This window comes from Galbibacter marinus (assembly GCF_000300875.1).
Taxonomy (GTDB): Bacteria; Bacteroidota; Bacteroidia; order Flavobacteriales; family Flavobacteriaceae; genus Galbibacter; species Galbibacter marinus.
The window spans coordinates 1-57671 of the sequence record NZ_AMSG01000013.1; the positions used below are offsets into that span (position 1 = coordinate 1).

Consider the following 57671-nt stretch of genomic DNA (forward strand, 5'->3'; position numbering starts at 1 on the left):
CATCCTAAAAGAAGGGTTAAAACTATATCGGAAGGGACTGTCGATTACAAAGAGGATGATTCAGTCTACTACGGTAGCACGTCCGTTGAAACCCGAAGCCTATCTATCGCATTAGCGTAGATGGGTAAGTTCATAAGGATGCTATTTCCTAGCAAATAATTTTACTTCTTCTTCACTAATTTCTACTCCACCTAAAATGATAAGTCTTTCCACAACGTTTCTGAGTTCTCGTACGTTCCCAGTCCAGTCATACTCTTGAAGCAGCTTTACGGCCTTTTCTGTAAAAACTTTAGGCACACTACCTTGCTCTTCTGCAATTTTCTTTGCAAAGTGTTCGATCAAAAGCGGAATATCATCTCTTCTCTGGTTTAAAGAAGGAACATCAATTAGAATAACTGCTAATCTGTGATAGAGGTCCTCACGGAAAGCACCTGCAGCAATTTCTTTCTTTAAGTCTTTATTTGTGGCTGCAATTACCCGTACATTAACACTGATATCCTTGTCACTACCTACTCTCGATATTTTATTTTCCTGTAGAGCTCTTAAGACCTTTGCTTGGGCAGATAGACTCATGTCTCCAATTTCATCTAAAAATAGGGTACCTCCATTGGCAGCCTCAAATTTACCTGCTCTATCTTTAACTGCTGATGTAAACGCCCCTTTGATATGACCAAAAAGTTCGCTTTCTATAAGTTCAGATGGAATGGCAGCACAATTGACCTCGATCATAGGTTTTTTAGAGCGCTCACTCTTTTCGTGAATCCAGTGGGCTACTAACTCCTTACCAGTTCCATTAGGCCCGGTGATCATCACTCTAGCCTCCGTTGGAGCAACCTTTTCAATGATTTCAATGATGAAAGAAATTTCTTTGCTTTCCCCAATCATCTGGTAATTTTTACTAACCTTCTTTTTGAGTCTTTTATTTTCACTAACCAAAGCATTTCGATCCAAGGCGTTGCGAACTGTATTGAGCAAGCGGTTAAGATCAGGTGGCTTAGAAATATAATCAAAGGCTCCGTAACGCATCGTATGGACTGCAGTTTCTAGGTCACCATGCCCGGAAATCATCACAAAGGGTATCTCTGGTTTTATTTTCTTTGAAGCTTGAAGCACTTCTACACCATCCATTTTTGGCATTTTGATATCGCAAATCACCAAGTCAAAGTCTTCCTTTTTCAGGAGTTCCATGGCCTTCAAGCCATCTTCAGCCTCACTGAGTTGGTAGGAATCATTCTCCTCAGATAATATCTTTATAAGGACTCTACGAATCGCAGCTTCATCTTCGACCACTAATATCTTTGACATGCGTATAATTTAAAATTTCAACACCTACGAAGGTAGCATTCTTTTACAAATACACCATAACAAAAGCTCTGATCAGGAATTATTCCTGGAATTCTTAATATCTAAGCCATTTATAAAGTTCCTTATAAGAAGGTTTCTTACCATACATTAAAATCCCTACTCTATATATTTTGGCTGCTAACCAAACGATTAGTAAAAAGGTAATCATTAGGATAACGATAGATGTAATAAGTTGCCACCAAGGCACCCCTCCATCACCTATTCCATTGGGCAAACGCATCATCATAACAATTGGAGATGTTAAAGGAAATAGCGAAAAGCCAACAGCAATTGGTCCATTGGGATTATCAAACACAGAAATAAAACCAACATAAATGGCCAGCATCAAAGGAGTTATTACTGGAAAAACAAATTGCTGTGTATCTGTTTCATTATCTACCGCTGCACCTATAGCTGCATAAATAGAGCTGTAAATCAGATACCCTAATGAAAAGTACAATATAAAAGACACCACAAGAGTAACCCATGGAATTTGTACAAGCTCATTGATGTATAGTTGTAAGGTATCTTTGGAAGCAGAAGCCTCTAAGGTTTCTATTGCTCCATTGGAGATATTGGCTTGGTGATTTATTACATCAAACTCTATACCCATAAAAGATAACATTACATAAGATAAAAGTCCCGCTGAGATAATCCAAATCACGAACTGAGTTATACCAGCAAGAGAAGTACCGACAATTTTACCTAACATTAATTGAAATGGTTTCACAGAAGAAATAATTACTTCAATGATTCGGGAGGTTTTCTCTTCAATTACGCTACGCATTACAAAAGCCCCGTAGATGATAATAAACATCATTATAAGATAGCCGAACCCACCTCCGATAATCGCTTTGATCTCAGAAATTCCTTTGACATTTTTTTGACCGCTAAAATTAACAATGTTCATTTCGAACCTTTGATTTAGCTTTTTTATTCCCTGTGGTGATATCTCCAATTCCTTTAATTTCTCATCACGTATGCGATGCTGGATCCGCTGTTCTAAAGAGGACAGAAAGTCTAAACCAGGAGACACTTTGGTGTAAAAGGTGATTTGATCCGCTACATCATCAATATGTGTCCCTGTTGGAATATAAAGCAATCCGTAGAAGCCCAATTGGTTTACCGAATCTAGGGCCGTTTGAAGTTTTATATCTTTAAATTCGACATAATTCTCCTGAACACTACTCTGAAAATGATAGTCGAAAAAAGAGCTTTCATCTAAAACGGCTATAACACGCTTATCATCGCTATTTACCTTAGCCAGATAAACCACTAGAGCAATCATTCCTACAATCAAAACAGGACTAAGAACGGTTAGCACAATAAATGACTTATTTCTAACCTTTGCCAAATATTCTCGTTTGATAATCAATAAGAGCTTATCCATTTACGTTGTCCTTTACAAATTCGATAAAAATTTCGTTAACTGTTGGAACAACCTCTACAAAATGACTTACCATTCCAAGGCTAGTCAAATAATGTAGTAGATCGTTGGGAGAGTCCTTGTCATTGAGTTTTACTCGTAAACTAGAAGCACCATCAAAGGATTTGAACTCCCCAGGGCTTACGCTAAACTTCTGTGCGAGTTGTTGCTCTAATTCAGATTGATTTTCACAATGAATACCGATCTCATATGTGCCGCTTTTAAAACTTCGCTTGATATCGACGAGTTTACCATCAAGAATTTTGTTCGATCGGTTTATAAGTGCTATTTGATCGCAAAGCTCCTCAACGGATTCCATGCGATGAGTGGAGAATATGATAGTTGTACCCTGTTGGTTAAGCCTTAAAATTTCATCCTTTATAAGATTAGCATTAATAGGATCAAAACCGCTAAAAGGTTCATCAAATATTAGTAATTCAGGTTCGTGGAGTACAGTAACTACAAACTGAATCTTCTGGGCCATCCCTTTGGATAATTCTTGGATTTTCTTATCCCACCAATGCCCTATATCCAACCGGTCGAACCAATAATGTAACTTTTCTTTAGCTTGGGCTTTGGACATTCCTTTGAGTTGTGCTAGATAAAGCGCTTGCTCTCCTACTTTCATGCTCTTATACAGTCCACGCTCCTCTGGTAAGTAGCCTATAGATTGGATATGCTTTTGATTAAGCGGTGCATTGTCAAAAATCACTCTACCACTATCAGGGTAAGTAATTTGATTAATGATACGTATCAAGGTTGTTTTACCTGCGCCATTGGGCCCTAAAAGACCAAAAATAGATCCTTTAGGAATTTCCAAGGAAACATTATTGAGCGCAGTAAAGTTACCATAAGACTTAGATACGTTTTCGACAACCAATAAATTTGGCATTTACATCAGGTTTTAGTTGAATACTTTTTTGCTAAAATAAAAACCCACCCTTAAAAAATATCAAGGATGGGAAAAAATTGCTATGAAAAAGAAAAAATTAACACTAGGTTAGAACCAGTGTGATTGCAAAGATATGTTTTTTTATAAAACACAAAAGTTAAATTAAGAAAACATATCCTTTACTTTTTCAAAAAACGATTTATCACTCTTTTCCGGATGAGGAGTGAAGTTATCATCTCCCATCATACTCTCGAAAAATTCGCGTTGTTCTTTATTTAAGGTTTTTGGTGTCCATACATTTATATGTACTAATAAGTCACCACTTCCATAACCATTAATGCTTGGAATTCCTTTGCCTTTTAACCTTAAGATTTTTCCAGACTGAATTCCTTCTTCTAGTTTAATTCTGACTTTACCAGAGACAGTGTCTATTTCTTTAGATGTCCCCAAGACAGCCTCCGCTATACTAATGTACAAATCGAAATGCAAATTATCGCCTTCACGTTTTAAAGTAGGATGATCAAGCTCTTCTATCAGCACCAAAAGATCACCAGGGATACCATTATTTCCTGGAGCACCATTTCCTTTACCAGTAACTTTAAGTTGCATTCCATCAACCACTCCTCCTGGAATCTTTATAGAAACGGTTTCTTCTTGAACCACCATTCCATGTGCATCAGCTTCAGCTGGCTTTTTATCTATAATTTGACCTACACCACCACAGCTAGTACAGCTTGCTGCGGTTTGCATTCTACCTAATATTGTATTAGTAACACGAGTAACTTGCCCTGTTCCCTGACATGTTGGACACGTTTTGAAAGTAACTCCATCGGCTTGTACTTTACGTCGAACTTTAACCTTTTTCTCAACACCGTTAGCAACTTCCTCAAGACTCAGTTTGACACGTATACGAAGGTTACTTCCTTTGACATGTCCCCTTGCTCCTCCTCCAAAGCCAGAGAATCCTCCAAATCCACCTCCACCGAAGGCGCTTCCGAAGATATCACCAAATTGACTAAAGATGTCGTCCATGTTCATTCCACCGCCGCCGTATCCGCCGCCGCCGCCTTCAAAGGCTGCATGACCATATTGGTCATAACGCTGTTTTTTGGCAGGGTCGCTTAAAACCTCATAGGCCTCTGCGGCTTTTTTAAACATATCCTCCGCTTCTTTATTCCCTGGATTTTTATCTGGGTGATACTTAATAGCTTGTTTACGGTAGGCTTTTTTAATTTCAGCAGCAGTTGCTCCTTTGTCAACTCCTAATATTTCGTAAAAATCTTGCTTCATGTAATTCTAAGTGTAGAAAGTTTAAACTTCCGTTAGTTAAAATTGTCAGGGACTAAACTGACAAAACGTCTATTGCTGTCCTACGACAACCTTTGGATGACGAATAATTTTATCGCTTAAGGTATATCCCTTCTCAATAACATCAACAATTTTCCCTTTTAAATCTTCACTTGGAGCTGGGATTTGAGTGATAGCATCGTGAATTTCCGCATCAAAATTATCACCTGCAGCCGCCTCAATTTCAGAGAGTCCTTGACTTCCAAGAACAGTCTTCATTTTTTGGCGAATAAGTTCAACTCCTTTTAACAACTCCTTCTCCTTTGTTTTTGAAATTTCAGACATAGCTCTATCAAAATCATCTAGCACAGGCAAAAGAGAGGACATAATATCTTGACCTGCTGTTTTAAACAATTCGATACGTTCTTTAGCGGTACGTCTCTTGTAGTTTTCAAATTCTGCGAAAAGTCTTAAAAATTTATCCTTTTCTATGGCCATTTCAGCTTCTAACTTTTCCAATTCACTTGGACCTTCATTTACTTCATCCTTTTGATCAACAGCAGCTTCCGTTTCTGGATTTTGTTGCTCCTTCTCCATTCCGTTTTCTGAGATGGGCTCCTTATTTATATCTTCTTTCTTTGACATTGCTCTAATTGAATAATATTTATCTGCAATTCAATTGGCAAAAGTATTGCCAATTCTCTAAAAATGTCAAAATGTCACCAAAAAAATTCTCAAAAAATATTTCTAACCAATGTACTTATATTTTATATTTTTACTTTCTAAATCTAAAAAACAACAATCATGAAAAAAGCATTTATCACCCTACCACTAGTGGCTTGTATGGTATTCTTTACCGCTTGTAAGAGTGACAACAAAAATCAGACAAACGCCAAAGAAGCAGAGGCTGTTTCACAAATGAGCGCTGAGGCTATAAAGTATAAGATTAACGCCGATCAAAGTACTATTGATTGGAAAGGCTCTAAACCTACAGGAACCCACACAGGTACTATCTCCATCGAATCTGGAGTAGTTACCATCAAAGATGGTGTAATTGAAAGTGGAAATTTTCTAATCGACATGAATTCCATTAATGTAACTGACTTAAAAGCCGGTGAAGGAAAAGAAAATTTAGAAGCACACCTAAAAGGCACTGCTGAAGGTAAAGAGGATCACTTCTTTAATGTTCAAGAACACCCAACAGCTTACTTCGAGGTAACCTCAAGCCAAGAAAAGGAAGGAAAAACCATCTTAAGTGGAAACTTAACAATCAAGGATATTAAGAAAAATGTATCGTTTCCTGTTAGTATTACAGAAGATGCTGAAGCAATTACTTTAACATCTGAATCATTTACCATAGACAGAACCCAGTGGAATGTCAACTATGGATCTAAAAGCGTTTTTGATGATCTAGGAGACAAATTTGTCAACGATGAAATTGAACTTGTGGTGACTGTAAAAGGAAATAAAGCTTAAAAAAAGCAGTATTCAAAATAATATACTAAGCCAATTCTTCTAAGAGTTGGCTTTTTTCTTGCGATAAAGCATCCTTTAAAGCGGGCTTAAGGTTAGTGTAGTAAAAGTCATAACCCTGTTCTTCTATTTTCTTCGAACTCACACGCTGGCTACCCCATAAAAGCGAGGCCCGTTCTCCAATAAACAATTTCAACAAAACCACAGGAACTGCTGGTAAAACTATTGGCTTACCCATTGCACAGGCCAGCTCTCGAGTTAATTTTAAATTACTTACTGGATTAGGTGCAACTCCATTATATATACCGTCGAGTTGATTGTCGATACAAAACAAATAAATCGAGGCAATATCATGAATTTGGATCCAGCTTACCCATTGTTCTCCAGAACCAATAACAGTACCAAGATATTTGGCTGTCATTCCTCTCATTTTACCTAAAGCGCCACCTGATTCGGACAATACCAATCCCGTTCTTATAATAGCAACTGGAAACCTGTGATTTTCTTTTATATTTTGTGCCTCGCGCTCCCAACTTTGTACCACCGTACCTAAAAAATCATTACTGAACTCTTTCTCATCTTCTTCATAATAATTAGTGAAGGAATGCGGATAAATACCAATTGCGGAAGCTGTAGCAAAGGCTTTTATTTTATGGTTCTTAGGAATGCTTTTATTGAGAAGTTCAAGTGATCTTACGCGGCTGTTGAGAATTTTCTTTTTTCGAAATAAGGTCCATGGAGCTGCAATACTTTCTCCAGCAAGATTGATAATAGCATCCACATTTGAAAAGCATTCTATATCAATGTCATTTTTTGCAGGATTCCAATAAAAACCTTTGTAATTGTCTTGATTAGAAAGTTTGGATTTATCAGTAGTCAAAAAATGAACTACATCACCTCTATGATGACATAGCTTGGTAATTTGTTGACCAATTAAGCCACTAGCTCCTGCAATTAAAATTCTCATCTCACTGTCGTATTGCTATTTAAAAACCAAAATTAGCCAATATATACAGTATCCCATCGATGATTAAATAAGCTTTAACAATTAAATTATAGATATTTAACACTATAAGAAAGGAAGTGTCCTACTTTTTAACAGCTCTTAACATTTCTCGCTTCCCCGGAGGTCCAGGGAGCTTTTCAACTAAAAACCCTACCTCAAGCATGGCCCTACGAACACTACCCTTAGCCGCATAAGTAACTAAAATTCCATTTTTTCCTAAAGCGTTATACATTCTCTCAAACATTGAGACATCCCATAGTTCAGGTTGAACGCGAGCTCCAAAGGCATCGAAGTAAACAAGATCAAAACCCTCACATTCATCAATGGTATGGAAAAATTGTTTGCGTTTAAAAAGGGTAAAAGAAGAGTCAATCTGTAAATCAGTACCCCAATTGCCTTGATGCATTAGGGTAAAGGATTCGTTAAAGTCTTGAGCATCGAGCTGCTGCACGTAATTAAGTAGAGCAACCTCTTGCGGACTTACTGGATAGGCCTCCACTCCATGATAGGTGATTTGAAGACCCATTTTGAAATGTTCTAAAAAAGTTATAAAACAATTAAGACCGGTACCAAAACCTATTTCTAAAATACGTAGATCTTTCGAATTATTACTCCTGGTCCAGTGACTAAGACCGTTTTTGATAAAAACATGATAGGCTTCCTGTATCGCACCGTGTTTAGAATGGTAATGTTCATCCCACTGCTCGAGATAGATGGTGGTTGAACCATCATTGGTATTTATGATTTCTCTTTTCATTTAGAGTACCTCAGGTTAGTTTTTCTTAATTAGTACCCCACTCGCCTGAAAGGTATAAGTGCTTTGTGGTTGAGTAATTTTCGCTATCTCCTGCTCACTCTTTCCTGCATCCTCCGCATAATGTTGTTGGTCCTCCACTGAAACTAGATCTACAAACGCAATACCTTCAAGGATAACTTCTTCCCCAGCGATATCCTTCGGAACAAAGAATCCGTAATCCTTAAAATGTACCATCACATCTTGATCTTGATTTAAATCTAATTTCATCCAACATCCTTTCTTTTTACACACTTCGGTAACCTTGGCTGTAATTTTGGTTGAAATGGTATCACCTGGCGATAATTCTTTAAACAACTCAGTTACTTCACTCATTTCCGCATTGTCGGCCACTATAATTGTATCCCCATATATATGATAATTCTCAGCCACTTTTAGTTTCTGTTGTTGTTTATCAACCTGGCAGGAGCCAACAAGTAAAGCGATCGAAAAAATAGAAAATAGCGTTTTCATGAGTAACGAAATTTTGATAATTAGTAATTCAACGCAAAATAAGGCATTTTTTGCAATCACAAATCAGTAATTACATTTAATATTTTGCTAATTTTGTACAAAATAAAGATCCGTAATGGAAAAGGATACAGTTGTGAATATAAAAATAGAAAAGGCTGAGACTTCAAAGATTAATGAAGTTGATTTCAGCAACTTAAGCTTTGGAAGTGTTTTTACTGATCACATGTTTATATGTGATTTTAAAAATGGAAGTTGGCAAGAGCCAACTATTATTCCTTACCAAAAATTATCCATGGACCCATCGGCTAAGGTATTTCATTACGGTCAAGCCGTATTTGAAGGCATGAAAGCTTATAAAGATGATCAGGACGAAGTCTGGTTATTTAGACCAGATGAAAATTTTCATCGCATCAACAAATCTTCTGCAAGACTGGCCATGCCAGAGTTTCCTGAAGAGTATTTCTTTGATGGACTAAATCAACTTTTAAAATTAGATAAGCAGTGGATAAAAAAAGGTTTTGGAAACAGTCTATATATCAGACCTTTTGTAATTGCAACCGAAACAGGAGTTTCGGCATCTCCTTCCACTGAGTATAAATTTATAATTATATGCTCCCCAGCTCAGGCGTATTATGCTGGTGAGGTTCGCGTAAAAATAGCGGATCACTACAGCCGTTCTGCCAGTGGAGGCTTCGGTTTTGCTAAGGCTGCTGGAAACTACGCCGGGCAGTTCTACCCTACCTCTCTTGCAAATAAGGAAGGATTCCAACAGGTTATTTGGACCGATTCAAACACTCATGAATATCTTGAGGAGGCTGGAACAATGAATGTTTTCTTTAGAATTGGAGATAAATTAATTACATGCCCAACCAGTGACAGGATATTAGATGGGGTTACTCGTAAGAGTGTTATCCAAGTCGCTAAGGACTTAGGTATTCAGGTCGATATAAGGCCAATTAAAGTAGTAGAAATCATAGAAGCAGCTAAAAACAACCAACTTAAAGAAATTTTCGGAAGTGGTACCGCAGCTGTTATCAATCCAATTCTAGGATTTGGATATAAAGGAGACAAATGGGAATTACCAAAATTGGAAGATTCCTATGCCTCTACCATCAAAAACACTATATTAGGCATTCAATACAATACTATAGAAGACAAATACGGTTGGAGAGTTAAAGTTGACTAATCCAGACGGTAACTAAAGTAAACAAAACAATAGCGGTAAGATTTTTTAGAATTTTACCGCTATTTATATTTAAATTTGAAAACAACTTCAAAGCATTACTTCAGCAGCCCTAAATGTTTCTCTATATTTGGTTTAAAATAGCTAGGCCCTTTTAACACTTTACCATCCTCTCTGTAGATAGGTTTCCCATCAGCACCAAGTTTACTCATATTGCTCGATTGTATCTCTGTAAAGACATCTTCGATCACATCCTGCATTCCATGTTCTAGGATAGTTCCACACAAAATATATAACATATCTCCAAGAGCATCGGCAACTTCTACCAAATCTCCGTTCTTTGCTGCCTCTAAATATTCATTATTTTCCTCTGCCATTAAACTGTGCCTTAAGGCGATTTTAGAACCTTCTAAAACGGCCTTTGGTGCTTGCGCTACACCTAGACCAAATGCCCTGTGGAATTTTTCCACGCATGCTAATTTATCCTTCATTATTATTGTGTTTATTTTTTATAAAGTGTTAGCAATTTAATAATTCCTAAATTCAATTTGATTAAATTTACCAAAAATTAATTCCATATGTTTACACAAGGACAGATGATTTTCGCTGGAATATTTGCCGTAGTATTTATCATAGTGATGATCGTGAGCTATAGACGCGATATAAAGATTCATAGAAAACAATACAAAGGTTCCTTATGGATACTCGTTGGGTTCCTACTTTTTATCGCCTTCTTACTGGTGGTTAAAAACTTGTCAAAAGGTTAATTCTAATCATAAAAACGGCCTCTATAATTGACAAAATGTAATTTTTTTACTTCTCACGGAGAATTTATGACTTAAAATCCCTACCTTTGCCTAAAGCAATCAACTTAGGCAATGATGATTTTCTTTTCAATTTTATTTGGTTTGTTGGTCATTAATATGGTTTTACTTGTATTCAGCGTCAACAAATTACCCAAAGCCAAAAAGCAAAAGGCAGTATACAACAAGCCTAATGCCAAGGCTATAGAGAACAAGGGTAAAGACAAAGAATACGATGTATCTTATAAAAAAGCCATCTAGTACGACAAATTTTAAAAAAGCAATTTTAAATTCTTAACAGAGAAGGTTGTATTTTTGTACTTTAACTGTTAACAATTTCTATTATTGTCCTCTATGAGAATCTTAAAATATCTGATCTTTCTTCTTCTAATTTCAACTATTGGACTTGCCATATATGTTGCCATACAACCTGATGATTACAAAATTATAAAGACACGTGTTATAAAGGCTCCTCAATCCTTAATAAGGTCATATGTTGGTGATTTTACAAAATGGAAACATTGGGGTGTATGGAATCTCAAAGATCCTGAAATGGACATTTCATATGGAGACCGCTTTAAAGGCGATAGTGCTTCTTGTAGCTGGAGTAGTAAAATCTACGGTAGTGGAAGTATTACCACCACGTATTTTTCTAATGATTCTATTAGCCAAGAGGTTCATTATCAAAAACCCCATCGTGATACAGCTAGACGATTTTGGGCTTTTAACCCTACAGCAAATGGCGAAGGAGTCATTGTGACCTCTGGAGTAGAAGGCAGTTTTAGCTTTACAGATAAACTTCTAGCCTTGGTGGATCGCAGTAGAGAACAAAATTACGCGAGCGACTACTCTAAAGGACTTCATAATCTAGATAGCGTAATAGCGCAAAATATGAAACGTTATAGTATCGATATTTTGGGACCGACTCAATATGGAGGAGGTTTTTATCTATATCAGACAGTAAGTTCAAAATTCAATGAGCTAAACCCAACTACCAAACGAATATTCGTTGAGGTAGGAGCTTTTATGGAGCACAACGGTATAACCCCTTTAGGTAATCCCTTTGTAAAATATATAGAGCGGGATATTGCGGAACGAACTGCTATTATCTCTGCAGCAATTCCAGTGAGCGACCGGATAATCACTCCGAAAGGAAGCTCTGTATTATGCAGTTATATTCCGGCTGGACGTTACTATAAAGCAACACTTTTTGGTGATTATTCCAATGCAAAAGAAGCTTGGGCGAAAACAAGAGAGCACCTAGTCAAAAATGGGTACACTATTGATACACAAAGAGACGAAATGGAAATTTATACTAAAAGGCCAGACAACTACCCTAACCCTGCAGATTTAGAAACTAACATTTACATTCCTATATTAGGAACAGACTAACTGCTATTGATGACTTCAAACCAATTAAAATGAAACAGTTCATACTCATATTCATTGGCGGAGGAACTGGAAGTATTCTACGATATGCCATCAGTAAACTACTCAACTCCCCAAGTAAAGGGATCCCCTACGGCACTCTTGTGGTTAATTGCCTAGGAAGTCTCTTAATTGGTCTGTTACTGGGGTATTCCTTAAAAAATCAAAGCCTATCATCAAACCAACTGGCATTTCTAATCGTTGGATTCTGTGGAGGGTTCACCACTTTTTCTACCTTTTCTTATGAAAATACCATGTTTTTAAAATCGGGTGACTTTATATCTTTTATTGGCTACACCACTGCCTCACTGATTTTGGGAATCAGTTTTGTCCTCTTGGGGTTTTGGATCGTTAAATTCTTTTAAAGCGCACTTATTTAGTTTACCCTCTTCCTATCTGGAAGCTTTAATTCAGTAAACCTTATTTCTATCCCATTTCGGTACAAAAACTACGCTTAATCATAAAACAAAAAAGTAGTTGTGTACACCGTTTTGCATGGTAATCTGACAATTCCTAAAATTCAAGTTGTTAAAAAAAATTATATTTTTATACACACCCCTTATTTTGATAGGGGTCAAAATAACAATTTCATAAAAATTATAAATACACCCCCTATTTTTTTACAAGTAAATCATAATTAACATAGTTTTATTCAAACAAAACTCTTAATTATGAAAAAAATAGAAGCTATTATTCGCAAGTCAAAATTTGATCAAGTGCGCGACGCTCTTCTTCAAGTTGAGGTAAATTTTTTTAGTTATTGGGATGTCACAGGCGTTGGCAACGAAAAGAAAGGCCATGTCTATCGAGGGGTTAGCTATAGCACCACAGATATCCAGAGACGCTATATCTCCATTGTTGTTTCAGATGCTTTCGTAGATCGCACTATTGAAGCCATCCTTAAATCAGCCTATACCGGTAATGTGGGAGATGGCAAAATAGTCGTATCCGAAGTCTTAGAGGCATACAGAATCAGAACCCGAGAAAAAGGACAAGAATCTCTGAACTAATCAACAATAACTTAAAAATTTATATTATGGAATCAAATATTATAGAGGTAAATGCAGTTCTGGATATACTCTGGATTATCATTGCTGGAATTCTCGTTTTCTTTATGCAAGCAGGATTTACCCTAATTGAATCAGGTTTTACAAGAAGTAAAAATGTCATCAATATCGTGATGAAAAACTTAGCTGATCTTTCTATTGGCGCTATTACATTTTGGTTTTTTGGATATACTCTAATGTACGGTGAATCCATTGGAAGCTTTATTGGATCCCCTTCCCTATTCTACAATGTGCGAGAAGACATGCATAATTTATTTTTTCAAACGGTATTTTGCGCTACCACGGCTACCATTGTCTCAGGAGCAATTGCCGAGCGTACCAAATTTTCAGCCTACATCATCTTTTCCCTAATAATTACTACAATAATATACCCTATATCAGGACACTGGATATGGCAAGGTGAGGGTTGGTTAACTGATATAGGATTCATAGATTTCGCTGGCTCTACAGCAGTCCACGGAGTTGGAGGTTGCGCCGCACTGGTTATGGCAGCCATGGTTGGCCCAAGGATCGGAAAATACACCGAAGGAAGTTCCAATGCCATTCCAGGACACAACATGATGTATGGCGCTTTAGGAGTTGTTATTCTTTGGATGGGTTGGTTTGGTTTTAACGGTGGCTCAGAACTAGCCATCAGCGGTGAAAGCGTATTTAATGTTCCTGCCATTATTATAAATACCAATCTCTCAGCAGCAACAGGCTTAATTACAGCTATTTTACTTACTTGGATACGTTATGGCAAACCAGAAATCTCCATGAGTTTAAATGGAGCATTAGCTGGCCTGGTAGGTGTAACAGCAGGTTGTTCAGTAGTTAGTCCAGGTGGAGCTGCCATTATAGGAATTCTATGTGGAGTCGCTGTGATCTTCGCTATTGAATTTTTAGACAAAAAGCTTAAAATTGATGATCCCGTTGGAGCGGTGTCAGTACATGGTATTTGTGGAGCAATAGGTACTTTATTAGTGGGCATATTTGCCACTGAAGGAGGACTGTTATACGGAGGTGGATTTACACAACTTGGTGTTCAAGCAATAGGTGTTGTAAGCGTGTTCGCCTGGGCAATAGGAAGCTCTTTTATTGTGTTACTAATATTGAATAAAACAATAGGCCTTCGGGTAACCAAAGAAGAAGAAATTGACGGACTTGATATTCACGAACACCACGGGGATGCTTATCCTGACTTTACCATAGACCGTTAATATACTTTTGATTTTCGAGCAAAAAAGATAACGGAGCAGTGTTTGGCGATATGCTCCGTTACTTAGCTCACTCTCAAAAGATAATATCAAAGAAGTTATCATTCACTTAGTATCAACTCACATTAACCTTATCAATTATGAAAGCATTAGCCGCGTCAAATTACGCAAAAAAAATCCTCTTTTCCATATTCTCCCTCTCATGTTTTATTACTTTTGGACAGCTTGGAGAAAAGTTTAACCTTCATGGTTCAGCAGACCTTTATTGGAAAACAAATTTAACGGGCACCAATGAAGCCTTTGAGGACTCACAAGAAAATACATATTTCAACTCCCCAGCAACCGCCTTTGCTAACAGGAGCGGATTTTCCTTAGGAATGGCCAATCTAATCGTAAGTTATCAAGGAGAAAAGGTCGGTTTTGTAGCGGATCTAGCATTTGGTCCACGAGGAGAGGATGCTGTCTTTTTATCCACAGGCTCCTCTAATATTGTGAATCAACTTTACGTCTATTGGAATCTTTCAGAGAAGCTCAAATTAACAATGGGAAATTTCAACACCTTTCTAGGTTATGAAGTCATTTCTCCTGTGGGTAATTTTAATTACTCAACATCTTATATGTTTTCTTATGGACCATTTTCCCATACAGGTATTAAAATGGATTTAACCCTTTCACAAGACTTCAGTCTAATGTTCGCCATTATGAACAGTACTGACTTTACTGAAATCAATTTAGACGGTAGCTATACAGCAGGAGCTCAGCTTGGATACAAGGGACAATACCTGAACTTCATATATGGAGAACAAACCGCAATAGAAGGCACTACTTTTCAAGTCGATTACACTGGTGGCTTTAATATCAACTCAACCCTGTATCTTGGAATAAATTCAACCTATAACACCACAGACGGTTCTGGATTTTATGGATTTGCAATTTACCCTCAACTCACCACCTCGGACCGCTTCTCTGTTGGACTCAGAGGAGAGTATTTTAAAGAGTTTGAAGGAGGGGTTGGTGTATTTGGATTAAACACCGGTCAAGATGCAGAAGTTTTTGAATTCACCATCACTGGTAATTATAAGATTGAGAATTTAACTTTTAAACCTGAACTGCGCTTTGACACAGCATCAGAAGAGGTATTTTACGACATGGATGCCATGCCAAGTAATAGTTTGGCCTCCTTTCTATTAGCAGCCGTTTACTCTTTTTAAAAAGAAGCTAGCAAAAAGCATATTCAATCAGCCATTGAATATAGTGAGTAATTACGCTTTACTTTTCCTGGTGGTTCGCCACCAGGTTTTTATTTTAAAAATTTTTAAATTTAAAATAAAAAACCGAAATTGAGTTTACATTAAAAACCTTTAGATGAATCCGAAAGTCGACTTTTTCTTCGAAAAACAAAGCAATTGGCAAGAGTGTTACAATCAACTTCGCCGTATAATTCTGGATTGCGGATTACAAGAAGAATTAAAATGGGGCGTACCATGTTATACTTATCAAAAAACCAACATAATTCTAGTCCATGGCTTCAAACATTACTGTGCGATCTTATTCCACAAGGGTGTTTTATTAAAAGACCCATACAATATTCTGATTCAACAAACAGAAAATACCCAATCAGCAAGGCATTTAAGGTTTACAACTGTTGAGCAAATAAGGCAATTGGAACCCAAAATCAGAGAGTATATCTTTGAAGCCATTGAAGTGGAAAAAGCTGGAATAAAAGTGAGCTTCAAGAAAACGAAGGATTTTGAGATGGTGGACGAATTTAAAGAAGCTTTGGATAATGATTCTGAGCTAAAAACTGCTTTTAATAATTTAACCCCAGGACGGCAACGCGCATACTTACTTCACTTCTCTTCTGCAAAACAAGCCAAGACCAAACGTTCACGCATCGAGAAATGTAGCCCTAAAATCCTAGAAGGAAAAGGATTAAATGACTTTTAAAGCAACACTATAATTGGATCAATGTACTTGCTTTGTAATCAATAATTTACTTCAATTTTACTGTGAGATAATTACTGCACGGGTGCGACTATTAATACTATCTATTTGAATTCTGAATTGTTGATCATCTTTGGGATGGTTAATATAAACTCCAAAATTCAAACTATCAGCATAAAACATCAACACCGAACCTTGTTCATTTTCAAAATCCGCGTATCCATTAATATAACTATATGGCGGAATTTCACCGTCTAATTTATGATCAAAAAGCTGAATATTCGAAATTGTATAAGGTGTATTGTTTTCAATGCGATAACTATTTTGACAGTTTTTAGAATAAACAAAAGTGATCACACCAAGGACAATGAAATAAAAAACTCGAAACATGATTACATTTTAATTACTTTTTTCACCACCAAGGTTTTCCCTTGTGAATCAACGACTTTTACAACATAAGTTCCAGGTGCCAATCCATAAAGGTTTTTCACCTCTAAGGTATCGGTAAATTCAAAAACTTCTTGTTTAATCAGTGCTCCTACCATATTGTATATCTCAATTACACAATCACGTTTCTTATCTAGCTTAATAGTAATATGATTATCAAATGGATTAGGGAAAGTTTTAATAACCACCACCGCGTCGTCTGGATCAACATCTCCCTCACTCCATAGCCATACTTGCTCCAAATCCACTTGATCAAAATGGTTTACTTCTCGTTTAGTGCTAGTTTTTGAAGATCTAGCTAGTAATTCAGAACTTGATTGCTCATCTATTGTAATTAATACATCTGCTCCACTTTGTGCTAGAAACCCAGGCTGCAATACCACCTGGTTTACGGACTCTAAAACCGCATTACTTCCAGTAGCAGCAATAAAGTTAGAACCTGCTTGAATCGTATATTGATAGTAAAAATATTCTTGGTCATTATAGGTATTACTGACAATGTAATTGTTCAATTCAGCCAATTGATTCTCGGCGTAGAATACACCTAATGCACGTGTGTCTAAAATATCATTTGGATCTACCACAGGAAGAGTTTCTCCTGCAAAAACATAGGTTCCATCGTAACGAATCATATCATTTCTCAAATAAAATGAAGTATGATGAAGCTCTTCCCAATCGTGCCATATTTTATCGATAAAGGCGTGGTGGAGGTAAAAAACAGGGTCTCTTGGAGAAGCAGAGGTAATCATAGCACCAGAAACCCATCGATGCGCCCCTGAGTGTGGTGGTTGTCGTTCAAATAAATCTGAAAATTCAAAAAAATCAGTCTCTAGCATTAAGTTAGATACACTACTAGGCGAAGGTAAATCATTATAGAGTCCTAAACGCCGTCCAAGCCCCCAATTCGAATTAAAGCTCCCCATAAAATCTACATCCCATAGCTGAGAATTTGGAGATTGATCCTGGGAAGAATCCCAATAAGGTATACTAATTCTTGGATTCAACTCTTGCATTACCTGTTCCATTTCAAAAACAAACTGACGGTGCCATGCGAGAAATATTTCTTTTTCAGGTTCATCCGGCAGGTTAAAATGGATATCCAATACATTGGGATTAATATTGTCATAGTTGAAAAAATCCATATGGAAATTAGCCATATCCGTGATCCTATCAGGTGTAGTTGAACGAACCGTGTAGAAGGCATTTACCAATTCTGTTTTCTCATAATCGGTCATCTCACGGTAATCCTTACGGATACTTTGAGCATCGACCTGAGAATAAGCCAGCATTAATAAACACAAAACCTGAGTCTTAAATGCTCTAAAATTCATCGCTCTACGGGGTAAGTGTTTAATTTGAGCTCTAAGGCTTCAATCTTATTTGCTAATTCTTTTAATTGCTCGTTCTGACTTTTTAACTGTTGTATTTGTTTTTCTTGAGCAATGGCATACAAGGTGAGTTCTTCAATTTTACGGAGCAGTTTGGCATCCATATCCCCAAGTGCAATACCTTGCTGTTGTACTTGATGAGCACTTGGAATATTCATAAGATGTTTATTGGTTTTGATGTGCTGCTCAACCGCTGCTAAGCTTGGTAATTCATAGGAGGTTTCGAAAACGAAATCTGGCCAATTTCCTTGTAAAGCAACCCTTACTTCTTCTGCTACTATATTTCCAGCAACCGCTAATCTATAGGCAGGATTAACTTGGGTCCCAATTCCTACATTACCACTAGCTATAAAGTTATTGGACTGCCAATCAACAGTGGGTAGATTTGCATTTTCGGTTGTATAAGCAGTAGCTCCACCAGTTGGCGCTTCTAAGGTGGTTATGTTTACCGAATTACTAATGGTAGAGATATTTCCTGAACCATCCATGGCAACAGCTGTAAAGGAATAACTTGTTTCCGGTGTTAGATTTGTCACATTAAAACTTGTTGCCCCTCCACTAAGACCAATACTAATACCGTCTTGAAAGATTTCATAATCAACCACTCCAACGTCATCCATAGAAGCACTCCAGGAAAGCGATGTACTACTAGATGTTGTGGATCCTGCTACAAGATCTGTAATAGCAGTTGGCGCTTGGCTATCGGTTTCTCCTGTAGTTGTTAAATTGGCGGTATTACTAATCAAAGACGTGTTCTCAGCTGCATCTAGGGCAATAGCAGTAAAAGCATAACTAGTTGCTGGGGTTAGATTCGTTACATTAAAGCTGGTTGCTCCTCCACTTAGGCCAATACTAGTTCCATCTTGGAAAACTTCATAATCAACCACCCCTACATTATCCGTTGAAGCGCTCCATGAAAGGATTGCACTATTGGAAGTTATTGCACTAGCGATTAAATCCGTAATTGCTGATGGTGCCTGGGTATCAGCGGCAGCTGTTGTAGTTACATTAGCTGTATTACTTACTAAAGACGAATTTCCAGCGGCATCCATTGCAATGGCGGTAAAACCATAACTAGTAGCTGGAGATAGATTGGTCACATTAAAACTGGTTACTCCTCCACTTAGGCCAATACTAGTTCCATCTTGAAAAACTTCATAATCTACTACCCCAACATTATCCGTTGAAGCACTCCATGAAAGGGTAGTACTACTAGAGGTGGTAGCACTGGCGGTTAAATCAGTAATTGCTGATGGTCCCTGGGTATCAGCTGCAGTTGTAGTAGTAACATTGGCTGTATTACTTACTAAAGATGAATTTCCAGCGGCATCCAAGGCAATAGCAGTAAAAGCATAGTTAGTTGCTGGGCTTAGATTCATCACATTAAAATTGGTAGCTCCTCCACTTAGACCGATACTACTTCCATTTTGAAAAACCTCATAATCCACTACCCCTATATTATCTGTGGAGGCACTCCAAGAAAGTGCTGTACTACTAGAAGTGGTAGAACTGGCCGTTAAATCAGTAATAGCTGATGGTGCCTCGCTATCATCAACTAATGGGGTAATAGTGACTGCATCAAGCAAAATACCATCTCCAGAGACAGCTCCTCTATTAATTGGAGCTGTGTACGCCCGAATAACCGCAACATTCGAGTTTGCTGTTAACTCAAAGCTATACTCAGTCCATTGTGTTGTTAAAATAGATCGTTCGGAAAAGTTTGAAAACCCAGACCAATTGGCAAAGGCAGGTAAATAACTCTGCGGTGCCCTTTTAGCCCAAATTTTAATGGAATAAACTTGCCCGCTAGTGACATTAAATGTATAAGAGGCATCTCTTCCATTAGTCTGTCCAGTGGATGAGACTAACATGGAAAAGCTTCCATGCTCCACATCTGTAGATTCAGAAGAGATCACCGCCCCACCAGTCCATCCGGTTGTAGCATCTGACTCATTGTCAATTGAAACAGCGTTTGACTGTGTATGAATTTCTTGAGACCACAGAGTACTAGAGAGTAAAAGAGTCAATAATAATGTAAAGGTTGTTCTCATTTATATATGCATTTGGTTGGTAGCATATTAAGAGGGTAAAACCATGTTTTAGAGCTGGGGTCTATTAATTGGATGTAAAATTAATTACAATCGTGATTCAAGGTATTAAAGCTCTACCAAGTCCCATAATAATCTATAAAAAGCTAAAAGCCCGCTGAAATGCTATATATGTCGCTGTACTACAACATGAAACACATACGAATTCTTATAGATTACAAGACATTATTAGTCTAAAGACCAATTATTTAGGTCAAAATACATTCTTTATAATTTAAGCGATTTTAATTGCCTTTGGTAGAACATTTTTTATTCTAACTAGGGTTTGAAATAATTTTACCTCAATAATCCAACCTAAAACACAAAAACCCATGTATAGAAAATTCATCAAACGCTTTATGGATATTCTTTTATCCTTGCTAGCCTTGATTTTCCTTTCTCCAATTATAGTTCTTTTGTGGATCTGCTTATTTGTTGTCAATTCTGGGCAACCGTTCTTTTATCAATTAAGACCTGGCAAAGATGCACGTGTATTTAAACTTATAAAATTTAAATCCATGACTGATAAAAGGGACGAAAACGGAGAGTTATTGTCTTACGAAAAACGAGTCACTAAAATTGGTAGTTTTATACGCAAATACTCTTTGGATGAAATTCCACAACTTATCAATGTACTTTTAGGAGACATGAGTCTAATTGGTCCAAGACCACTTCTGGTTAAATATCTACCACTTTATAATGACTTTCAAAAGAAACGGCACCTTGTAAAGCCAGGAATCACTGGTTGGGCACAAGTTCATGGAAGAAATGCTATTTCATGGGATGAAAAATTTAACTATGATATTTGGTATATAGAGCATCTGAGTTTTACAACAGACCTTCAAATTATTTTGAAAACAATTAAAAAAGTAATCATAAAAGACGGTATTAATTCAGGACCGAACCTAAACATGGTTGCATTTAAAGGAAACAAAACATGAGAGATAGATCAGTTATTATAGGAGCCGGAACCCAAGGGCAGATTTATGCATCCTATTTACTTGAAGCAGGTATTGATATTGTTGGTTTTATTGACGACAATCCATCACTATTTGGAAAAAAAGTTGTTGGTGTACCTGTAATCGGATGTTATAGTGATTTATTCACTTCCCGATTTAAAGAAAATATTCAAGCTGTCTATTGTCCTATAGGGGACAACCATATTCGGGTTGAATATCTTACAGAGCTACACAAAGAAGGTTATAAGATCCCAAGTTTTATTCATCCTTCGGTTTCTATAGGTCCTGATGTAACTTTGGGTAAAGCGATATACATGTTAGTAGGTAATATTGTAATGCCGCACACCACTTTAGGAAACTATATAATGATCAATCAAGCAAGCACCATTGCACACCATGTAATAGTTGAAGATGGAACCTTTATGTCTTCCGGGGTTAATGTTGGCGCAGGTATTCGTGTTTGTGAAAAGACATACATTGGGATGGGTGTCACCGTTATGACCGGAGTTAAAAGTCTAGGCAAAAATTGCCTTCTTGGAGCTGGTAGTGTTATTATAAAGGATGTTCCAGAAAATGCTGTCATGGTAGGAAACCCAGGAAGAGTTTTAAAATATCAAAAAAACGATTATAATGTACAATGCAAACCTTAGTCACCCTATGGATTTATGTTTTATTGGGTCTGGTATATCATCCACATTTACTCTTATCCACCTTTTGGAAAACCGTATAGAGAATCAAACAAAAACTTTCCTAGAAATAGCTATTATAGAGAAGTACGAGGAATTCCATACAGGTATACCGTATGGGAAGAGATCTGGTGATTCCGTGCTTCTTATTACTTCTCTTAAAAATTTTCTCCCTAATCCAGAATACACAAAATTCATACATTGGCTCCATGAAAATTACCCCACCCTTATTAACAGGATGGAGTCCTCAGGTGGTGATTTAACTAAACAATGGCTCAAAAAATATAAAGAAAGTATAGATAAAGGTCAATGGGGTGATCTATTTATTCCTCGACATTTTTTTGGGATTTACCTAAAGGATAAATTAAACCAATTAATTAATCAACAGAGCTCTAAAGGTGTTTTAAAGGTTCATTACATTAATACCCAAGTAACTGATGTTACAAAAAATGATCCATACTTTACCATTATTGGAGGAGGACTACAACTTCAAAGTAAAAAAGTAATTCTTGGGATTGGTTCACTACCCAACCATAAAATTTATACTGACAAGAACATACTGACAAAAGATAAGCTCTTGTTAATCAATCAAATATACAACCCAAACTTGGATGAAAATTTAGAACGAATTTCAAATTTCACTTCATCTTTACACCAATCTGGGAGTTTGTGTAACATACTTATAATTGGTGCAAATGCTAGCGCTTTAGAACTGCTATATAAACTAAATGACAGACCACATAAAGGTGATTATACCACCAATTACTTCTTTTTATCAACCCATGGGGTACTCCCCGATTGTGAAGTGGACAGCAAAAAACAAGCAGATTATAATGCTATCCATCTAAATAATCTACAATCAGAAAGTGATTTAACGGCAGCTCAAATTGCAGAAGCAGCGGAACTAGATCTAGACGCTGCTGAAAAAATTCATTTGGGGGCTGCCTCCACTGTTGGAATAATATCCAATGCTTTTGGTAACCTTCTATCTAAATTAAATTCTGAAGAGCTGAAAAATTTTGCCTGCCTATACGGTAATGAAATCGGTAGACGTCAACGCTGTGCAGGCCAACATTATCTGGATGTTATTGATGATTTAAATTCAAAAGGTCAATTTAGGCATCTGAAAGGGCGGTTCAGGGATTTAATAAAACAAAACAACGGGGACTACCATCTACTCTACCAGTGCCCCGAAGCAGATACACCAAACACTTCGTCAATGCCATTTCATGTGGTGATTAATTGTATTGGAAGCGCGAAATTTGGCGCAAATAATAACCAAGTGCCCACCTTACTAAAAAACCTAATAAATAAAGGTTTAGCACGCCCAAATGCTTCTCAAATAGGATTACAAGTGAATTCTAAATTAGAATGCTCTGAAAATATACATGTAGTAGGACCATTACTTGCCGGAAATATTATAGAATCTAAAGCCGTTTGGCATGTTGAGCACTGTGGAAGAATCATTTGGTTATCGGGAGTTTTAGCTAAAACTATTGTGCAACCTCAACAGGCGACAATTACTAGTTAAAGAAAAGTCTTAACCCAAATAGTACTTTAAAAAGTAGCTCACCAGATGCCTATTGTTACTTCTGTTTTTAAAATTCCAGTCTAATTTTACATTTTTTTCTCTTGCAACTGTAACAAATTACAACTAGTGTTATCTTTAAGGAAAAGGAAATACTTTTTGAGCCAACAAGAGTTACATATTAATCAACTAATACAAGAATGCTTACAAGGGAAGCAATCCGCTCAATTAGCGGTTTACAATCGCTATTATAAGGCTATGTACAACACAGCCCTTAGAATTGTTAAAGATCCCTTTGAGGCGGAGGATGTTATGCAGGAATCGTTTTTAAACGCTTTCTCAAAATTAAAAAGCTATCGCGGGGAGGTCACCTTTGGTGCTTGGCTAAAACGAATAGTCATTAATAATAGCATTCAGCATTACAGAAAATCAGCTAAGGTAGAACACATTTCCTTAGATGATGTTTTGTATAGGGTTGAAGACACTGAAGTAAATGCACCAGAGGTAACTTTTACAAACTTGAAGGCTCAAGAAATAGTACAAACAATGAAGTTACTTAAGGGTAATTACAGAATTGCTTTGACCCTTAAATTAGTTGAAGGTTATGACAATCAAGAAATATGTCAAATAATGAGCGTCAGTGATTCAAGCTGTAGAACCTTAATCTCTAGAGCGAAAGAATCCTTGAGAAAAAAATTAAATGAGATTGCTTATGAGACCAAAGGATGAAATAGAGGAATTATTTGGGCGATTGGAGTCGAATTGGGATGCCCAAGAACCCAATAGCGGTCATCAACAACGGTTTTTAAATAGACTTCAGATGAACCAGGCCACCAAAAAGAACCACCAGAGTTCACAAAAATGGAAGTATATCTCTATTGCTGCTTCCCTTGCACTTCTGGTTACTATCGGAATTCAGTTCTATACACAACCACAACAAACGCAATCACAAACACAGGTTTCTGAGATCGAATCCGAAGGTAAATCCGAAAGGGTTCAACGAACTGAATATTATTTCAACACACTGATTGCTCAAGAGATTGAAATTATCGAAGAAGTCTCTAGTGAAAAAACTAAAAGATTGGTTGTTGATCTTAAAACACAATTATTACGTCTTGAAAACGATTACAAAGCCTTAGAGGCTGACCTTAACACCAAAGGAGATATAAAGCAAATTCTCAATGCAATGATCGTTAATTTTCAAACCCGAATTAAGCTAGCTCAAGAGGTGCTGAACAAAGTTAAAGAAATAGAAGATTTAAAAAACAAAAAACATGAAGAACAAACTGTTTAAAATCACATTAGCGCTTTGGTGTATTCCACTAGTCACCACAGCAAATATTGATCCAAAATTACATGGTAAATTCACCAAAGAAAAAACCATTAAAAAACAGTTCAATGTTAGCTCAGATGCCCTGCTAAAATTAGAAAACAGCTATGGTAACCTGCATATTACATCATGGGATCAAAATAGCACCACTATTGAGGTGCATATTCAAACCAGTTGCGATAATGAAAAGAAGGCCCAACAAAGGCTCGATCAAATAACTGTGGATTTCCAGGCCACTAACGCTATGGTCTCAGCTGAGACAATATTTGGTAACAACAGATGGGGATGGAATGATAACAATGTAAGTATTCAAGTAAATTACACGGTAAAAGTCCCGGTTAACAACAAACTCGATTTAAGTAATGATTACGGTTCAATCTACTTAAACCAAATAAACGGAAGCACAGAGATTCAATGTGATTACGGAAGCATGAAAATAGGTAAACTCAATTCCACTTCAAACGATATTTCCTTTGATTACACCTCTGATGCAACTTTCGATTTTATCAATCGTGCCACCATTAACGCTGACTATTCTAATTTCACTATTCAAGATGCAAAACAAATCGAATTGGAAGCTGATTATAGTAATTCAAGCATCAAAAACGTTGAAATGATTGACTTCTCCTGTGAGTATGGTGAAATCAATATTGAAAAGGCAGGTAAAATCATCGGAGAGGGCGATTATCTAACCACGAAAATAGGTCATGTTGAAGAAGCTGTGAACATCGAAGGTGATTACGGCGATATCAAAATAACAGAAATGACACCAAAGGCAAAAGACCTAACCATCAAAGGGGAGTACACCAATGTTGAAATCGGTTATAACCCTAGTTATCATTTTGATATTACAGCTGAATTAGAATACACAAAATTCAAGCATGATAACAATATTCAATTTAATATTAAAAGAGAAAAATCTACTGAAAGCTACTATCAAGGCCACCATGGTAGTAAAGGGAAGAATTCAGTCCAAATCGATATTGAATTTGGCGGATTAAAAATGATTCGTCGATAAATCATGTAATCAACAAAAAATAAAACACAAATGAAAAAAATCATCTTACTTAGCTTTGTATTTCTTGTATCTCAATGGTCCACTGCTCAATGGTTTGGACAAAACACCATTAAGGGTAACGGGAATGTGATTAAAGAAAACAGAAAAACGGCAGATTATGACCACATCAAAATGTTAGGATTTTTCGATGTCGAGCTCATCAGCGGCGAAGAAGGTTCCATTATAGTCACCGGAGAGGAAAACCTCATAACTCATATCGTTACAACGGTAAAAGGAAATACCCTGACTATAGAAGTTGAAAGTGGTTACAACTTAAAACCAAGTAAACGAACTGGCATCCTTGTTAGGGTTCCTTTTGAGACCATAAACGAGGTCACTCTTACTGGATCAGGGAATGTCTATACCAAGGATGTTATCACAAGTGACAACCTTAAAACAACACTTACAGGATCTGGGGATATCACCCTTAATCTCGAGGTCCAAAACCTAGAAACATTGGTCGTTGGATCAGGAGATGTCGAACTTTACGGAAATGCTCAAAAAGTATCCTATAAACTAACAGGTTCGGGTGATATCGAAGCGTTCAACTTAAAAGCGGAAGATGCTCAGGCAACCATTACAGGATCAGGTGATATAGACCTAAATTGTCAAAGTACTTTAAAGGTTAGAATAGCTGGTTCAGGTGATGTTACCTATACTGGTAACCCATCAAAAGAGGATAGCAAAATTTCAGGATCAGGCGAGGTTTCACGAGAATAAAAAATCATCAAAAAGCGAACGTGAAACACCCCTAGTAAGCATGAGTTTACTAGGGGTGTTTTTATTATTTTTAAATACAAAAAGGGGTAAGAAACTTAGGCCTCAACCTCTTCTTTGCTTTCAACAGCAGCTAAATAACGCTCTGCATCTAATGCAGCCATACAACCAGTCCCAGCCGCCGTAATAGCTTGTCTGTATTCTTTATCTTGAACGTCACCACTAGCAAATACCCCAGGTATGTTGGTCTTGGTAGATTTACCATTTGTAATGATATACCCAGTTTCATCCATATCCAGTTGACCTTTAAATATATCAGTATTTGGCTTATGACCAATAGCTATAAATAAACCAGTCACTTGGATCTGTTCTTTATCTCCTGTTTGATTATTCACCAAACGAAGTCCTTCAACTACCTGATCCCCTATCACCTCTTCGATTTCAGTGAAATATTTCACCTCTAAATTAGCCGTGTTGTTAACTCGGTGTTGCATGGCTTTAGAAGCTCGCATTTCACCTTTACGCACCAATAGTGTTACTTTACTACAAATGTTAGCCAAATAAGTGGCTTCCTCCGCAGCGGTATCCCCTCCTCCTACAATAGCGACATCTTGTCCCTTGAAGAAAAAACCATCACACACAGCACAGGCAGATACTCCACCTCCTCTTAGACGTTGCTCACTAGGCAGCCCTAAGTATTTCGCCGTAGCTCCAGTTGCAATGATAATAGACTCAGCTTCTAATGTAGATCCATTGTCAATTTCCACCTTATGGATTCCGCCATGAGCCTTACTAAGATCCACAGATGTGACCATTCCTATACGTACTTCAGTACCAAAGCGTTCAGCTTGTTGTTGAAGTTGAATCATCATGGTAGGTCCATCGATTCCTTCTGGATACCCAGGGAAATTATCAACCTCAGTTGTGGTGGTCAACTGTCCACCTGGTTCCATACCTGTATACATTATTGGTTTCATATCAGCTCTTGCCGCATAAATGGCAGCGGTATACCCTGCAGGACCAGACCCAATAATCAAACATTTAATTCTTTCTACTGTATCAGCCATAACTTTAATTTCTATTAATTCTCTATAGCAAAAGTAGCTATTTTGCCAAAAAGCTTACATCTAATTAATGAAAACATTTTATAAGCCAATAGAAAGTATTGATACCCCTAAATTTAATTTTAAAATATTACTACAATATGCTGTAACCTAAACAATTATTCGTAAATTAACATAGGTTTATTTGTTAATATATCAAAACATATGCTGTTATGAGAAAAATAATTTATCCAATCGTTATTGTGTTCGGATTGATTTTACTTTCAGCAATTCCGATTAACAACACACATGAAAGTTCCATTCAAGGGGTTTGGGAACTCGTCGACCGCTATACCTATGATGGTAATCAGATCACTGATACAATTGAAAACACCAACGGCTATCGGCAAATAAAAATGTATAGCAATGACAAGGTCATGTGGACTAGATTTGTTCCACTAGACTCTGTAGAATGGTTTGGTTATGGATCATATTATACCAAGGATAGTTCACTTGTTGAAACTTTGGAATACGGATCTAATTCTATGATGAAAATTATAGACACCATGAGAAAGTTCAAATTTAAACTGATGATAGATCATAACACCTATAGTCAGATTACTTTGGACAACGATGGTAATCCTATGTTTTCAGAAAACTACAGAAGGTTGGAGTAAATCACCACTATCGCAAGCTATAGTGGACTCTTGACAACTTTCTTAGATTTTCAGCTGCAGCCTCTGCAGTAATATCTCGTTGTGGGTTAGCGAACATTTCATACCCTACCATAAACTTTTTAACCTCTGCTGATCGAAGAAGTGGCGGATAAAAAGACATATGAAAATGCCATTCATCATGAGAACCACCATCAGTTGGTCGTTGATGAATACCTGAGGAATATGGAAAGGAGGTCTCAAAGAGATTGTCATACAGGGTCGTAAGTTCTTTGATAATAGCTGCAAAGGCGATTTCTTCCTCTACATTTAACTGACTGATATCCTGATAGTGTTTTCTTGGAACAATCATTGCCTCATAAGGCCATACAGCCCAGTAAGGTACCAAAGCCACAAAGTGATCATTTGAAAGCAAAATACGCTCATCCAATTCAAGTTCTTGTTCTAGGTAATCCTTAAGAAGACTCTTAGAGTGTGTACTCCAGTAGTTGCGCTGACTAGTTTGTTTTTTCAATACCTCCTCAGGAATCGAAGATTGTGACCAAATTTGACCATGTGGATGTGGATTACTACATCCCATGATAGCTCCTTTGTTTTCAAAAATCTGTACATAATTAATCCCCTCTTTTGCACCAAGTTCCAAAAACTCCTTCTTCCAAAGCTGTACAACTTGGGTAATTTGTTCAACGCTCATAAGAGGAAGTGTTAGCCCGTGGTTGGGTGAGAAACAAATCACCTTACAAATTCCACTTTCCGTTTGACCTTGTAACAATCCATTTTGATATTTTTCTACAGGCAGTTCAGGCATTAAAGCGGCAAAATCGTTGGTAAAACTATAAGTACCGTTATAATCAGGATTTGTATCTCCACTTGCTCTTGTATTAGTTGGACATAAATAACATGTTTCATCATAGGTCTTATTCTCCAGGGTACTTTTAACATCCTTCTTCCCTTGCCATGGTCGCTTTGTTCTATGTGGTGAAACAAGTACCCATTCTCCAGTTAATATATTAAAGCGTCTATGTGGTTTATCGTTTAACATGATAATGATTTTTGAAATTTTCTTTTACTTAATTACTTCTACCGCGTCACTAATGCTCACTTCAATTGGTGTCAAGTCAATACCGAATTGCTTTCTATATGCTATTGAAATCCTTTCGATGTATGAAGAAATCTCGTCTTTGTGTACAACATTAATGGTGCAACCTCCAAATCCACCTCCCATCATTCTAGCTCCTAAAACACCTTTTTGTGTCTTGGCATAATCAACCATAAAATCCAATTCCTCACAACTTACCTCATAGTTATTACGTAACCCGTGATGAGACTCAAATAATAACCTTCCAAATTCTTCAAAAAATCCTTTTTCAAGTGCTTCTGCAGCCAACTGGGTACGTCTATTTTCTTGGATCACATATGCTGCACGATCGAACATAGTGGGGGTTAAATCTTCTTTAAAAGACTTCAACACATCTTCTGGTACATCGACCAAATAGTGGTAATTGGGATGGTCCTTTTCAATAATGGCAAGTGCAGCTTCACAATCCGCTCTTCTATTATTATATTCACTACTGGCTAGATTATGCGAAACATTAGAATTTAAAAGTACTAAATGGTAAGGCTCTAGATCTGCTTGAATCATTCGGTACTCTAAATTTTGGCAGTTTAACAATATCAGCCTGTCCTTTTGACCTCTTACCACGGTGAACTGATCCATGATTCCACATTTGGTTCCTACATAGTTGTGTTCAGCATCTCTGGAAAGATGAATAATCTCATCTTTAGTAAGTCCAATTGCAAACAAGTTGTTTAAACCTGTGGCTATTCCACATTCTAAAGCGGCAGAGGAACTTAATCCTGAGCCCATTGGAAGTTCACTCTCTACAATACAGTCAAACCCGTGGATAGATCCTGGGTAAATTTGATCAATGTAATGAATTACGCCTAAAATATAATTTTCCCACTCCACATTGCTTATACCAACATCATCAATTGAGAATGAAAATCCATTATCAAAATTTTTAGACCATACATTACACTTCCTGGTATTATTTCTTTTTAGATAGAGTTTAATCTTCTTATCGATAGCTGCAGGGAGCACATGTCCCCCATTATAATCGATGTGTTCTCCTATTAAATTAATTCTTCCAGGTGATTCAACAATCAATTCGTGCACAAAATTCTCTAAATTAAGGGCTATTGTTTGTCTATTTTCAGATTGAGTCGTATTTTTCAATTCAAATATGTATTTAACAAAAACAAATATAATAAAAGTATAATTCACTTTTATTGTTTTTTCAATTTATTTATGATAAACAACCAAGAATCCTACTACACCGACGTTGATAAGATGCACGTAGCCACCGATTGCATAGTATTTGGCTTTCATCAAGATGAACTAAAGTTACTGATTTTTAACAGAAGAGTTCAGCCACACAAAGGTGGTTGGTCACTCATCGGAAGCTTTGTAAAATTAAATGAAGATGTTGACCATGCGGCAAAAAGGGTACTACGCGATATCACTGGCCTTGACAATGTTTTTTTTGAGCAATCTAGGACATACGGTAATGCAGAGCGTGATATGGGGGCTCGATGTGTTTCAGTAGCACAATTTGCTCTGATAAGAATAGACGAATATGATGAGGAGCTTACAGAGATGCGCGGTGCCTTTTGGTATCGCTTAGAAGAACTCCCTGAACTAGTATTGGATCACTATCAAATGGTCATTGACGCCTTAGATATCCTTAGAAGAAAGGCCAAACATCAGCCCATTGGATTTGAACTCCTACCGGAGAAGTTTACCATTCCCCAATTGCAAAGCTTATACGAGGCAATCTTTCAACGAAAATTAGATCCAGGAAATTTTAGAAAGAAAATATTGTCCTTTAAAATCTTAAATAGACTTAATGAAAAGGATAGAAGTTCGTCTAAACGTGGGGCTTTCTACTATACTTTTGATCATGACACTTATGAGAAATTGCTTAAATCTGGCTATAATTTTGATTTTTTATAGAGCCATCCTTATCTCGAACAAACGGATAAAGAATCCCTACAGTTGTCCTTTTATTAATTTATTGTAAGCGATTTCATAGATTTCCTCATAAAGGGGAACTACATAATTGATATCAAATATACTGGCCTGATTTCGGGCTTGTTGTTTGAATTTCTCAAGTCGTTGATCATCACTTAGAATATGAAGTGCATTTGCTATCATATCATCCACATCACCAATGGGGCTTAAAAACCCACTTACACCATGTTTGTTAACCTCAGGTATACCACCAGCATTACTAGAGATTACGGGCACTTCATTGACCATTGCCTCTAAAGCGGCCAATCCAAAACTTTCGGTCTCTGAAGGCAATAGAAAAAGATCAGAATAACATAATATTTTATCAACCTCATTACTGTTACCTAAAAACGCCACTTTATTCGCAATACCTAATTCCTGACATAAATCCTCAGCAGGTTCTTTTTCAGGCCCCTCACCTACCATAATCAATCTTGCGGGCATAACCTTTTGAATCCCGTGAAATATCTGTATCACATCATCTATACGCTTTACTTTCCTAAAATTGCTGATATGTGTAATGATGCGTTCATTATCTGCGGCCATAATACTACGTCCGCAATCGGCGTATTGTTTTTTATATTTAGTTAAATCAATAAAGTTTGGAATCACGTGAATATTATTCTCAATATCAAAAAGACGATTCGTATCGTCTTTTAAGTTTTTCGACACAGATGTCACTACATCGGATTTATTAATACTGAAAGTAACTGCAGGCTTATAAAATGGATGATTTCCCACTAAAGTGATATCGGTTCCGTGCAAAGTCGTTACAATTGGAATGTGCACTCCTTGGGTCTTAAGCATCTCTTTAGCCATATAAGCTGCATAGGCATGTGGTATTGCATAATGAACATGTAGGATCTCTATTTTATAAAGTTTAACCATATCCACTAGCTTACTCGAGAGTGCGAGTTCATACGGCTGGTAGTGAAATAAAGGGTATTCAGGAACGTTTACCTCGTGAAAGTGAATTTTCCCACTCAAAAGCGCCAAACGAACAGGCTGCTTGTAGGTTATAAAATGAATTTCATGACCTAGGTTTGCCAGTGCCATTCCAAGCTCTGTAGCCACTACTCCACTCCCACCAAAGGTGGGGTAACAAACGATTCCAATTCGCATAACTATGTTTTTTAATCAAAATATTGCCTTTTGAGTCGAAACAACTTTCAATACATAACAAGATTTTTTTAGACAAGGGTTCAGAAAACGCTCTTAGGATTCATCACTACGCATGGCATCGTATATATAACCCTGAATATGACTCCGTATATCTTCCGAAATTAATTTTCTGTTCATCATTGTTGGATAAGTCCTGTTAGATAAAAATACATACACCAAATTATATACCGGATCTACCCAAGTAAAAGTCCCTGTAAAACCACTATGTCCATAACTCAAGGTTGAAGAACAACCACACGTAGGGCCTGATTCACCTAATTGGGGTTTATCAAAACCGACGCCCCTTCTGTTATTCTGATCACAAAAATAGCAGTTGTTATACTTTTTTAAGGTTTGTTCACTGAAATAACGCAGGCCCCCATAATACCCTTTTTGAAGGAACATTTGCATAATTTTAGCCACATCGTTGGCGTTGCTAAATAGACCTGCATGGCCCGCGACTCCGCCTAACATAGCTGCTCCCATATCGTGCACGTAACCCTGAATAGTCTGTTGCCTAAAATAATTATCTACCTCAGTGGGTACGATCATTCCTTTTCTAAACTTCTCTAAAGGATTGAAACTGGTATGGTTCATTCCTAATGAGGCGTAAAAATGTTCATTTGCAACCTTATCCAAGGACTCGTTATAGTGATCCTCTATAAAGCGTTGCATGATTAAAAAAGCTAGGTCACTATATTTGTATTCAAGTCTAGAGCGCAATTCGCTATCCTTAATAATGGTAAAGATACTGTCTTTATAATCTTTACGCATGTACAAATGATCCGCTACTTTTATATTAAATTTTCGGTCGGGCTCCGTTTTGTAATACTTCTCTAAAGGTAGATTAGAATTCTCTCCCACGGTAGCCTTGTAAAATGGTATCCATGCTACTAGACGAGCATAATGTGATAGTACATCTAATACTTTTAAGTTGCTCTTATTGCTATCACGTAATTCTGGAATTAATTCTCCAAGGGTAGAATCAAAAGAAAGCTCTCCTTTTTCTGATAATTGCATAAGTAAAGGCAAAGTAGCAGTAATCTTTGTTAGGGAGGCTAGATCATATATATGATCACTTTGAACTTCATCACCTCCATAGGTGGTCTTACCAAAATTCTTGTTGTAAACTACCATCCCATCACGAGCCACCAATATTTGTCCCCCTGGAGTCATCCCAGAGCTCACCGCTACATTCATTAAAGAATCAACTTTACCAAGAGTCTTTGAACTTAGGCCTACTCGCTCTGGTATGGAATAACCTAAGCGTGATAAGCTATTGGTGATAAACCCTCTATTTTCTGGCAATTTTGCATGAGCCGTAACCGGTAGACTTCCTTTGGCTGCAATAGCACCAAAGATTACCTCTGCAGAGGTTTCTTGTGAGATTGGATCATTTAAATAGCTTACTATGATAGTTTCGATGTTGTCAATACTCTGTAAACCGAGTAATGCATATGGCTTCACAAATACATCCAAAATCACACGTTTGTTCCTAGCGATTTCATATAACCAGGTCTTTTCTTTATCCGTGAAATCCGCTGCTTTCCATGGAGTCTCAGTTGATCGATGATGCCCAACAATAACCAGGTTAAAAGGCTCAAGGGCATTAATTAAATCTCCGAGATTATTGGATTGGACCAAGGTAACATCAGCATATTTCTTTAATGCATCGAAGAAGTGGTAATGTTTTCCATCGCCCATGGGTACATAAGCAATTTTTTGCTTGTCTAAATTTCTAATGGGAACTAACTGGTCATCATTCTTAGCCACCGTAATAGCATTTTCCATCACCTTTTCAAACAGAAGTTTATCCGAAACTCTGTTGAGATCCTTCGCTAAGTTCTTCGTGGAAACAGGATGATAGTGGTTTAAACCTACTTTGTATTTAGCTTTAAGTATCTTTTTTACTGAATGTGCTAGGCGCTGCTCAGTAACAATTCCATTCTCATAGGCATCTTTAAGGGCTTTCACTCCTTTTGCTACATCTTCCGATATGAGTAATACATCATTTCCAGCTAAGAAGGCAGATAAATCTACATTACCACTCTGGGCATAATTGGCCACACCTTTCATCTCCAGAGCATCTGTAAAAATAAGACCATTGAATTGTAGTTTTTCTTTTAGTAGTCCCTCTACAATAGCCTTGGATAAAGAAGATGGGAATCCAGGTCTACTTTCTAAACTAGGGACATTCAAATGCGCCACCATTACACTAGATAAACCTTCTGGGATTAGTTTTTTATATGGGTACAATTCCACGCTATCAATTCGCTCTTTGGTGAAATCTACTGTAGGTAAAACCTTGTGTGAATCTTGAGAGGTATCTCCATGACCTGGAAAATGTTTTGCATTTGCTAAAACTCCTGCACTTTGCATGCCACGCATAAAGGCAAGTGATTTCTCTGTAACGTTATCCCGGTTTTCTCCAAAAGAACGATTACCGATAATGGGATTCTTTGGATTGGTGTTAATATCTACATCTGGCGCAAAATTAATATGCATACCAAGGCGTTTGGTATGCTCTCCAATATGTTTGCCAACTTGCTCAATTAATGAGTTGTCCTTTACTGCCCCTAATACCATATTATATGGAAAGGCAAAGGTGGAGTCCAGGCGCATGGATAATCCCCATTCGGCATCCATTGACATTAGTAATTTTACCTTAGATAGTTCCTGTATTTCGTTATTAAAGGTCGCTTGTCTATAGGGCCCTCCAGTTGAAAAAATCACACCACCTACATGATAATCAGAGATCAATTTTCGTACCTGATCCAAGTGGGTTTCGCCTTTATCCGTAAAAGCTCTAATCATATACAATTGGCCTATCTTTTCTTCAAGACTTAAGCTATTGTAGATACTATCTACCCACTGCTGTTGCTCAAGGCGGTCTTCAGTAGCCAATGGATCTATTTGCTGACCATAGGACAGGCATACTCCAAAAAACAATAAAGTAACAAGAAAATATTTTTTCATTTTGATGCAAGAGTTTTTTTTCCGCCTAAAACCAGTACCTTATTAAAAGAAATAAGCTATCGACACAACGGTTGCTATTAATTTTTTTCCCGTGCAACTGTAGTTTAGTTCATGAACCTAGCATGCCAACTATCCCTTGCAGGCACTTCCCAGTAATTCTGGTATTCTTCCTTATTGGTCACTAGGTTATTAAACACAATAGTGTTTTGTGAAACGGCCCTTTGCTTGGCCATTTTTTTAAAGTCAGAAAGGGGCTTGTATGCAATATAATCTCCTTGACGATAAGACACGTTCATCTTATCCAATAAGTCTACATTGTACTGTTTTTCTAATTGCTGTATAAATCGTACAGAAGCATCAATGGAACAGCCACTTGGTACGTTAAACTCCTGATCCAAGGCAATGACTATAAAACGCTTATAACGAATCTCATAGGAAGCCTTGAGGTTCGCTCCGTGTGCAGTCCACTGAGTTATAAATTCTTTTGATTTATCTTTAATTTGTTCGATTTCTTCTTCCGTAAAACTCCGGTTGGCTTGATAAATCCACACTCTGGCAGCATCGGAAAGTTCATTAAATTCAACAAACATGATCTTTTCAATTTAAATTATTCCTAATTCAAGCCTAATAGCTTATTTTACAAATCTTCGGCATCAGCCAAAAGCTCTGCAACGTCCATTACTTTAATGGATGTACTTTTCTCTTTAGATTTAACGCCATCGGTTAGCATTGTATTGCAGAAAGGACATCCCGCTGCAATAATTTCTGCTTTAGAATCCATGGCTTCTTCGGTTCTAGCGATGTTAATCTCCTTATCCCCTTTTTCGGCCTCCTTAAACATTTGGGCTCCACCAGCACCACAACATAAGCCGCGTTTTTTGCAGCTTTTCATCTCCACAAGTTCAGCGTCTAGCTTCTCGATCAATTCACGAGGCGCCTGGTAGACGTTATTTCCTCTACCTAAGTAACAAGGATCGTGGAACGTAATGCGCTTACCCTTGTACTTTCCACCTTCAATGGTAAGTTTTCCTTCCTCTAGTAAAGATCGTAAAAACTGTGTATGGTGTACTACCTGGTATTGTCCTCCCAAGGAAGGATATTCATTTTTAATGGTGTTAAAGCAATGTGGACAACTGGTTACGATTTTTTTAATTTCGTAACTATTTAAGACCTCAATATTGCTCATTGCTTGCATTTGGAAAAGCATTTCGTTTCCAGCGCGTTTGGCAGGATCTCCAGTACATCCTTCTTCGGTACCCAATACTGCAAAATTAACACTTGCCTTATTAAGCAGTTTAACAAATGCCTTGGTTATTTTTTTTGCGCGGTCGTCAAAACTACCTGCACATCCGACCCAAAACAATACATCAGGAATTTTCCCCTCAGCAGTCAATTCTGCCATTGTTGGCACCTTAATAGAATTACTCATTTGTACTTTAATTTTGTGTATTCACAGCCTTAACACCATTATATTTTTACTACATATATTATTTTAAAATATGTAGTGTGTAATTATAACAGCTTAATCGTGTTTTCCGTCATCAAACACCTGAATGGTAACTTCCTTATCAATAAGATCAGTAAATTTACCATTGTAACGTGTAGCTTTAACTAAATGGTTGTCTATCCAGTGATAGTTCCCACCACGAGGTTTACCCATTAGCATTCCGTGGTATTTAAACCCGTGCTTATTTAACCATTTTTCAGTTACTTCTCTGTGTTCTTCAGTCCTTGAGGTAAAAAAGAAAATAATATGTCCTTGTTCATACCATTTATTCAAGGTCTTTAAGGCATCAGGATAAACATTAGCAGTCGCCATTCGTTCTGGCTCCTCATTAGGGATATCATCACAAACTGTACCGTCGATATCAATTAAATAATTTTTAATCCCTTCTGGTAATACTGGACTAATGTGTTCTCCGTCCTGCAATTTTTCACTTAACAATTTTTCCACTTCTTCTTTGTTCATTTTCAATTTTTATTTCTGATTCACTATTTACTCATTTCTCCAATTCAGACGATCCATTTGATTATAAGGCCAAGGCGCTGCATTATTTTCAATATTGGTCATCATGTTATTTAGTTCCATAGGCGCAGCAGATTGTTCCATCACTAAAAATCTACGCATATCAACAATAATGGACAATGGATTTATATTAACTGGACATGCCTCTACACAAGCATTACATGTAGTACATGCCCACAATTCTTCTCTAGTTATATAATCGTCCAATAATTGTTTTCCATCCTCTTTAAACACCCCATTATTGGCATCAATATTCTTTCCAACTTCCTCTAAGCGATCCCGGGTATCCATCATTATCTTACGGGGGGATAACTTCTTTCCGGTTTGGCTAGCAGGACACTCACTTGTGCAACGACCACACTCTGTACAACTATAGGCGTTCATAAGTTGAACCCAGTTTAAGTCACCAACATCAGAAGCTCCAAACTTCGCTACATCTTGCTCATCACCTTCCTCGGGCATAGCATAAGGATCCGCTTCTGGATCCATCATCAATTTCACTTCACTGGTTACCGACTCCATATTATTCATTTGCCCTAGCGGGTTTAGGTCAGAAAACCAAGTATTTGGAAAAGCTAGCAAAATATGAAGGTGTTTTGAATAATACAAGTAGTTCAAGAAAATTAATATCCCTACTATATGTAGCCACCAAGCTGATCGCTCAATTAAAATTAAACTACTTTCTCCTAGTGGGGTGATAAGATTGGATAAGTATTGACTAACTGGAAAAGCACCAGCCTGTTGGTAATGCTCACTACCTAACTGTTGTAGACTATAATCGGCCGCATTCATGGTTAAAAATAGCACCATTAATACCACTTCAAAGTACAATATAATGTTCGCGTCTGACTTGGGCCAGCCTTTCATCTCTGAAAATAAAAACCTTCTCAGCTTAATAATATTTCTACGAATCCAAAATATCACTACTGATACAATTACTAACAGCGCAAGTATTTCGAAACTCCCGATAAGAAAGTCGTAAAATCCGCCTAAAAAGCTAAGCACTCTATGGGTACCAAATAGGCCATCGATAATAATTTCAATAACCTCAATATTGATAATGATAAAACCAACATAAACAATGATATGTAGTATACCAGCAATGGGTCTAACTACCATTTTTTGTTGACCTAATGCAACGAGAATCATGGTTTTCCAACGTTCAGGCTTTCGATCAGTGCGTTCAAGGTCTCTACCTAATCGAATATTTCTAATAAGTCGCTTGAGATTAGCGGCAAAATAACCAATTCCAGCTATAAGGACCAGCGCAAATACTATTTGAGATACGTAATTCATGATGCTACTTTGGTTTAATTTTTTTGCTCTATGTCGTCTTCTTGTTCATTAGGTTCATAAGGTTTGGCTTTTTTTCCAAAAAGTGAAAAGTGCACATAACGTTTTGGGTTCAAACGCATATCTTCAAGAAGTAATTCTAACTCAAGACTAGCATCAGAGAGATTTGTGTATAACTCATCATCATTCATTAACTTCCCAATAGACCCTTCTCCTTGCTCTATTTTGCCCATGACCTGATTGAGTTTGATCATGCTGTTTTTTAAACTATTTACGGCAAGACCTATATCGGCATTGACAAGAGTGTCACTCAGACTTGCTAAATTCTCCGATAATTGGTCTACATTGGTCAAAGTGCGATCTAGCTTTCCTTTATTGGTAGATAATAAGTTATTTAAGGTTTGACCTGCCTGATTAAAATTATAAGTAACCCCATCAAGATTTTCAAGGGTGTTTTTTATATGTTGACGACTTGTGGAGTCCAAAATAGCATCTACTCCAATCATCACAGAGTCCGCATTTTTCAATATTGCATCTAAGCTTTCTTGTAGTGGTGCTAATTTTTGATTCACCAACTCCGTCAGACCTGGATCAATAGAACTCTGAAGGGTGTCGCCTTCTTTGGAGAGCTCAGCTTGATCATAAATTGGAACTATCCTCAATCCTTTCCCTGCAATAATACCAGTATCATAAATTTCAGCAGTACTGTTTTTTGAAAATTGAAAATCATTATCAATGGTAAAGCTGACAAGCAAATGTCCTTTGGAATCCAAAAAGCGAATGTCCTGTATGGTACCAACCTTAAGTCCATTTATACTCACTGAGGTGCCTGGAGTAAGCCCATTGACTTTTTCGTATACGGCGTAAAAAGTTCTACTTGAACTAAATATGTTAGTGGCTTTTAAAAAAGTAAAGCCCAAAATAAAAAGGACGATCCCGCCAACAACTATGATTCCGGTTTTAAGTTCTCTGGTAAGTTTCAAACTTTATTTTTTTGTGTAAGCAACAAAATTAGGAATTATTTTTTTAGAACGGGATTAATTTCAATTGGATTTCAGCACAGACTGGACTTTAACCTTTTCACCATTTTTAAAGGCGACAATAAAGCTACTTTTATAGCCCTTTGAAATAGCATTTTGGCGCATCTGCTGAACTTGTTCGTAACTTGTGGTCTCACCGTAATAATACCTAAATACGGACCCTTCTTTTTCCCTGCTAATAGGATCTAATCCTTTGAAGTTATAAGACTTAGTTTCTACCGCCTTGGAGCCTGCTGCAATTTGAACTCTAAAGCTCACCCCAGGTTCCACCACGCTGGCTGTTTGATTAGAGGTATCAGTTTGTCCATGATCACTTACCTCAGAAGAAAAATCAACACCGACATTCTCCTCCAAGTGAGTTTTATACTTTTTTACCGCATTGGCGATGGACTCTGCCATATCGCCTTTTCCTTTTTTAGAATTAAGGTAGGTTCCCTCTGGTTTATATGTTAAGAATCCTGTCTCAATTAACACACTTGGCATAAAAGTTTGGTGGAGCACAATAAATCCTGCTTGTTTTACGCCTCGGTTAACTCGGTTTAGATTACTGGTAAAATTATCCTGAATAGCTTTTGCTAAAAATACACTCTGATCTAAAAATTCCTCTTGCATCATCGTGAGACCGATAAAAGATTCTGGAGAATTTATATCATAGGCCGCATAGTTTACCTCATAATCTTCCTCTAAATAGATCACTGAGTTTTCCTTTTTAGCAACTTCGAAATTACGCTTATTTGCATGCAAACCTAAGACAAAAGTTTCTGTCCCATGAGCACTGGAATTGTGAGCGTTACAATGTACCGAAACAAACAAATCAGCTTGAGCATCATTGGCTATTTTACCTCTTACATAGAGATCCACAAAACTGTCATCTTTCCGAGTGTAGACCACTTTAATATTAGGTGATTTTTTTAAAATTTCTCCTACCTTAAGCACGATGTCTAACGCGATTTCTTTTTCTTTAAATCCGCCTCCTAGGTTTCCTGGGTCGTGTCCACCGTGACCTGCATCTAACACCACGGTAAATGGCTTGGTTTGATAAGTATTTAATTCTGAAGAAAAACAGAATTGAACTAGTAAGAGATTTGCAGTAAGTAAAAGTGAAACTATATATTTGTTCATGGAACAATAACGATTTATTGCTGTTATTTATTTTGTTTAAAATTTTTTGATCTATACCAAAGAGAACAAAAAATATACGTAAGTTTGGCAGGTCAAAAACCGAGCCACATTCAGTACAAAAATAGTATTAAAAGCTTTGCAAGCAAAGAAACTCAACATACTTTTATCGCTTTTCACCCTAATGATAGGGTGGCACACATATGGACAAGAAAGGCCTAAGGTTCAAGCGCTTAATATTCCTGCAGAAACTCAAATATTAGACAGCCTTTATGTCAGCGCAGATGAGGTGCTTCTAAGTCAAGCTGCAGTAGACACCATTCAGCGCGATAGCACTGCTCAAGATTCTACAAAACAAGGCTTCCTCCAAGGCATCATCAGTTACAAGGCGAAGGATTACATGAAGATGAGCCGAACTGAAAATAAAATTTATCTATACAACGAAGCAGAGGTTATTTACCAAGATTATGAATTAAAATCTGGTATTATCGTTATTGATTACACCACTAACGAGGTTGATGCAGGCCGCATAAAGGACAGTGCAAATGCGCTGGTTCAACCTCCTTATTTTAAGCAAGGTAACAATATTGTAGAACCCGATTCTATCCGTTTTAATTTCGATAGCAAAAAAGCCCTTATCTTCAATTCTAGAACCGAGCAATCAATGGGTGAAAGCATGAATGTATTTGCTCAAACAGTAAAAAAAGAAAATGACTCAGTATATTTTTTAAGAGAAGGTAAAATTACCACCGCCGATGATGTGGATAATCCAGATTACTATATTCGAGTCCGAAAAGGAAAATTTGTACCAAACAAAAAGATTATTGCAGGTTTTAGTAATATGTACATCGCCGATGTTCCAACGCCTATTGCCGTTCCTTTTGCCTATTTCCCAATGTCTCAAGATCGTCGAAATTCTGGCGTAATAATGCCAACACCAGGACAAACAAACCGACGTGGCTATTCACTACAAAACGGTGGGTATTACTTTGCCATAAGTGATTATTTTGATCTTGCGCTAATGGGAGATTACTATACAAATGGTAGTTATGGTGTCCGAGCAGAATCCAATTATGCAAAGCGTTACAAATTCCGAGGTGGATTGCGTATACGCTACGAAAACAATATTGAGAGTCAAAAAGGGTTTCCTGATTATTCCAGGGGGACCATCTATAACATTCAATGGAACCACAGTCAAGATGCTAAGGCAAGTCCAAATTCTAGGCTCTCTGCATCGGTAAACTTTGGTAGTAGCCAGTATTATAGAAACTCATTAAATCAATTCAATACGCCAAACTTCTTGAACAATACCTTACAATCATCAGTTTCGTATAACAAGACGTTCCCGGGTTATCCTATGGTCAATTTAAATGCCACTACCTCTATACAACAAAACACTAGAGATCAATCGGTAAATATGACTCTCCCAACCCTACAGGCAAGTATGGAACGTATTTTCCCGTTTGCCAAACGCGATGGTGCAAAAAAAGGAATTATTCAAAACATTAACTTTCAGTACAATTTCAGGGCAGAAAACAGACTGACAACCATCGATACTTTGTTATTCAAAAAAGAAATGTTTGACAATGCCAAAGTTGGTTTTCAGCATTCGATCCCTATTAGCACAAACTTTAAGTTGTTTAAACACTTTAGTGTGTCCACTGGAGCAAATTACAATGAGGTATGGCAACTTAAAACCATCAACAGAAATGACTACGACCCATTATTAGAAGAGGCTACTATCGACACCCTTAGTGGTTTTAACCGTTATGGAACTTATAACTTTAACGCCAGTTTAGGAACCACTCTTTATGGTACCTTCACCTTTAAAGAAGGAAGTAAAATACAAGCAATACGACACACGGTCCGTCCTTCTGTAAGTTATGGTTACACCCCATCGTTTGAACAATACTACGATGAGTACATCGACCAAAATGGTGAAGTACGACAATACTCTCCTTTTGAGAACGGTATTTATGGTGTTCCTGGGTTGCACAACTCTAACAGTGTTGGACTGTCGGTAAGTAATGTTTTAGAGGCCAAAGTAACAGATAGAGATACCACTGCAACCGAGCCAAAGAAAATCATGCTGCTCAACAATTTAAATTTTAGCACTGCCTATAATATTGTCGCCGATTCTCTGCCTTGGAGCCCTGTAAGAATGAGTGGAGGTACTCAGTTCTTTCAAAATAAGATGAACGTGAATTTCGGTGCCACCTTGGATCCATACGCTATCGATAACAACGGGACTCGAATCGATGTATTCAATTACGAAAACGGAGGTAGTCTGTTTAGACTCACCCAGGCCAATGTCAATGTAAGTTATTCTTTTAATAGTAAGTCCTTTAGCGGGAAACAAGATGATGACAAAGTTGATAACACCCAAAGTGGTGGACGCGAAGATGACTTATTTGGACGCGCCCAAGACTTCAGTGATGAGCGTACCTTTGCCGATGATGAGGATGATGATCAAGAAGAGCTCCCTGCTGAGGCCTACGCTGCGAAACTACCTTGGGATTTAAGGCTCGCCTATTCCCTAACCTACTCCAATAGGAACAGGGAAAGTGAGATCACCAACAACTCCCTTATGTTCTCTGGAAATATTGATCTCTCACCTCAATGGAAAGTCGGTATTTCTTCAGGTTATGATTTTAAACAAAAAGGATTTACATACACCCAATTACGTTTTGCAAGAGATTTGAAAAGTTTTAGATTAAACTTCAACTGGGTTCCATTTAGTAGTCGAGCTTCATGGTTCTTTTTTATTGGGATCAAATCCTCCATGCTGAGCGATCTTAAGTGGGAAAAACGCAGTGAACCAGATAGACGACTATAGAAAGATAATTAACTATTCTTTTGCCCTTTATTAAATTAAGTTGAATCAACAAAAAAAATAAATTTATGAAAACGATTATCAATACGGACAATGCACCTGCGCCTTTAGGACCATACAACCAAGCCGTTTTAAAGGCAGACACACTTTATATTTCAGGACAAATTGCCATTAACCCAGAAACCAACCAGCTTATTACCTCTGGGGTTGAAGATGAGGCAAGACAAGTGATGAAAAATTTAGATGCCGTTTTAAAGGCAGCATCCATGACTTTTGAAAATGTGGTAAAGAGCAGTATTTTTTTAAATAACATGGCGGATTTTGCTAAAATCAACGTTATCTACGGCTCCTATTTTGATGAAAAAACCGCACCAGCTAGAGAAACAGTTGCAGTTGACACCTTACCTAAAAATGTCAATATCGAAATTTCAATGATTGCGGTACGATAACTTACCATTTTAAATCTTTATTTACTATATAAGCCTTTACTCCATTTATAATAGTAAAGATATCTTTACTATTATAAATGGAGTTTAAATTATTTGGATATTCTTATCTCGAAAAGAATCCAATCGCGCATCCATAGGATCAAGCTCGGTAAGAAGGATATCAACTTGATCAATATCACATACCTTATAACGCTGATCAGAGTGAAGCTTTTCAGAAATAACAGGACAAACCACTTTTTTCGACGCTTTTACCATTGCCTTTTTCAATTGAACAATTTCCCAATCGAATTCAGTCAAACCATGTTTAGAATCTATAGAATTCGTACCTAAAAAACACATGTCCACCCGAATATCAGACAACATATTGATAGCATCCCCACCGATGGCTATTTGAGAACTCTTGGCCATTTTACCCCCTATAAAAATCAAATCTATATTGGGTTTTGTCATCAATTGATTTGCCACGGGCAAGCTAGGTGTAAAACAAGTAATCTGAAGCTCTACTGGAATAAGTCTTGCGAACTCCATGTTTGTTGTACCACCACTTAGTAGAATTACCTGCCCCATTTTAAGTAAACTTATTCCTTTTTGGGCAATTTTAGTTTTTAATTCTAGAGCATAGATATCTCCCCTGCCTATGTGAATATTATCAAAACCCAGGGATATTGCTCCCCCATGGACCTTTTTCAGCATTCGTTCTTTGTGCAACTCTGTGATGTCCCTACGAATTGTATCTACTGAAACATTAAGTGTTTCCGCTATATCTGTTAAAAGCACCCTATTGTGAATTCTAACTTCATTTAAAATGAATCTTTTTCGCTCCGCTTTAAGCATGATCTTAATTGGTTGTTGAGAATAGCAAAATACCGCAAAATATTAACAAAACAAGCATATCCTCCTAAATTTATTGACTGAATTATAGCATAAGTTACCAAATAATGTAAAATTATTGCACAAAACTGCATGTAGTTGCATTAATTTACTTAATTTTAGCTTGCTAGTTCGCAAAATTTTTAACAATTATGTGCTAAATATTTATAAATACAACCACCAAACATCCTTAATGGATGTCGATAAAACAATTTAAATCAACTTTTAAAACTCTAATCATGAAAACAAAACTTAAAGCCTTCTTTTGGTTTTTCTCCCTTTTTTGTTGGCTTGCCGCATGGGGACAGACCAATCAAATAACGGGTATTGTCTATGATCCTCAAGGAGTTCCAATTCCAGGCGCAAATGTGTTACTAAAAAACACCACCACTGGAGTAGTGACAAATTTTGATGGAGAATTTTCCATAGAAGTGCCCCAGAACACAGATAATGTTCTAGTGTTTTCTTCCATAGGATTTGAAAGTAAAGAATTCCCTTTGCAAAATCAGACTGTTATCAGCATAACATTGCAGACCGATGTTACTGGTTTGGAAGAAGTTGTTGTAGTAGGTTATGGAAGTCAGATAAAAAGAAATGTAACTGGTGCTGTAGCCACCATTGACCCCGCTGTCTTAGAGTCACGACCCATTACGGATATAGGACGGGGTCTCCAAGGCGCCTCACCTGGCCTTACAGTACTCTCCTCTACTGGACAAATCGGGCAAGACCCTATCATTAAACTCAGGGGATCAGTTGGTACCCTGGGAACATCTGGTGGAGCGGAGCCACTAATTTTAGTAGATAATGTTGAGATCCAAAGTCTTCAATTCATCAATCCCGAAGATGTCGCAGATATCTCCGTTTTAAAAGATGCAGCCTCAACTTCCATTTACGGATCTCGAGGTGCATGGGGTGTAATATTAATTACCACTAAAGATGGAAAACGCCAACAAGCCCCTTCCATACGATATTCTAACAACTTTTCTTGGGCAACACCAACAGAAACCCCTAAAATAGCACCAGCTGCTGATGGAGCAGAGATGGCCTTTAAGGCTGTAAACCGAAGAATTCCATCTTTGGATGCATTTGGCACAGTTGGGATGTATGTCGATCAAATAGCTATTGAAAAAATGAGAGAATGGGAGCGTGAATACGGCGGACAGGATCTTGGTTTGGAAATGGTAGAAGGAAGAGATTACGAGATCCGAGACGGGCGATTATTCTTCTATCGGTCCTGGGATCCTAGAAAGTTGTTTGTTAAAAAATGGGCTCTTCAACAAAAACACGATATTTCTGTATCTGGAGGAAGTGAAAAAACCAATTACTACTTGGGCTTAGGATATCTGAATCAGGGAGGTGTCTATAAAACCAACCCGGATGAGTATGAGCGCTACAATGTCAACCTGAGTGTAAACACATCAGTTACAGACTGGCTCGATGTAAGAGCAAAAATCTTACATACCAATTCCACTACCACAGAACCATTTAATTTCGGGTCCGCCACCTATGACGCTTGGTATTATACTACACGTTGGCAAGCCTATTACCCATATGGAACTGTGGATGGCAAACCTTTTAGAAGTCATATCTCCGAGGTGCAACAGGCCAATATGAACGAGATCGACAATTCGCTATCGCGACTAAATCTCGGGGCAACCCTTACTCCTTCAGATAATTTTACTCTAAACTTTGACTACACCCACGATCGTGTCGAGGAACATGAACACCAAGTTGGTGGAACGCTATGGGCTTATAACTTTTGGTCTCAGGGAGCTGACTTTTCTTATGTGCCATATAGTAGTGCCTCCTATGATAGAGTACAATACAACTCTTCATGGAGTCGAAGAAATACAGCTAAAGTGTATGGGGTCTACACTAAAAGTTTTGACGATATACACAAATTTGATTTTACTGCTGGTAGTGACATGGAAAAATACGAATATTGGTTTCAGTCATCCCAACGTCGCGAGCTCTTAAATCCAGATCAAGGGGAATTAGCCTTAGCCACAGGAGATCAATACGTGAGCGGCGATCGCAATAAGTGGTCAACACTAGGGTTCTTTGCTAGGGTCAATTATGCATATAAAGATAAAGTACTTTTAGAGGTGAATGCTCGATACGACGGATCTTCTCGATTGTCGACAGACCAGAAGTGGGGATACTTCCCGTCGGTCTCCTTAGGGTATATTCTAACAGAAGAAGAATTTATGGACGCCTTAAATCCAACACTTTCATTTTTAAAGCTTAGAGGTTCCTATGGGTCTGTAGGAAATCAAAATACTTATCTATCTAATATATATAGAGTGATGTCCTCTTCTGGATCAAACTGGATTATCGATGGCAAAGAACAGGTTACCGTGGGTACACCTGGAGCAATACCAGCTTCACTAACTTGGGAAACTGTTACAACATTAGACCTTGGTCTAGACGCTAAACTATTTGACAACAAAATGGGCGTTACTTTTGATTGGTACCAGCGAACTGTAAGTGATATGCACAGTCCTGGGGTTACCCTTCCAAGCTCATTTGGGACAACTTCTCCGACAAGAAACTATGGTGAGCTTCAAACCACCGGTTGGGAATTATCAGTGGATTTTAGGCATCAATTCAATAACGGCCTTCATATCAGCGCCATGGCTACAGTAAGTGATTTCACTGAAGAGATCACCAAATATGAAAATCAAACCAAGGGGATAAACTCCTACTATCAGGGTAAGAAGCTAGGTGAAATCTGGGGTTATGAAACAGATCGTTTTTTTACAGAAGATGATTTTAATGCCGATGGAAGTTATGCCCAAGGCGTACCGAGCCAAGAGCTTTTTGAGACCAATGGCTGGTTCTATTATGGACCAGGCGATATTAAATACAAAGACTTAAATGGAGATGGCGTGATCGATTACGGGACTAGAACCGTCGGAGACAGTGGTGATATGAAGGTAATAGGTAATTCTACTCCAAGATATCAATATGGATTTCAGTTAAATGCAGACTGGAAAGGCTTTGATTTTAGTGTATTTTTTCAAGGAGTTGCTAAAAGAGATTTTTGGGCCAATGGGCCGGTTTTTATTCCTGGATACCGATATGCAGAAGGGTGGTATGAACACCAATTGGACTACTGGACACCTGAGAACCCAACAGCCTATTATCCTAGACCCAATGATCAAGGACAATCCAATAATGCGATGAATTTCTTACCACAGAGTAAGTACCTTTTGGACATGTCATATCTTAGGCTAAAAAACATATCTTTTGGATATACGATTCCTCAGGCGATTTCTTCAAAGTTTCATATCGATCGTTTTAGAGTGTATTTCAGCGGAGAGAATCTTTTCGAATTTACTGGAATACAAGTCCCTGTAGATCCAGAGGTTGATTATACAACCGCAGGATTAAATGACACTTCCTCCTTCGGCCGTGTTTACCCTTTTAGAAGATCATTTTCTTTTGGACTTCAATTAACCTTCTAAATCAATAAAACATGAAAACCATAAATAAAATATTTATATCACTATTTTTCTTGACATCGTTTACTGGCTGTGAGAAAGATTTTCTTGAAGTACCGCCACAAGATCAACTCGTGGATGAGACCTATTGGACTAACGAAGGGAATGTTCGCACTTTCGCTTTTGGCTTCTATAGCGCTTACTTCACTGGTTATGGCTCAGGGTACACTTGGGGAGATTACTTTTCAGGACAGTCCTTAAACGATGATTTTGCACCATCAAACCCTCCCATGTTTACACAACAAGTACCCACAAGTGGCGGAGGATGGACATTTTCTTGGGTACGCAAAGCAAATATATTTATCAATAGGGTTCAAGAAGTCCCCATGGAACAAGAAGCTATTGATCATTGGACAGGTATTGGGCGATTCTTCCGCGCGTTAGAATATCACGATTTAGTGAATCGCTTTGGGGATGTCCCTTATTATGACCACGAACTATCGGAGGTAGAAAACCAGGAGCTCTATAAGCCAAGAGAAGATAGGGCTATTGTTATGGATAAGGTATTGGAAGACTTTAGATTCGCTGCAGAAAATGTACGTGAAGATGTAGAATCACCTGGTTTAGAGGTTAATAAATCGATCGTTCTAGCTTTCATGTCAAGAGTATTTCTATTTGAAGGAACTTGGCAAAAATATCACGAGCAAAACAATTCTAAAGCTGCAGAATACTTAGAAGCAGCGAAATGGGCAGCCGATCAAATCATAAGTAGTGGGGAGTATGAACTAGCCAACTACAGAGCGGTCTTTAATTCCTTAAGCCTTTCCGATAATCCTGAAGTCATCCTATATAGAGAATACGAAGAAGGGGTTCTTACTCATGCTTTAAACAGCTACAACAATATGGAAGCACAAACAGGAGCATCAAAGGATGCCATTGAGTCCTATTTGATGGATGATGGTTTGCCCGTATCATTATCGCCAAATTATCAAGGAGATCATGGTATTGATGCCGTTATGCAGGGAAGAGATCCAAGAATGTACGAAACCTTCGTACCGAATACCTTACGACTCAATGGAATTGAAAGTAACTATTCTACCACAGGATTTGCTGTACATAAATTTTTAAACGAAGAAATTAAAGATGACCCAATTGGAAGTTCCAACCTAAACCCAACGGATGCTCCTGTGATACGTTATGGAGAGGTTCTAATGAATTATGCTGAAGCCTCTAAAGAACTTGCCTCGGTTGGTGGTCCAGCATTCACCCAAAGTGATCTCGATAAAAGTATCAATGTACTTCGCGATCGTCCAGGTGTGGGAATTCCTCATTTAGAGGTTTCAGGGGATGCTGCAGCGGTAGATGGCAGTGTATATGAAGACCCAAACCGAGATCCAGATGTGACTCCAATTCTATGGGAAATACGTAGAGAACGTAGAATAGAACTTATGATGGAAGGGTTTCGATTGGATGATTTAAGAAGGTGGAAAAAATTAGCCTATACGGATATGACTACTAATACTGAGATTAATCTGGGTGCTTGGATAGACAAAGCTGATTACCCAGATACTGAACTTGAAAGCATCCGCCTTACAGAAGGAACCACTGGTTACATCATACCTGCCTATGCACCTGAATCATGGAGAACATTTGATGATCCAAAAGTATACCTCTACCCCATCCCTTTAGATCAAATTAAGCTCTATAGTGATCATGGGGTTGAATTAACCCAGAACCCTGGATGGTAAGATAAATCAACCAACCAATTAATTTGAAAAGTTCCTTGGGCAAAAACCGAGGAACTTTTTACCTTCACCAAAACTTTAGACATATAATTCTAACAAATATTTCATGATAAGGAATCACATAAAAGGACTCTTCCCTCTATTGTTATTTATTTGCTTTGCGGCAGGTTGTAAATCAACCTCACCAATAGTAAATTCCAACCAAAATGACGGAACTTACGTTGTTTCTAACCCTAGTGATGTTTGGGATCCAAAAGCCCCTTATGTTTTGGAAGAATTCAGGGCGGCATGGATTGCCACGGTAGCCAATATTAGTTGGCCTAGTAAGCCAGGTCTTTCAACTGCTGAGCAAAAACAAGAAGCCTTGGAATTACTAGAATATCTATCGACTCAAAACTACAATGCAGTGGTATTACAGGTACGTCCTCAATGTGATGCCTTATATCAAAGTGAACTGGAACCGTGGTCCTACTATTTAACTGGACAACAAGGCATCGCCCCTTCTCCTTGGTATGATCCTTTAGAGTTTTGGGTAGAAGAGGCACATAAACGCGGGCTTGAATTACATGCATGGCTCAATCCTTACCGCGCGCATCATTCTTCGGCAAAAGCTCTAAAAGAAACATCTATAGTAAGAAAGCATCCGGAACTAGTGGTAGAACTTGCCAATGGAATGTGGTGGATGGATCCCGCTTTAGAAGAAACTAAAAAGCATTCTTTAGCAGTAGTAGAAGATTTAGTGAAACGCTATAATTTAGATGGTATTCATTTCGATGATTATTTCTATCCTTATGAATCATATAATGATAATAAAGATTTTCCAGATCAAAAAAGCTGGAATGAATACCTAAATACTGGAGGAAAAATGAATCGCGGTGATTGGCGACGGGGCCATGTCAATGATTTTATCCAGCGTGTATATCAGCTTATTAAAACAGAAAAACCCTATGTCAAATTAGGGATTAGTCCTTTTGGAATCTGGAAACCTGGATATCCAGAATCTGTCGTTGGCTTTAACCAGTACGACAAGCTCTATGCAGATGCTAAATTATGGCTCAATAAGGGATGGGTCGATTATTTCACTCCACAACTCTATTGGAAAACAGGTAAAATAGGACAAAGTTTTCCAGAGCTCCTAGGTTGGTGGAAAAGTCAAAACACTCAACAAAGACATTTATGGCCAGGAATTCGTATTGATTACGGAGGAGACGAATTAAACGCACAAGAAACCATAGGTCAGATCATGATTACCCGTGGAATGCTTCCTAAAAGTAAAGGAACCGTACATTGGAGCATAGGCCCGTTAATGAAATACGACTCTCTTTCAAGTAAGATTCGAAAAGGCCCATATAATAAAAAAAGCTTGATTCCAGCCAGTCCATGGCTCGATAATTCACCCCCAGAACAGCCAGAATTTCAAGTAACTAAGATTGACACCGTAGCTAAAGTTCAATGGAAACCCAAAGATGCCCAAGACATCCACCACTATGTGTTTTACTTTCAATATCGGGGCAAACCATGGGATTATAAAATATTAACCAAGAATGATTTGAGTATAAAAATCCCGCTTACTGATCCCAATTCAAACACCCAACTTATAAGGGTAGGACTCACTGGGCTGGATCGTAGCTGGAATCAAAGTCTATTCCAACAAAAGGAGATTTAATTACTTGATTTTCAGTGAATTAAAATTCAAACCACTGTGATTCTTTTTTACAGTGGTTTTTTTTAAAGTATTGGTTGCAACCCCTTTATACTTATAGCCAAATGTAAAAACAAAAAAACCTTTGAAAATTTAAGAATTCTCAAAGGCCATATATTTTAAAACTAAGAATAGATAACAAAGTTAGATTGGTTACTTATTCATCATCAAATAATATTGATTTGTGGTAATCAACCAATCCATCAATAGGACGCCGAAGCACTTTTCCAAGATTTAACCCATTGTCTTTAAAGACCTGTTGTAATTCATCTTGTAAGTAATAGGCAATACTTCCTATAAAGTGAATTGGAACCTCCTTAGCTTGTTCGTATTGAGAGATTGCATTGTCTATAAACAATTGCATCCCTTTTCTAATTAGTACTTGGCTGTACTCTTCATCTTTATTTTGGATTAAAAACCGCGCAAAAGTTGCCAAATAGGTATTTGGGTTTGGCTCCTTATAAAGGCTATTTTTAATACTATCCTCATCTAAATCGTATTCATCGCTAAACTTACTTGCTAGCTTTTCAGGGATTTTATGATAATAATAATCTCTTAGGAGTTGACGTCCAAAGTAATTTCCACTACAGTCATCCATTAGGATATACCCTAGGGAGGTTACTTTTTGGAAAAGTTCTTTACCGTCCCAATAACTACAGTTAGATCCCGTACCTAAAATACAAACGATCGCTTGTTGATCTGGGTCTACAGTGGCATAAATGGCCGCATAGGTATCTTCCTTTACTTTTATTCGTGCGCTGGTGAAATACTCCTTAAAAATATCTCCTAAAAATTTACGCATCCGTTCAGTTCCACAACCTGCGCCGTAAAAAAACAATTGAGTAACCTCTTTTCGGTGCTTGTAAAGTTCGAAATTATTGGTCAAACGCTCTCGAATAATTTCCTTGGTCAACACTTCAGGACTCAATCCTAAGGTCTTGGTAACAAAAAGCTTATTCCCATGTTCATCCAAAGCAATCCAATCGGCTTTAGTCGCCCCACTATCTACGATTAAAATCATACTTGTTCTGAGTTATTAGCTAGCTTAAGTGCTTAATCTAAATATAAAATAGAAAGTAGTATATCACCAAGGAATAATTTAAGGCGTTAGCATTCCTTAAATTACTCCCCGTAAAGGTGAAACACAAATTAGTTTAGTTTATTATTTAGTACAATTAAAGCAGTGCAATTGCAGTGCTTAACTGAATTATAATGCAGTAATATACGTAGCTAGATCTACCAATTTGTTGGAGTATCCAGTTTCGTTATCATACCAAGAAACGACTTTAAAGAATTTAGAATTCAATTCGATTCCAGCACCAGCATCAAAAACACTAGTATCAGTTTCTCCAACAAAATCTTGAGACACAACAGCCTCATCAGTATAACCTAAGATTCCTTTTAATTCGTTTTCAGAGGCGTCTTTCATCGCTTTTTTGATCTCCTCGTAAGAAGTCTCTTTTTCCAAACGAACAGTTAAGTCAACTACAGAAACATCAGCAGTTGGAACCCTAAAAGCCATACCAGTAAGTTTACCTTCTAGCGAAGGAATTACCTTAGTAACCGCTTTAGCCGCACCAGTAGAAGCTGGTATAATATTTAAAAGTGCACTACGTCCACCTCTGTAATCTTTTCTTGAAGGTCCATCTACTGTTAATTGAGTAGCTGTGGTAGCGTGAACAGTAGTCATTAGCGCTTCTTCAATACCAAAGTTATCATTGAGTACCTTTGCAAGTGGCGCTAAACAGTTTGTAGTACAAGACGCATTTGATACAATCTTATCTGAAGCCTTAACATCTTTGTGGTTAACTCCCATTACAAACATTGGAGCATCTTTAGAAGGTGCAGAAATAACTACTTTTTTAGCACCGGCATCCAAGTGATACTGTGCAGTATCCAAAGTGGTAAAAATTCCAGTACACTCAGCTACGATATCTGCATCAACTTCATCCCATTTCAAGTTTTTAGGATCTCTTTCAGCGGTAATTCTAACAGTCTTACCATCTACAACAAGGTTTCCGTCTTTTACTTCAATAGTTCCATCAAATCTTCCGTGAACTGAATCGTATTCCAAAAGGTAAGCTAAATGCTCTACATCCAATAAATCATTGATCGCAACTACTTCTACATTTGATCTTTTCAAAGTTGCTCTAAAGACCAATCTTCCTATACGTCCAAATCCGTTTATTCCAATTTTAACTGTTGACATTTTATTCTAAGTTTTAATTAATTTTCTATTTTATTATTTTTTATGTAGACATGATTTCACAGACTCTCATCAAATCCGAATCCACAGATGACTTTCCTTTTATAGCATCTACGATCGGAGTAATTACAATCTCATCTTTAATCATACCAACCATGTAATTTGATTTACCTTCCATAAGGGATTCAACCGCTTTCACTCCCATTCTACTGGCAAGCACACGGTCGAAGCAAGTTGGCGCTCCACCTCGTTGCATATGTCCAAGTACAGAAACTCGAATATCATAATTGGGTAAATTCTCCTCCACATACTCTGCAAGCTGAAATACGCTTTTACCGGTCTTATCACCTTCAGCAACTACCACAATACTGGAAGATTTTCCTGTATTTCTACTGCGTTCAAGGGACTCCAATAATTGCTCTAAACCTCGATTAGCCTCAGGGATAAGAATCTCCTCTGCACCAGCACCAAGACCTGCATTTAAAGCAATATGTCCGCAATCTCTTCCCATAACTTCTATAAAGAACAATCGGTCGTGAGAACTAGCTGTATCGCGAATTCTATCAATTGCGTCCACTACGGTATTTAATGCCGTATCGTATCCAAGAGTATACATGGTTCCGTCAATATCATTATCTATAGTACCAGGAATACCTATAATTGGGAAGTTATACTCCTCATTAAAGAGCATTCCACCTGTAAAGGTTCCATCACCCCCAATAAGAACTAACGCATCGATTTGATTCTTTATCAATTGTTCATGGGCTTTTGCACGGCCTTCTTTAGTTTTAAACTCCTGTGAACGAGCCGATTTTAAGAAAGTCCCCCCTCTGTTAATGATATTACGAACACTTCTAGCGCTAAGATCTTCGAAATCACCTTCAATAAGGCCTTGATATCCTCTATAGATACCAACACACTCAATTTGGTGATACGCACAAGTCCTTGCTACTGCTCGAATCGCTGCATTCATTCCCGGTGCATCACCACCGGAGGTCAATACTCCTATTTTCTTGATGTTTGTAGACATTAAATTGTATTATTTTGGTACGTAAAACTACCAAAGAATTTTCAATTTTATTGTATAGATTTCATTAAAAATCAATTATTAAACGATTCAATCGTTTTCGTTAGTAAATTATTAACAAATACCATGATATATTTTAAAGAATAACTTCCAAATTAGGAGATTTCTGCATTGTTTCCCCTGACTTTCTGAGGTGTAAATAATACTTTCTTAGGATAAAATACACACTTTTAAAACTGTGAATCACTGATAGATCACTCCTGCTGTTTTGATTTTTTGGTTTGGAAATTCACCAAACCATTACCCATTGATTCCTCTTGTTGTTCTTGTTCTTCTTCCTCGGGCTCACCTAATCCAATTCCATTGGAATAACTTTCGGTTTTTCCCTCTAGAATACGTTTAACAAGCTCACGGAAGGTATCAAATTCAACTTGATAAGATAAGCCAACACCTTGGGTATAACCTTGCTGTTGAGCAAAAAATTGTTGAATCTCACTTTCTCTATTGAAAATTCTCGCAATAAGACTTCCATCATCATTCAAAAGAATCTGAATTTCCACATCTCCTGCCACTACAGTTTCAGTTACTCCTCCAACAGGGACACCGATTTTTCCGTTAATCAGAACGCGTTCGCTGATTTGTGTAGAAACCGTTACACCAAGACGATCCTCAGAAACATAATCTAATTCAGGGTTGCGTTCTCCTATTTCATATGAAACACCAACATCAAATTTTCCTTCTCCAGCATTTAGCACTTGATTAAACAAGCTAGAGGCAGTTTGCACAAGGTTCCCGGTTACCGCCGTTTGATTAATACTTAACTCATCCAGAAAAACCCCTTGTGAAAGCAGTGAGAATGCCTGCAACTCTCGCTTTGCATTATCGTCCAAGTGATACTGAAGTTCTGAGGTAACCACTGCATTTGTATTAGGAAAGGTGATCTCATAATCCAAAGTAGGCTGCATTAATTGTCCTTCAAGTCGTATGGTCACATCTGTGGCAATTTTTCTAGTAATTTGAGCATTATCCATTAGAATACCTGGATTGGCATAGAGGGAGTATTTAGCAGCAATATTCATATCAGCATCATCAACAGGGTCACCTTCCCAATTAATGGTTCCCCCAGGCTGCACTACAAAGCGCTTATTGATAAATCCACCGTATTTAAACAAAAATTCCCCTGTATAGGTAATAAAGTCACCATACATATTAAATTTGCCATTGGTATTTATTTCAATAAGCAAATTCCCTGCTCCAGTACCTTTAAGTGTACTCCTAGTCTTTGGATCGACCACAATTTCGATTTCTGCTTGTGGAGTAACATCCAAATCAAATTGCATTTCGATTCCTTGAACATCAGCTACTTTACGTTTCGCTGCTTCAGCATCCGTCTCATTCTTATCAATAAAATTTATAAAGGAAGTGTCTCCGATCTCGGTGACATCACTAAGAGGAATTACAAAGCTCGTTCCTTTTTCAGTCCGCGCGTTTACATCTATATTTAGAATCTCACTTGTCAGACCATAAAGTTGTGCTGTACCGCTGATAAAACCAGTACCATAATATAGTTCATCAGGGGAAGATTTGGTGTTTAAAACTAAGAATCGTTCGCCTTTGGTATCCATATATAGATCCAAATACCAATCTTTAAAGCGATCATAGGTCACCGACCCGCTTAGATTCATCCTAGTATGATATTGTGTGTCGGTAAAGGTGAGATCTTCCAATACAAAAGACCTACCTTCTAGTCTTACCTCTGCAAGTTTAGGCATATTCATGTCCACATTTAAGTAGGGAATGTTTAATCCTCCGTCTTGGATTTGTAAAGCTCCACTCATCTCAGGGTTTCCAAGTTCTCCCGTTAACCTAAAGTCACCCGAAGCAAATCCTCTTATATCAGAAATAACGTCCGCGCCTAAAGGACTGAGAATTTCCAAGTTCAGATTATCTAGTTGACCCTTGAGATCTACAATAGTCCCATTAGTATCGGCATTAATGTCCCCTAATATATTTAGGGTTTCTTTGGAGTCCTCTACTATCTTAGCATTCACTCCGAAATGCGTAAGGTCTTGATTCCCTAAAATGGACAAAAATAAATTCCCCATATCTAAGTCATTCACCGCAAAATCAGATATTTTCACATTGGAAGAAGGCGTGTAAATTTTATTGCGTTGCAACACATTAAGATAACCATCCACCTTTCCTTCTAACTTTAAGCTGTCAATATCTGGAAGGATTTTATCTAAGGTTACATTTTCAAATTCAAGATCAACATCTTTATAAGTACTATCAATGAGCATTCCTTCAAGTCGAATTTGTTCCTCGTTGTAGTTCATCACCACTTGACTTATATTCACCGTATCAAGGGACCTGCTGAAACTCACCTTATTATCGGTATTATTATTGGCATTAATAATCCAGTCACGCCCTTTAAAACCGAGCCTAGATCGTTTTAGACCAATAACAGATTCTTGCTTCT

Annotated in this window: 52 protein-coding genes (1 of these 52 running past the window's edge); 24 read left to right on the forward strand and 28 right to left on the reverse strand. The window is 37.5% G+C overall.

The annotated features are described in order from the left end of the window. Positions 1 to 141 precede the first annotated feature (141 nt). The 5 genes from I215_RS09915 to I215_RS09935 form a co-directional block, all read right to left on the reverse strand. Positions 142 to 1305 (reverse strand): sigma-54-dependent transcriptional regulator, encoded by a 1164-nt coding sequence (locus tag I215_RS09915; RefSeq protein ID WP_008991823.1) that lies wholly within the window; start codon positions 1303 to 1305, stop codon positions 142 to 144. Between the two features lie 94 nt (positions 1306 to 1399). Next, entirely contained in the window at positions 1400 to 2734 is a 1335-nt protein-coding gene (locus tag I215_RS09920; protein ID WP_008991824.1) for an ABC transporter permease, read from the reverse strand. After that, positions 2727 to 3662, reverse strand: coding sequence for an ABC transporter ATP-binding protein (locus tag I215_RS09925; protein WP_008991825.1), 936 nt, complete (start codon positions 3660 to 3662; stop codon positions 2727 to 2729). The genes I215_RS09920 and I215_RS09925 overlap by 8 nt, the downstream gene beginning before the upstream one ends. A gap of 162 nt (positions 3663 to 3824) precedes the next feature. Then, a complete protein-coding gene (gene dnaJ, locus I215_RS09930; RefSeq protein WP_008991826.1) occupies positions 3825 to 4952 on the reverse strand; it encodes a molecular chaperone DnaJ in 1128 nt (375 codons plus the stop codon). Positions 4953 to 5021: 69 nt separating this feature from the next. Then, complete coding sequence (locus tag I215_RS09935) at positions 5022 to 5594, reverse strand: nucleotide exchange factor GrpE (protein WP_008991827.1); 573 nt, start codon at positions 5592 to 5594, stop codon at positions 5022 to 5024. Positions 5595 to 5753: 159 nt separating this feature from the next. Here I215_RS09935 and I215_RS09940 point away from each other — a divergent pair, with 159 nt between their 5' ends. Then, entirely contained in the window at positions 5754 to 6425 is a 672-nt protein-coding gene (locus I215_RS09940) for a YceI family protein (protein WP_008991828.1), read from the forward strand. Between the two features lie 25 nt (positions 6426 to 6450). Here I215_RS09940 and I215_RS09945 read toward each other — a convergent pair whose 3' ends face one another. The 3 genes from I215_RS09945 to I215_RS09955 all read right to left on the reverse strand — a co-directional run bounded on the left by I215_RS09945 (position 6451) and on the right by I215_RS09955 (position 8695). Then, positions 6451 to 7389, reverse strand: a complete 939-nt coding sequence (locus I215_RS09945; protein ID WP_008991829.1) for a TIGR01777 family oxidoreductase — start codon at positions 7387 to 7389, stop codon at positions 6451 to 6453. A gap of 121 nt (positions 7390 to 7510) precedes the next feature. Further along, the gene (gene mnmD, locus I215_RS09950; RefSeq protein ID WP_008991830.1) at positions 7511 to 8185 is read right to left on the reverse strand and encodes a tRNA (5-methylaminomethyl-2-thiouridine)(34)-methyltransferase MnmD; all 675 of its coding nucleotides are present in this window, start codon (positions 8183 to 8185) and stop codon (positions 7511 to 7513) included. Positions 8186 to 8200: 15 nt separating this feature from the next. Next, positions 8201 to 8695 (reverse strand): DUF4920 domain-containing protein, encoded by a 495-nt coding sequence (locus I215_RS09955; RefSeq protein WP_008991831.1) that lies wholly within the window; start codon positions 8693 to 8695, stop codon positions 8201 to 8203. A gap of 115 nt (positions 8696 to 8810) precedes the next feature. On the opposite strand from I215_RS09955, the gene I215_RS09960 reads away from it, so the two are divergent. After that, the gene (locus I215_RS09960; protein ID WP_008991832.1) at positions 8811 to 9881 is read left to right on the forward strand and encodes a branched-chain amino acid aminotransferase; all 1071 of its coding nucleotides are present in this window, start codon (positions 8811 to 8813) and stop codon (positions 9879 to 9881) included. A gap of 95 nt (positions 9882 to 9976) precedes the next feature. Here the strand turns inward: I215_RS09960 and I215_RS09965 are convergent, their stop codons facing one another. After that, positions 9977 to 10369: a pyrophosphohydrolase domain-containing protein gene (locus I215_RS09965; RefSeq protein WP_008991833.1), complete on the reverse strand. Its 393-nt coding sequence runs from the start codon at positions 10367 to 10369 to the stop codon at positions 9977 to 9979. 87 nt (positions 10370 to 10456) lie between these two features. Between I215_RS09965 and I215_RS09970 the strand changes: the two genes are divergently transcribed. The 8 genes from I215_RS09970 (at position 10457) to I215_RS10005 (ending at position 16319) form a co-directional block, all read left to right on the forward strand. Next, on the forward strand, positions 10457 to 10645 hold the full coding sequence (locus tag I215_RS09970; RefSeq protein ID WP_008991834.1) for a hypothetical protein: 189 nt from the start codon (positions 10457 to 10459) through the stop codon (positions 10643 to 10645). A 111-nt stretch (positions 10646 to 10756) separates the two neighbouring features. Then, a complete protein-coding gene (locus I215_RS09975; protein ID WP_008991835.1) occupies positions 10757 to 10942 on the forward strand; it encodes a hypothetical protein in 186 nt (61 codons plus the stop codon). Positions 10943 to 11035: 93 nt separating this feature from the next. Further along, positions 11036 to 12073 carry a GyrI-like domain-containing protein gene (locus I215_RS09980; RefSeq protein ID WP_008991836.1) on the forward strand — a complete coding sequence of 346 codons (1038 nt, stop codon included), beginning with the start codon at positions 11036 to 11038 and terminating at the stop codon, positions 12071 to 12073. Between the two features lie 29 nt (positions 12074 to 12102). Beyond that, positions 12103 to 12474: a fluoride efflux transporter CrcB gene (gene crcB / locus I215_RS09985; RefSeq protein WP_008991837.1), complete on the forward strand. Its 372-nt coding sequence runs from the start codon at positions 12103 to 12105 to the stop codon at positions 12472 to 12474. A 306-nt stretch (positions 12475 to 12780) separates the two neighbouring features. Further along, positions 12781 to 13119 (forward strand): P-II family nitrogen regulator, encoded by a 339-nt coding sequence (locus I215_RS09990; RefSeq protein WP_008991838.1) that lies wholly within the window; start codon positions 12781 to 12783, stop codon positions 13117 to 13119. A gap of 26 nt (positions 13120 to 13145) precedes the next feature. Beyond that, a complete protein-coding gene (locus tag I215_RS09995) occupies positions 13146 to 14375 on the forward strand; it encodes an ammonium transporter (RefSeq protein ID WP_008991839.1) in 1230 nt (409 codons plus the stop codon). Between the two features lie 137 nt (positions 14376 to 14512). Then, complete coding sequence (locus I215_RS10000) at positions 14513 to 15583, forward strand: outer membrane beta-barrel protein (RefSeq protein WP_008991840.1); 1071 nt, start codon at positions 14513 to 14515, stop codon at positions 15581 to 15583. A 154-nt stretch (positions 15584 to 15737) separates the two neighbouring features. Next, positions 15738 to 16319: a YdeI/OmpD-associated family protein gene (locus I215_RS10005; protein WP_008991841.1), complete on the forward strand. Its 582-nt coding sequence runs from the start codon at positions 15738 to 15740 to the stop codon at positions 16317 to 16319. A gap of 57 nt (positions 16320 to 16376) precedes the next feature. On the opposite strand, the gene I215_RS10010 is transcribed toward I215_RS10005, so the two are convergent. From I215_RS10010 to I215_RS15730, 3 genes are read right to left on the reverse strand one after another with little or no spacing between them, the layout of a single operon-like run. Beyond that, positions 16377 to 16706 carry a hypothetical protein gene (locus I215_RS10010; protein ID WP_008991842.1) on the reverse strand — a complete coding sequence of 110 codons (330 nt, stop codon included), beginning with the start codon at positions 16704 to 16706 and terminating at the stop codon, positions 16377 to 16379. Positions 16707 to 16708: 2 nt separating this feature from the next. Beyond that, on the reverse strand, positions 16709 to 18094 hold the full coding sequence (locus I215_RS10015) for a tyrosinase family protein (RefSeq protein ID WP_008991843.1): 1386 nt from the start codon (positions 18092 to 18094) through the stop codon (positions 16709 to 16711). After that, the gene (locus I215_RS15730; RefSeq protein WP_008991844.1) at positions 18091 to 20202 is read right to left on the reverse strand and encodes a fibronectin type III domain-containing protein; all 2112 of its coding nucleotides are present in this window, start codon (positions 20200 to 20202) and stop codon (positions 18091 to 18093) included. Before I215_RS15730 ends, I215_RS10015 begins: the two co-directional genes overlap by 4 nt. Positions 20203 to 20570: 368 nt before the next feature. Here I215_RS15730 and I215_RS10025 point away from each other — a divergent pair, with 368 nt between their 5' ends. The 7 genes from I215_RS10025 (at position 20571) to I215_RS10055 (ending at position 26518) form a co-directional block, all read left to right on the forward strand. Further along, on the forward strand, positions 20571 to 21179 hold the full coding sequence (locus I215_RS10025) for a sugar transferase (protein ID WP_008991845.1): 609 nt from the start codon (positions 20571 to 20573) through the stop codon (positions 21177 to 21179). After that, on the forward strand, positions 21176 to 21847 hold the full coding sequence (locus I215_RS10030) for an acetyltransferase (protein WP_008991846.1): 672 nt from the start codon (positions 21176 to 21178) through the stop codon (positions 21845 to 21847). Before I215_RS10025 ends, I215_RS10030 begins: the two co-directional genes overlap by 4 nt. Further along, positions 21828 to 23414 (forward strand): FAD/NAD(P)-binding protein, encoded by a 1587-nt coding sequence (locus tag I215_RS10035; RefSeq protein WP_008991847.1) that lies wholly within the window; start codon positions 21828 to 21830, stop codon positions 23412 to 23414. The genes I215_RS10030 and I215_RS10035 overlap by 20 nt, the downstream gene beginning before the upstream one ends. A 156-nt stretch (positions 23415 to 23570) precedes the next feature. Next, complete coding sequence (locus tag I215_RS10040; RefSeq protein ID WP_008991848.1) at positions 23571 to 24140, forward strand: RNA polymerase sigma factor; 570 nt, start codon at positions 23571 to 23573, stop codon at positions 24138 to 24140. Further along, positions 24124 to 24705, forward strand: a complete 582-nt coding sequence (locus I215_RS10045) for a hypothetical protein (protein WP_008991849.1) — start codon at positions 24124 to 24126, stop codon at positions 24703 to 24705. The genes I215_RS10040 and I215_RS10045 overlap by 17 nt, the downstream gene beginning before the upstream one ends. Beyond that, on the forward strand, positions 24686 to 25759 hold the full coding sequence (locus tag I215_RS10050) for a hypothetical protein (RefSeq protein ID WP_008991850.1): 1074 nt from the start codon (positions 24686 to 24688) through the stop codon (positions 25757 to 25759). The genes I215_RS10045 and I215_RS10050 overlap by 20 nt, the downstream gene beginning before the upstream one ends. A gap of 30 nt (positions 25760 to 25789) precedes the next feature. Then, on the forward strand, positions 25790 to 26518 hold the full coding sequence (locus I215_RS10055) for a head GIN domain-containing protein (RefSeq protein WP_008991851.1): 729 nt from the start codon (positions 25790 to 25792) through the stop codon (positions 26516 to 26518). A 95-nt stretch (positions 26519 to 26613) separates the two neighbouring features. Here I215_RS10055 and trxB read toward each other — a convergent pair whose 3' ends face one another. Continuing rightward, entirely contained in the window at positions 26614 to 27582 is a 969-nt protein-coding gene (gene trxB, locus I215_RS10060; protein ID WP_008991852.1) for a thioredoxin-disulfide reductase, read from the reverse strand. A 209-nt stretch (positions 27583 to 27791) separates the two neighbouring features. Here trxB and I215_RS10065 point away from each other — a divergent pair, with 209 nt between their 5' ends. Continuing rightward, on the forward strand, positions 27792 to 28235 hold the full coding sequence (locus I215_RS10065) for a hypothetical protein (protein WP_008991853.1): 444 nt from the start codon (positions 27792 to 27794) through the stop codon (positions 28233 to 28235). Between the two features lie 7 nt (positions 28236 to 28242). On the opposite strand, the gene I215_RS10070 is transcribed toward I215_RS10065, so the two are convergent. Further along, a complete protein-coding gene (locus tag I215_RS10070) occupies positions 28243 to 29274 on the reverse strand; it encodes a UDP-glucose--hexose-1-phosphate uridylyltransferase (protein WP_008991854.1) in 1032 nt (343 codons plus the stop codon). 24 nt (positions 29275 to 29298) lie between these two features. Beyond that, the gene (gene galK, locus I215_RS10075) at positions 29299 to 30468 is read right to left on the reverse strand and encodes a galactokinase (RefSeq protein WP_051009182.1); all 1170 of its coding nucleotides are present in this window, start codon (positions 30466 to 30468) and stop codon (positions 29299 to 29301) included. 72 nt (positions 30469 to 30540) lie between these two features. Between galK and I215_RS10080 the strand changes: the two genes are divergently transcribed. Further along, positions 30541 to 31245 carry an NUDIX hydrolase gene (locus tag I215_RS10080; RefSeq protein WP_008991856.1) on the forward strand — a complete coding sequence of 235 codons (705 nt, stop codon included), beginning with the start codon at positions 30541 to 30543 and terminating at the stop codon, positions 31243 to 31245. Positions 31246 to 31281: 36 nt separating this feature from the next. Here the strand turns inward: I215_RS10080 and bshA are convergent, their stop codons facing one another. The 8 genes from bshA to I215_RS10120 all read right to left on the reverse strand — a co-directional run bounded on the left by bshA (position 31282) and on the right by I215_RS10120 (position 40920). Further along, complete coding sequence (bshA, locus tag I215_RS10085) at positions 31282 to 32424, reverse strand: N-acetyl-alpha-D-glucosaminyl L-malate synthase BshA (RefSeq protein ID WP_008991857.1); 1143 nt, start codon at positions 32422 to 32424, stop codon at positions 31282 to 31284. Between the two features lie 93 nt (positions 32425 to 32517). Next, entirely contained in the window at positions 32518 to 35439 is a 2922-nt protein-coding gene (locus I215_RS10090) for a glycoside hydrolase family 3 N-terminal domain-containing protein (protein WP_008991858.1), read from the reverse strand. A 104-nt stretch (positions 35440 to 35543) separates the two neighbouring features. Continuing rightward, positions 35544 to 36029 (reverse strand): hypothetical protein, encoded by a 486-nt coding sequence (locus tag I215_RS10095; protein ID WP_008991859.1) that lies wholly within the window; start codon positions 36027 to 36029, stop codon positions 35544 to 35546. A 47-nt stretch (positions 36030 to 36076) separates the two neighbouring features. Next, positions 36077 to 36868, reverse strand: coding sequence for a (Fe-S)-binding protein (locus I215_RS10100; RefSeq protein ID WP_008991860.1), 792 nt, complete (start codon positions 36866 to 36868; stop codon positions 36077 to 36079). A gap of 93 nt (positions 36869 to 36961) precedes the next feature. Further along, positions 36962 to 37408, reverse strand: a complete 447-nt coding sequence (locus I215_RS10105) for an LNS2 domain-containing protein (protein ID WP_008991861.1) — start codon at positions 37406 to 37408, stop codon at positions 36962 to 36964. Between the two features lie 27 nt (positions 37409 to 37435). After that, the gene (locus I215_RS10110; protein ID WP_008991862.1) at positions 37436 to 38761 is read right to left on the reverse strand and encodes a (Fe-S)-binding protein; all 1326 of its coding nucleotides are present in this window, start codon (positions 38759 to 38761) and stop codon (positions 37436 to 37438) included. 14 nt (positions 38762 to 38775) lie between these two features. Next, on the reverse strand, positions 38776 to 39741 hold the full coding sequence (locus tag I215_RS10115) for an MlaD family protein (RefSeq protein ID WP_008991863.1): 966 nt from the start codon (positions 39739 to 39741) through the stop codon (positions 38776 to 38778). A 60-nt stretch (positions 39742 to 39801) separates the two neighbouring features. Further along, positions 39802 to 40920, reverse strand: coding sequence for an N-acetylmuramoyl-L-alanine amidase family protein (locus I215_RS10120; protein WP_008991864.1), 1119 nt, complete (start codon positions 40918 to 40920; stop codon positions 39802 to 39804). 136 nt (positions 40921 to 41056) lie between these two features. On the opposite strand from I215_RS10120, the gene I215_RS10125 reads away from it, so the two are divergent. Further along, entirely contained in the window at positions 41057 to 43753 is a 2697-nt protein-coding gene (locus tag I215_RS10125) for a putative LPS assembly protein LptD (protein WP_156800256.1), read from the forward strand. Positions 43754 to 43818: 65 nt separating this feature from the next. Then, positions 43819 to 44199: a Rid family detoxifying hydrolase gene (locus I215_RS10130; protein ID WP_008991866.1), complete on the forward strand. Its 381-nt coding sequence runs from the start codon at positions 43819 to 43821 to the stop codon at positions 44197 to 44199. Positions 44200 to 44283: 84 nt separating this feature from the next. On the opposite strand, the gene I215_RS10135 is transcribed toward I215_RS10130, so the two are convergent. Beyond that, the gene (locus I215_RS10135) at positions 44284 to 45033 is read right to left on the reverse strand and encodes a DeoR/GlpR family DNA-binding transcription regulator (protein ID WP_008991867.1); all 750 of its coding nucleotides are present in this window, start codon (positions 45031 to 45033) and stop codon (positions 44284 to 44286) included. 275 nt (positions 45034 to 45308) lie between these two features. Here I215_RS10135 and I215_RS10140 point away from each other — a divergent pair, with 275 nt between their 5' ends. The 3 genes from I215_RS10140 to I215_RS10150 all read left to right on the forward strand — a co-directional run bounded on the left by I215_RS10140 (position 45309) and on the right by I215_RS10150 (position 51923). Next, a complete protein-coding gene (locus I215_RS10140) occupies positions 45309 to 48536 on the forward strand; it encodes a SusC/RagA family TonB-linked outer membrane protein (RefSeq protein ID WP_008991868.1) in 3228 nt (1075 codons plus the stop codon). 11 nt (positions 48537 to 48547) lie between these two features. Then, positions 48548 to 50260 (forward strand): RagB/SusD family nutrient uptake outer membrane protein, encoded by a 1713-nt coding sequence (locus I215_RS10145; protein WP_008991869.1) that lies wholly within the window; start codon positions 48548 to 48550, stop codon positions 50258 to 50260. A 103-nt stretch (positions 50261 to 50363) separates the two neighbouring features. After that, positions 50364 to 51923, forward strand: a complete 1560-nt coding sequence (locus I215_RS10150) for a glycoside hydrolase family 10 protein (protein ID WP_008991870.1) — start codon at positions 50364 to 50366, stop codon at positions 51921 to 51923. 193 nt (positions 51924 to 52116) lie between these two features. Here I215_RS10150 and I215_RS10155 read toward each other — a convergent pair whose 3' ends face one another. From I215_RS10155 to I215_RS10170, 4 genes are all read right to left on the reverse strand, one after another. Next, positions 52117 to 52980 carry a hypothetical protein gene (locus I215_RS10155; RefSeq protein WP_008991871.1) on the reverse strand — a complete coding sequence of 288 codons (864 nt, stop codon included), beginning with the start codon at positions 52978 to 52980 and terminating at the stop codon, positions 52117 to 52119. A 186-nt stretch (positions 52981 to 53166) separates the two neighbouring features. Further along, positions 53167 to 54168 carry a type I glyceraldehyde-3-phosphate dehydrogenase gene (gap, locus tag I215_RS10160; protein ID WP_008991872.1) on the reverse strand — a complete coding sequence of 334 codons (1002 nt, stop codon included), beginning with the start codon at positions 54166 to 54168 and terminating at the stop codon, positions 53167 to 53169. Positions 54169 to 54208: 40 nt separating this feature from the next. Next, positions 54209 to 55195, reverse strand: coding sequence for a 6-phosphofructokinase (gene pfkA / locus I215_RS10165; RefSeq protein WP_008991873.1), 987 nt, complete (start codon positions 55193 to 55195; stop codon positions 54209 to 54211). Between the two features lie 251 nt (positions 55196 to 55446). After that, positions 55447 to 57671, reverse strand: the 3' portion of a protein-coding gene (locus I215_RS10170; protein ID WP_237738952.1) for a translocation/assembly module TamB domain-containing protein. The gene runs 2215 nt beyond the window's last position; the window shows 2225 of its 4440 coding nt (coding positions 2216-4440); its start codon lies off the right edge, out of view — the gene reads right to left on this strand; its stop codon occupies positions 55447 to 55449.

Bases quoted from the DNA above. Each gene is read 5' to 3' on its own strand.
- I215_RS09915 (WP_008991823.1), bottom strand. From the start codon at position 1,305: ATGTCAAAGATATTAGTGGTCGAAGATGAAGCTGCGATTCGTAGAGTC.
- I215_RS09920 (WP_008991824.1), bottom strand. From the start codon at position 2,734: ATGGATAAGCTCTTATTGATTATCAAACGAGAATATTTGGCAAAGGTT.
- I215_RS09925 (WP_008991825.1), bottom strand. From the start codon at position 3,662: ATGCCAAATTTATTGGTTGTCGAAAACGTATCTAAGTCTTATGGTAAC.
- dnaJ (WP_008991826.1), bottom strand. From the start codon at position 4,952: ATGAAGCAAGATTTTTACGAAATATTAGGAGTTGACAAAGGAGCAACT.
- I215_RS09935 (WP_008991827.1), bottom strand. From the start codon at position 5,594: ATGTCAAAGAAAGAAGATATAAATAAGGAGCCCATCTCAGAAAACGGA.
- I215_RS09940 (WP_008991828.1), top strand. From the start codon at position 5,754: ATGAAAAAAGCATTTATCACCCTACCACTAGTGGCTTGTATGGTATTC.
- I215_RS09945 (WP_008991829.1), bottom strand. From the start codon at position 7,389: ATGAGAATTTTAATTGCAGGAGCTAGTGGCTTAATTGGTCAACAAATT.
- mnmD (WP_008991830.1), bottom strand. From the start codon at position 8,185: ATGAAAAGAGAAATCATAAATACCAATGATGGTTCAACCACCATCTAT.
- I215_RS09955 (WP_008991831.1), bottom strand. From the start codon at position 8,695: ATGAAAACGCTATTTTCTATTTTTTCGATCGCTTTACTTGTTGGCTCC.
- I215_RS09960 (WP_008991832.1), top strand. From the start codon at position 8,811: ATGGAAAAGGATACAGTTGTGAATATAAAAATAGAAAAGGCTGAGACT.
- I215_RS09965 (WP_008991833.1), bottom strand. From the start codon at position 10,369: ATGAAGGATAAATTAGCATGCGTGGAAAAATTCCACAGGGCATTTGGT.
- I215_RS09970 (WP_008991834.1), top strand. From the start codon at position 10,457: ATGTTTACACAAGGACAGATGATTTTCGCTGGAATATTTGCCGTAGTA.
- I215_RS09975 (WP_008991835.1), top strand. From the start codon at position 10,757: ATGATGATTTTCTTTTCAATTTTATTTGGTTTGTTGGTCATTAATATG.
- I215_RS09980 (WP_008991836.1), top strand. From the start codon at position 11,036: ATGAGAATCTTAAAATATCTGATCTTTCTTCTTCTAATTTCAACTATT.
- crcB (WP_008991837.1), top strand. From the start codon at position 12,103: ATGAAACAGTTCATACTCATATTCATTGGCGGAGGAACTGGAAGTATT.
- I215_RS09990 (WP_008991838.1), top strand. From the start codon at position 12,781: ATGAAAAAAATAGAAGCTATTATTCGCAAGTCAAAATTTGATCAAGTG.
- I215_RS09995 (WP_008991839.1), top strand. From the start codon at position 13,146: ATGGAATCAAATATTATAGAGGTAAATGCAGTTCTGGATATACTCTGG.
- I215_RS10000 (WP_008991840.1), top strand. From the start codon at position 14,513: ATGAAAGCATTAGCCGCGTCAAATTACGCAAAAAAAATCCTCTTTTCC.
- I215_RS10005 (WP_008991841.1), top strand. From the start codon at position 15,738: ATGAATCCGAAAGTCGACTTTTTCTTCGAAAAACAAAGCAATTGGCAA.
- I215_RS10010 (WP_008991842.1), bottom strand. From the start codon at position 16,706: ATGTTTCGAGTTTTTTATTTCATTGTCCTTGGTGTGATCACTTTTGTT.
- I215_RS10015 (WP_008991843.1), bottom strand. From the start codon at position 18,094: ATGAATTTTAGAGCATTTAAGACTCAGGTTTTGTGTTTATTAATGCTG.
- I215_RS15730 (WP_008991844.1), bottom strand. From the start codon at position 20,202: ATGAGAACAACCTTTACATTATTATTGACTCTTTTACTCTCTAGTACT.
- I215_RS10025 (WP_008991845.1), top strand. From the start codon at position 20,571: ATGTATAGAAAATTCATCAAACGCTTTATGGATATTCTTTTATCCTTG.
- I215_RS10030 (WP_008991846.1), top strand. From the start codon at position 21,176: ATGAGAGATAGATCAGTTATTATAGGAGCCGGAACCCAAGGGCAGATT.
- I215_RS10035 (WP_008991847.1), top strand. From the start codon at position 21,828: ATGTACAATGCAAACCTTAGTCACCCTATGGATTTATGTTTTATTGGG.
- I215_RS10045 (WP_008991849.1), top strand. From the start codon at position 24,124: ATGAGACCAAAGGATGAAATAGAGGAATTATTTGGGCGATTGGAGTCG.
- I215_RS10050 (WP_008991850.1), top strand. From the start codon at position 24,686: ATGAAGAACAAACTGTTTAAAATCACATTAGCGCTTTGGTGTATTCCA.
- I215_RS10055 (WP_008991851.1), top strand. From the start codon at position 25,790: ATGAAAAAAATCATCTTACTTAGCTTTGTATTTCTTGTATCTCAATGG.
- trxB (WP_008991852.1), bottom strand. From the start codon at position 27,582: ATGGCTGATACAGTAGAAAGAATTAAATGTTTGATTATTGGGTCTGGT.
- I215_RS10065 (WP_008991853.1), top strand. From the start codon at position 27,792: ATGAGAAAAATAATTTATCCAATCGTTATTGTGTTCGGATTGATTTTA.
- I215_RS10070 (WP_008991854.1), bottom strand. From the start codon at position 29,274: ATGTTAAACGATAAACCACATAGACGCTTTAATATATTAACTGGAGAA.
- I215_RS10080 (WP_008991856.1), top strand. From the start codon at position 30,541: ATGATAAACAACCAAGAATCCTACTACACCGACGTTGATAAGATGCAC.
- bshA (WP_008991857.1), bottom strand. From the start codon at position 32,424: ATGCGAATTGGAATCGTTTGTTACCCCACCTTTGGTGGGAGTGGAGTA.
- I215_RS10090 (WP_008991858.1), bottom strand. From the start codon at position 35,439: ATGAAAAAATATTTTCTTGTTACTTTATTGTTTTTTGGAGTATGCCTG.
- I215_RS10095 (WP_008991859.1), bottom strand. From the start codon at position 36,029: ATGTTTGTTGAATTTAATGAACTTTCCGATGCTGCCAGAGTGTGGATT.
- I215_RS10100 (WP_008991860.1), bottom strand. From the start codon at position 36,868: ATGAGTAATTCTATTAAGGTGCCAACAATGGCAGAATTGACTGCTGAG.
- I215_RS10105 (WP_008991861.1), bottom strand. From the start codon at position 37,408: ATGAACAAAGAAGAAGTGGAAAAATTGTTAAGTGAAAAATTGCAGGAC.
- I215_RS10110 (WP_008991862.1), bottom strand. From the start codon at position 38,761: ATGAATTACGTATCTCAAATAGTATTTGCGCTGGTCCTTATAGCTGGA.
- I215_RS10120 (WP_008991864.1), bottom strand. From the start codon at position 40,920: ATGAACAAATATATAGTTTCACTTTTACTTACTGCAAATCTCTTACTA.
- I215_RS10130 (WP_008991866.1), top strand. From the start codon at position 43,819: ATGAAAACGATTATCAATACGGACAATGCACCTGCGCCTTTAGGACCA.
- I215_RS10135 (WP_008991867.1), bottom strand. From the start codon at position 45,033: ATGCTTAAAGCGGAGCGAAAAAGATTCATTTTAAATGAAGTTAGAATT.
- I215_RS10140 (WP_008991868.1), top strand. From the start codon at position 45,309: ATGAAAACAAAACTTAAAGCCTTCTTTTGGTTTTTCTCCCTTTTTTGT.
- I215_RS10145 (WP_008991869.1), top strand. From the start codon at position 48,548: ATGAAAACCATAAATAAAATATTTATATCACTATTTTTCTTGACATCG.
- I215_RS10150 (WP_008991870.1), top strand. From the start codon at position 50,364: ATGATAAGGAATCACATAAAAGGACTCTTCCCTCTATTGTTATTTATT.
- I215_RS10155 (WP_008991871.1), bottom strand. From the start codon at position 52,980: ATGATTTTAATCGTAGATAGTGGGGCGACTAAAGCCGATTGGATTGCT.
- gap (WP_008991872.1), bottom strand. From the start codon at position 54,168: ATGTCAACAGTTAAAATTGGAATAAACGGATTTGGACGTATAGGAAGA.
- pfkA (WP_008991873.1), bottom strand. From the start codon at position 55,195: ATGTCTACAAACATCAAGAAAATAGGAGTATTGACCTCCGGTGGTGAT.